The organism is Candidatus Methanoperedens sp. (genome assembly GCA_027460535.1).
In the GTDB taxonomy this organism is placed as follows: Archaea; Halobacteriota; Methanosarcinia; order Methanosarcinales; family Methanoperedenaceae; genus Methanoperedens.
In genome coordinates this window covers 57,672-114,937 of record JAPZAR010000031.1, presented here as the reverse complement: position 1 = coordinate 114,937, position 57,266 = coordinate 57,672, and the positions used below count along the sequence as shown (strand labels likewise).

Genomic DNA, 57,266 nt, shown 5'->3' with positions numbered 1-57,266 from the left:
AATGGTCTGTCTTATGGCATTGTTCAACCCGGTTTCCATCAAGTTACCAATAGTATCCCTGTTCTTAGAGTTAATAACATAAAAGACGGAAGAATTTTTTCAGTTGATGTGATGATGGTAGATAAAGAGATTGAAAAAAAATATTCCCGAACAAGACTTAAGGGTGGGGAACTTTTATTAACGGTTGTTGGAAGTGTTGGAGAATGTGCAATTGTCCCCAATGTCTACAAAGGTTGGAATGTTGCAAGAGCAGTGAGTGTTTCCAATATTTCTGAGGCTTATGATAAATCATTTATAAAATACTGCTTCTCTTTTGAACAAGTAAAATATCAAATCTATAGTCACACAAACGATACAGTTCAGCCAACATTAAATCTTTCTGCTTTAAAGGAAATTTTTCTCCCTGTCCCCCCCCTCCTAGAACAACAATCCATCGCCTCTGTGCTTTCCAGCCTCGACAACAAAATAGACCTGCTGCACCGCCAGAACAAAACCCTGGAGGCACTGGCAGAGACGCTGTTCAGGCAGTGGTTTGTGGAAGAGGCGGAGGAGGGGTGGGAAGAAAAAGGTATGGATGAAATTGCAGAGTTCTTAAATGGTTTAGCTTGTCAGAAATTTCCAGCAAAAGTCGGTGAAGTTGGTTTGCCTGTTATCAAGATAAAAGAATTGAGAACAGGAATTACAGATGCTTCGGATATTGCAACTAATGATGTTCCTGAAAAATATTTGGTTCATAATGGTGATATGCTTTTCTCATGGTCAGGTAGTTTAGATATTGTGATTTGGTCAGAAGGTAAAGGAGTTTTGAATCAACATTTATTTAAAGTTTCATCAACTGAATTTCCACAATGGTTTTATTATTTCTGGGTGAAATATCACTTACCTGAATTTCAAGGAATAGCAGAAGATAAAGCAACCACAATGGGACATATCCAAAGACATCATTTATCAAGTGCAACGGTATTAGTTCCGCCAAAAAATAAATTAAAAGAAATGCATGAAATAATTAATCCAACTTTTGAAAAAATAAAAAGCAATCAAATCCAAATCCGCACCCTCACCCGCCTGCGCGATACGCTGCTGCCGAAGTTGATGAGCGGGGAAGTGAGGGTTGAAATGTGAGGAGGATGAATGATAGAACACATTTTTAAATTTTGTTTGACATTAAATTCATTATTACTCTCGTTGATTGTATTTCTTATTAAAGAAGGGATTGTCATAAACTCTTTGTATCCATACCTTTCAAGCTTACCAAATATAATTTCTTATATTTTATATTTTGTAGTAGTTTTAATATTTACATGGCTGAGTATGCGGCTTATTAACTTTTTAGGCACAGACACGATAGATGCAGGCTCCATCTCGGTTATTGAACCAGCCAATGACGCATTCTTACCAAGTTATTTAGGTTATTTTTTTGTTGCGTTAAGCATTCCAAACATTGAGGTATTTCTTTATGTTTTCGGGATAATTTGTATTTTTATTTTTTATTCCAGAATTTCTTATTTTAATCCGATATTTTTCCTGTTTGGATTCAACTTTTATTATCTCGTGAACAATAAGAATATCAAAGTGTTATTAATTACACGAAAGCAAATAAAAGAGCCTAAAAGCGCAGCATTTGACAATCTAAAACGCATCAATAATTATACATTTATGGATATGGAAAGGTAAATATACATTTGTGGATATGGAAAGGTAATATTATGAATTATTTACTAGCAGAAATAAAAGGTCGAAATGCAGAGTTTTTGAAGGTCATGTCAGTTCAAAGAGGCGTATTTGATTTGCCTGACTTATCAGATAGTCAAGCATATTCGCCAGCATATAAGTTGGAAGATGGTGAATGGTTTAAATTAGATAACTTTTTAAGTCTTGGTTATGAGAATAACTTTATAGGAAGCACCTTTGATAGTACAGTTTATAATCAAATAACTGTAAGACAATATTCTAAAATCAATTATTTATGTAGCAAACAAGGCAATTTTTTTCTTTTTCTGAAGATGTCTTCAACTCAATTAATTTATAAAAAGTGGTTTCGCATTTCAAGCGAACCAACGCTTGAAATTGATAAGCCTATTATAATCCTCAATAGTTTTGTTGATGCTGTTTACGATATAAACGCTGACAGTCTTTACTTTAAAAATATAGCAAGAGTCAAATCAATATTCAGAGGTATTGAGGAACTCTACAGAGAAGCCACTCAAGCCGAAGTTGATGCTTTTCTGGAGCAAGACTTCATTTCTCTTGATGAAACATTTACTTGCAACAATGTGAAAACAGCCAATAGAAAGCGAATAGCAATGGCAATCGATATATTAAACCAATTCACAGAAGATAACAAACAGCAGATTTTTCAATATATACGGTCGTATTGTGAAGATGTTCCAGTAGAAGATGACACATTTCTTGTTAGCACAGACGACCATCTTAAAAAGATATTGTATGGTATTGAGCAGAGATATTACACAACACCGATAGGCAATGAAAAAAGGCTGGCAAACTCTGTACTTAAACTAAACCAATGAATAAGAAACAAATACAATGACCAATATTACCGAATCCGTCATCGAAAAATTCGCAATCGAACTCCTCGAAAAGCAGGGCTACCAGTATCTCTACGCTCCCGACATTGCCCCTGCTGGCGAGAAACCGGAAAGTGGCTCCTTTGAAGATGATCTACTGCTGGAACGCCTGCGAAAAGCCACTGGCAGAATAACTGAAAAAAACAGAGGTTCCGTGGATGTACGAAAGGTAAAATATGGCCAAAAATAAAAAATTACCCGACAATCAAATTACCGTTTATCAAACACCTGATGGAAAAATCAACATTGAAGTGCTATACGCTAATGAAAACATCTGGCTTCCCCAGAAGCGGATTGCGGAACTGTTCGATGTAGATCGTAGTGTTGTCACCAAGCACCTGAAGAACATCTTTTCTGAGAACGAGTTAGAGGAAGATTCAGTATGTGCAAATTTTGCACATACTGCCGAAGATGGCAAGGAATATCAGACAAAGTTTTATTCGCTTGAAGCAATTATCGCGGTGGGGTACAGGGTTAACTCAGAACGTGGCACACAGTTCCGGCAATGGGCAATTTCAATTCTTCAGCAATATATTCATAAAGGTTTTGCGATTGACAGCGACAGATTTAAATATGGTTCCCGTTTCAGCGCACGATATTTTGACGACTTACTCGAAGAAATCCGGGATATCCGTTCCAGTGAGCGGATGTTGTATCAGAAAATTACTGATATTTACGCCACTTCTATTGACTATTCGCCAAAAGCACAGGACACAAAACAGTTCTTTGCGATGGTACAGAACAAACTGCACTTTGCCATTACAGGGCAGACCGCCGCGGAAATTATAGCCACACGAGCCAGCAGCGACAAGCCAAATATGGGATTGACATCATGGCGAAAAGCACCTGGCGGTAAAATCATGCCAGGTGATGTTACCATAGCAAAAAACTATCTAGACAAACCTGAGCTTGATCATTTGAACCGCATAGTTACCATGTATCTTGATTTTGCGGAATTACAGGCGGTTCGCAATTCGCCAATGTACATGAAAGATTGGATTGAAAAACTGAACGCCTTCCTGAAATTCAGTGAATACGAAATACTCACCAATGCCGGGCAAATCAGTCATGAAGTTGCTCTGGCTCTGGTCAATAAAGAATATGAAAGATTCAAGAAAATTCAGGATAAAAATTACATCTCCGATTTTGACAAAGAGATAAAGCGCATCACAGGAAAAAAAGATGACGACGAATAAAATCACTGAATCACAAATCGAAACCTTTACCATCGAAATACTTAAGACATTAGGCTGGCAACATGTCCACGGTCTTTCCATCGCCCCCGGCGCCGAGTTTGCCGAGAGAGAAGGTTTTGATCAGATCATTTTAACGCAGCGCCTGCGCAAAGCTGTTGCAAAGTTAAACCCTGATATTCCTGCGGATGCACAGGAACAGGCTGTGCAAAAAGTGCTGCGTATTTATTCACCAGACCTGTTGCACAACAATGAAACCTTTCACCAGTTCTTAATTGAGAAAATAAAAATACCATATCAGCAGGACGGCTACGAAAGAAGCTTTGAAGTGGCGTTGATTGATTTTGCTCATCCTTCAAACAACGAATTTTTAGTTGTCAATCAGTACACGATCGTTGAGAATAACCAGAACAAGCGACCTGACATCTTGCTCTTTATCAATGGTATCCCAATCGTGCTTTTTGAGTTGAAGAATGCAGCAGATGAAACTGCAACCATAAAAAAAGCCTTTGACCAAATCCAGACCTACAAAGCCACCATTCCGGGCTTATTTGCTTTCAATGAGGTCTGCATTATTTCAGATGGAATGGATTGCAGGGCAGGAAGCGTTTCTGCAGGATTCAGCCGCTACATGACATGGAAAAGTGCAGACGGCAAAAAAGAAGCATCGCGGTTCATTCCACAGTTAGAGATCCTGATAAAAGGAATGCTGAACCCCACTACCTTATTAGACCTTGTTTGCAATTTCATAATATTTGAGAAATCAAAGAAGAAAGATCCAAAAACAGGCATTACACAGGTTGAGACTGAAAAGAAATTAGCAGCCTATCATCAATACTATGCAGTCAATAAAGCAGTAGAAAACACAATCAAAGCAGCTTCTACAAATGGAAACCGCAAAGGCGGTGTTGTATGGCACACACAGGGTAGCGGCAAATCCATTTCGATGGTTTTCTATTCAGCCAAGCTTGTTTTAAGCCTGAACAATCCCACCGTTGTAGTTATCACAGACCGCAACGACCTTGACGACCAGCTATTTGACACCTTTGCAGCCTCAAAGCAGTTGCTGAGGCAGGAACCGGTACAGGCAAGAGACAGGGAGCATTTGAAACAACTGCTGAACGTTGCCTCCGGCGGTATTGTGTTTACAACCATCCAGAAGTTTTTACCCGAAGCAGGCAAGGCAGAATTCGACCGGCTCTCAGACAGAAGAAATATTGTAGTTATTGCTGATGAAGCGCATAGAACCCAGTATGGCTTTGAAGCAAAGCTTGTTGATGTAAAAGACAAAGAAACCAAAGATGTAATCGGCAAACGCATAGCCTACGGCTTTGCCAAGTATATGAGAGATGCCCTTCCCAATGCTACATACATTGGTTTTACAGGCACGCCCATTGAAAGTACAGACGTAAACACCCCGGCAGTTTTCGGGCAGTATGTTGACATCTACGATATTTCACAATCCGTTGCTGATGGCGCAACAGTTAAGATCTATTATGAAAGCCGTCTTGCCAAAGTAAATCTGGATGAGGAAGGCAAGCGCTTGATCGCAGAGTTCGATAAAGAACTTGAAGAAGACGAAGAAATAACCGACAAGCAAAGAGTAAGAGCCAAGTGGGCAAAACTTGAAGCCATTGTTGGGAATCCGGAACGGATAAAGAATTTAGCAAGGGATATCGTCACACACTTTGAGCTGCGGACAGCCAGATTTGAGGGCAAGGGAATGGTCGTGGCTATGAGCCGCAGGATTGCGGTTGACCTCTATAATGAGATCACCAAGCTTAGACCGCAGTGGCATAATGACGACCTGTCAAAAGGTGCGATCAAAGTTGTCATGACTGCATCCAGTGCTGACGGCCCAGTCATGCAGAAGCATCACACCACTAAATCGCAGCGTAGGGATTTATCCGATAGAATGAAAGACCCGGAAGACCCGTTAAGACTGGTCATCGTCATAGATATGTGGCTCACGGGTTTTGATGTGCCCTGTCTGCATACGCTTTATGTTGATAAGCCAATGAGAGACCACAGTCTGATGCAGGCTATAGCGCGGGTAAACAGGGTATTTAGAGACAAACCTGGCGGTCTGGTTGTTGATTATCTTGGCATTGCAACAGACCTTAAAAAAGCATTGTCTTTTTATTCTAATTCAGGTGGAAAAGGCGACCCTGCAGAAGGGCAGGAAAAGGCAGTAGCTGCAATGCTGGAGAAGTTGGAAATAGTGCGCCAGCTTTTCTTTGAAGAAAGCAAATCAAAAGAGGCGATCCTTATCGCGGAACCCACGGCTTATTATGGCAAATATCCTGGAACGGGCTTTAATTACAGGCGTTTCTTTTCAGCTTCACCACAAGAAAAGCTCTCGATAATCTTACAGGCAGAGGAACATATAATGGGTCTTGAGAATGGCAAGAACCGTTTAATCCGGGAAGTCACAATGCTTTCTCAGGCGTTTGCGTTATCCGTGCCAGACGGACAAGCGCTGGCAATAACAGATGAAGTTGCATTCTTTCAGGCTGTAAAGGCAAGGCTTGTAAAGTTTATAGGCAACGGTGGTGGCAGATCAGATCTGGATATTGAAACTACCATAAAACAGATAGTTGATGAAGCGTTGAGTTCAGATCAGGTGATAGATATTTTTGATGCGGCAGGCATAAAAAAGCCTGAGATATCCATTCTCTCACAGGAATTTCTGCAGGAGATAAAAGGTATGAAGCATCAGAACCTGGCTCTTGAATTGTTAAAGAAAATCCTCAATGATGAAATCCGAACCCGTTCAAAAACCAACCTTGTAAAAAGCAAGGCCTTGCTTGAAATGCTTGAAACTGCAATCAAGAAGTACAATAATGGATTGCTGACAACAGCAGAAATTATACAGTTTTTAGTTGATGAAGTTGCCAAGAAAATAAAGGAGAATGATGAAAGAGAAGCTCATTTAGGTTTATCAAAAGAAGAGTTGGCTTTCTATGATGCACTTGCTGAAAATGGTTCAGCGGTTGAAGTCTTAGGTGATGACAAATTGAGAATTATTGCAATTGAAGTGGCAGAAAAGGTAAAGGCTAATGCGACAATAGATTGGACAATTCGGGAAAGTGCAAGGGCAAAGCTAATGGTACTGGTAAAAAGAACATTAAACAAATACGGGTATCCGCCGGATATGCAGCAAAAAGCTATTGATACAGTGTTAAAGCAGGCTGAGTTATTGGCAGATTACTTTGTTCGAGGCGAAGCATAGTTCACAGCCGTCTCTGGATGCTCTTAGCGTTCGGCGTCAACCTAGGACGAGTCTACCGATGTTCTCAGAAATCCAATTCTGGATTCAAGAAATCAATTCTAATTATGCAATATATTTTTCATTTCGATGCCACGTTTCAACGGTGAATTCTTCTCAACATTATATCAGTCTTCAAGATATTTTTGGTTCTGTTTTTGGTTCCCTGCTATATCCGACGAAATCACAGGTTTCATCCCTGCATTCCACGACATTTACGACTTTAAGAGCCAGCATAATCTCACGCGTCAGAACAACAAGCGAACTGATCATATACCTCTCCTCGCGCCCCCAGCCAGAAATGATTCCGTCTTCCCCTCCGCAAGAAAAAAGCCCATCCCATCAACGTGGGCCTGGGGAGTTCGGGTCTAATGGAATATTGCTGCTCCGGGAACGGCGCGCCTGGAGTTTAATAATTACAGAGTTATAAATATTCGGCGTAGTAAAAATGCTATGAAGAACGAGACTCTAAATCTGCGTTCATCAATGCCGAAACCCTGCGGGTTCTCAGACCGAAAACTACGCTTCTCGACTTGGTATACACGCATGCCTGCGGCATGCGTGGGTGCGCCCTCCCGAGGCGCGACTCGGGAGGCCCGTGACTCTGGGCGCTTTTATCTGCGGTTTGTATTATATATGTGATCTGGCAGGCTTGGTTTTGAAGAATGAAGATGCTTCGGGAACATATCGGCGCCGAGGGTTTTATAATTAGTGTGTAATAAATATACTAATTTTTACTCCGCTCCTCAGGACACCCAACGGAGCGCCAGATAATAGACAAAAGAACAGGAAGAAAAAGCTCCCCTACTTGGGGCTTACACGAACAATAGGGGCCTACGGGAGCGCAGTTAGCCAATTGATCAGTGTTTATGCATTATCGGCTGTCCGAGTACCCAGAGATTGAAAATAAAAAAGATGAGAACAAATATCAATACAGGGATATATACAGAATTATTTCCGCGGAAAATCCGTTTCGAAATATTTTTGCCGATTGAAATCGAGAACCCCAATCCAATAAGCATCAGCAGCCACTGGAACAAGAGAATGCTAATTGAAGTTCAAAACTATAATTGCTATTAATAGAACAAGGAACACTCGTTTTTGTTTCATACGTTTTTAAATTATTTATACCACCTATCAGTTTAAGGGTTTTCGGTTTACAAATCTAAAGAGCCTTTCTTGCCCTGTAAAGGGAAAGCGTGCCAAAAATTGTCGAATATCTGGCTGTCTCTTCGACATGGTCAAAACCAGCTTTCTGCATCATCTCCGGCAGCAAACCTCTTATGTTATCTCTTGTTTCTTCAAGATGCCGGAATACCAGGGATATCAAATACATCAGTCCATTATGAGGTTTTCCAAAGTCAGCGACATGCAATTCTCCTCCGGACCGCAGAACCCGGAATATCTCTTTAAATGTGCGGGCTTTTTGTTCCTGAGTCAGATGATGAAATACCAGGCTTGAAACCACACGGTCAAAAGAGCTGTCAGGATACGGCAATTCAAATGACATCCCGAGGTCAAGTTTAATGTCAATACCTTCACGAATTATTTTTGTCTTTGCCATCTTGAGGATTTGAGGATCTCCATCAAGCCCCCTCACTTCAGCTTCGGGATTGACTTTCTTTATGAGAATAGTGAGTGTGGCAGTACCGCAGCCTATGTCAAGGACTCGATAACCTTTTTCTATCTTTGCCTGCAGGACAAGGCAACGCTTGAATGTGGATTCGCGCATGAACAGCTGCATTATCGGATCATACAAAGGCGTTAACCACTCATGGCTGAGAGCCGGGATATATTTATTAAAATTACTGTCCATACTTTAATTCTTTCTTAGATAAATAATAAATGTGCTCCCTTCCTTTTCAAGTTTCTTAATCTCATCACCCGATTTTTTCGTCCATGCATCGATGTTATGAGGTGCCTCAGAATCATCGGTTATCACTTTAAGTATCTCCCCGCTTCCCATCTTTTCCATCTGCCATTTTGTCCTGATGAAAGGATAAGGGCATGTCTTACCTCTTACATCCAGTATAGTATTTTGCATTTTCTCCGCCATCGCTGCACTAGATTGAAGGTGATAATCTTTTATTTGATTTGTGCTTTATAAAATTAAGATAAAAATGCATTAAATTTGCTTTTTTGAAAATGCATACTAATTCAGTAGATTTTTTCTGTTTCCTGATTATTCTCTCATTAGACTTTGGCAAGCAGTTTAGAGTATTTTTTTTCAAACTCGCCCTGGCATGTGGTGCAGCAAAAGTAATAGTCTTTGTTGTCGAATTTCTTCCTTACAGCATCTCCGGCCATTTTCTTATTGCAATAAGAACATGTCAAGGTTATACTGGAAGAGGCGAGCGGGATAGTTGAATCCTTTGTGAATGCATTTTTTACTGATAATATGCGGATGTTATTCACGTCGGTGAGATTTATTCTGTCCTGTATCGCGAGAATGCGCTGCATATCCCCCGCTACCCTTGATACTATGGCTGTTTCAGAATCAGATGTTACGTACAGTTCCTTAACTTCTTCAAGCCCCCGGAGCTCTTCAGTTATCCTGCTAATGGCGCCTGGCTTTGCATTCATAAGTAATATCGCCTCGGTTATCCCAAGTTTGCTGTTATCAATGTCTATGGTGAATTTACTGATAATTCCAAGTTCAAGAAGCCTGTCCACACGGCTCTTGACAGTGGGGACGCTTGTCAGGCAGTGCTTCGCTATTTCTTGAAAGGACTTTCTGCCATTGCTCTCCAGATGGGTCAATATCTTTACATCGAGATTATCCAGTTCTATCATTTTAATGGTTTTACACACAGTGTAAACTTAAGTACTTAACGCTTCAAACTGTTTAAGTATTGAGATATCCTATGGGTGATCGCGTAGTGGCTCCTCCATCCTGCATTTTTTAAGAAGAAATAAGAGGCAATTACCCTGTCACCACCTCCCCGCTTGTTCTGTTCAGCCCGTACAGACTCTGGCGCGCATCCTGAAAATAGAAGCGCTCCTGCAATACGTTTTCTTCCTTCAATCTGTTCAGGGCGTATCTTACTGTTCTCGCCGGAAGATAGGTCTGCCTCACGATATCCTTCTGTGTCAAAAAACCGCTGGTTTCCAGCACCTTAAAAACAAGCTTTGCTGAGGGGGGCAGATGATCTATCTTCGCTGTTTCACTGTTTGCAAAGACAATTCCTCATTGGTTCATCACCGAATTAAACTCAGATTCATCCTTTATAAATCTATTTATTTGAGCAATTATTGAACTATAATTTTTTATTTTTCCAGCATCTTTTTCATGGGGGTCCAGTAGAAATCGTACCAGCCCTGACTTATTTCGTCATAATGCTCGTCAGGAACGCCCGTCTGGGTAAATGTGAGGCGAGTACCCTCCTTTACTTCATCCAGAAAAAAAGTAACTCTGGAATAATGGCCCTCAGGCCAATCACTTCCGCGCCATGACTGTACGATTTTCTTGTCGGGAACAAGTTCAAGGTTCACTCCTTTGATATACTCGCCATAAGCACTGAACTCTCCCCCAACCTCACGGCTGATGCTGGCCTTTTCACCGGTAAACTCCGAATGTTTATGTGAATCCATCAGCGCCTCAAAGACTTCATGAGGATTAGCTTTGAAAATTACGGATTGTCGAATGGTTTTCATTTTTTGGCTCCATTCATTTGATGGTCTCCCAGAGTCCGAGGATATTGCCCTCTGTATCTTTGAAATAGGCAGAGTAGCCCATGTCTCCCACCTGCATTTTTCCTCTAATCATTTCACCACCCATTTTCTTGATATTTTTCAGGGCATTGTCTATGTTCTCCACCCTTATGGTTATGACAGGAGAAATGATAGGGCGCTGCCGCTTCATCATCCCGCCATTGATCGCCCCCGGCTCTGTCGGCATACCGTTTTCATCCACCGGTGTCGTGCCGATCAATATGTAATCCATATCTGGAATGCTGTCCATCTTCCATCCGAAAATGTTTTTGTAAAATTTCCGGGCTCTCTCAATGTCGTCAGAAGGAATTTCAAAATGCACTACTTTATCCATAAAAACCTCCCCATTAAACATTATGAAGGCATGTTCATAAATCTTTTGGAGAAATTACTTTCATGCCATTCAAACTTTTAATCCCCGGGGCAATTATTGTGGCGATAATCCTGGCTTTGTTCGAATAGCAGCAAATTTAGCCCATATATTCAGCAATATATACATATTTATTTATATACTCATAATGTGAATAAAAATGTTAAATCAAGAAGGAAACATTTGGTATTTGTGCGGAAGGCTGGTCGCAAGGGAATTTACCCAAGCATGAGCTTTGCGCTGGCGATAACGAGGACCATTGCGAGCAGACGGTATAGCGTTACAGTCACAAACATACGGCTTCCCAGATGAGAGCCGATTATCCCGCCAAACACTGCTGCTAATGCCCATGGATACATGACATCCGGCAGAAATTGCACACTTGCAAGATGCCCAGCAATTCCGGCTATGGAGTTCACCAGGATGAAAGCAGCAGAAATCCCGGCGGTTTGCTTTGTTTTAGCCCAACCCATAAACAGGAGCAGGGGACTCAGGAAGATTCCACCTCCTACTCCGATTGCTCCGGATAATAGTCCAATACCTGCTCCGAAAAGAATGGCTCCGAGAACCGGAACTGGCTTAACTGAATCTGTAACCGCCGAGTGCCTGTATTGAAAAAGCCTGTATGCTGCAAACAATAGGATTAAACCAAGGACCTGCCTGTAAACGGAACCAGGAAGAGATAAAGCCCCTCCTATAAACGCAAACGGGATCGAACTAACAGCAAACGGCCAGAAGATATTCCATGAGAAATAACCCGCCCGGTAGAACTGGAAAGTTGCGATGGACGCGACAAGAATGTTCAATACCAGAGCCGTCGGCTTCATTACATCTGGAGCAAGACCGAACAATGCCATTGCTGCCAGATACCCCGATGCACCGGCATGACCTACCGAAGAGTAAAGCAGCCCCGCTGCAAAGATGAGAACTGAAAGAAGAATAATGTCCATCATATCTTTCTCGATTATGGTCTACCGAACTCTCTTTCAATATTATCCAGCAATAAAATCAACAATTTATTTATTTCTCGCACATTATTATATTGTGATATAATTTCTTCCGGTTTCTGTATGTATTTCCCCTCAACAATCTCATCTTCGCAGTTCTGTAACATGAGATCGATGCTCTCAACTGAATATTCAAGATGGAACTGCAATCCTATCACCCGTCCGTATTCAAACGCCTGGTTCGCGCATCCTTCACTTTCAGCCATTCTTGCCGCGCCAGGCGGTATTCTGAATGCATCACCATGCCAGTGGAAAGCCGTAAATGTGCTGGGAAAGGTACTGAATATCGGGGAGTTTTTTGCTTCTCCTGCTAATGAGACAGGAAACCATCCGATTTCCTTAAATCTATTCTTGCTAACCCTGCCCCCAAGGACATCTGCAATCAGTTGAGAACCGAGGCACACTCCCAGCACAATTTTTTTGTTCGCAATAGCTTCGGCAATGAAATTCTTTTCTTCCCTGAGCCAGGGGTATTTTTCTTCCTCGTAGATGTTCATCGAGCCGCCCAGGATGACAAGCCAGTCGAAATCGCTCATATCGGGGAGTTCTTCGTTATTGAAGAGGAGGGTTCTTGAAATGCCGTGGCCCCTGTTCTTTGCCCATACTTCGACGTTTGCCAGGCCTTCAAAGGGTTCGTGTTCAAGGGAATGGATTCTCATAAATATCCAGATTTTTTTCCTGTAATTTTTTCTATCTCAACTTTAATAATTATCACATTATCAACTGAATTTTTTTGATATTCGTGCGCATCACTTGAATAATGACCCACTATAATATTCAGAGCTTTTGTTTTCTCCTCAGGGTCTTCAATAAAAAACGCCTTACCAGACCCTGCAACGCTTTGATATTTCATATCCCAATCGCAGGCATTTTCGGATTTTATTAACCCCTCATGAGTATCGAACTCAAAACAAACCCTGTTATTTTTTTTAATGATATCTATTTTCTTGCCATTGGCTGCAGAATGGAAATACAGGCAGTTATCCCTGTAACCAAAGCACATAGGGATGATATACGGAGAATTGTTTTCAGAAAGAGCAATCCTGCAGACATCAGATCTGCTTATTATGGATTCTATCTCTCTTGTATCTTCGATTTCTTTATCTTTTCTCCTCAATTTTAACCTCTGTATGCATATTTTGGGCAATGCCTCTAATCCGTAACTGCCCTCTTTATTAAACCTATACGTGTGCAGTATATCATCTGCCCTGATAATGCCTACCTTCTCCCCATGTTCTACCACTGTTATATGGGAAGCTTTGTGGCGCTCGAACATTGTAACGGCGTCTGAAAGCCATTTCTCTGAATCAATGGTAAGATCCGGAGATTGCATCATTTCATCTACTGCAATATCTATATCCGCTCTTTCTGCTACTCTAAGCACGATATCTTCCATTGAAACAATGCCGGCAAGCATGCCATTTTTGCTTACCAGCACACTTGCGACTTTAGTTTTCTTCATGAGCTGCGCTGCCTCAATGAGTTTTGTCCCGGTGGGAACCACCACCGGGTTTTTCAGAAGGATGTAGCGTATTTTTGCCATGTTTTGGTAACCTCGTTTAGTTTTAATCACCGCAAAGAACGCAAAGCAGAGCAACAATAATCTTTGCGGTGTAAGTTCTTACCTCACTTTCGGCTCGCACACAATATTCTTCTTCGGGCATCCGCGTGCACATGCACCGCAGCCGATGCAGTTCCCGGGATGCGCCACTGTCATTACTTTTGCCCCGCAAAGGTCATCGCTATTGGGATGATCGATGTACTCGAACACACCGCGCCCACATATCTTGAAACATTTTCCGCAGCAGCCGCAGTCGTTAATGTTGCTGCGCACCACAAAGGTGGGAGTCCAGCTCCCGCCGGAAGATGTTATTCCTGTTAAATATTCCATGCTTCCACCTCACTGATGAAGCTTATTTGGGTCGTACTTGTGCCCCAGTATAGCGTTCGTCATCTGGTCAAGAAGGTATATCGAGCCGTTGTAGCCTATGATGGAATAGCGGTACACGCCCACACGGTCATACACAGGGAACCCGAAGCGCACTAAAGGAACACCCTCATCATCCGCTATGTCCTTGCCCTTGGAGTTGCCAAGTATCAGTTCAGCGCCGTGGGTTTTCACGACCTCATGGAATTCATAGAGGTCAGTGCCTTCAAGTATCTGGGTATCGGTCTTGTATTCGCTGTTCACCGCTTTGATGTCCGGGGCAAAGTCCTTGTGCTTTGTCGCTGTCATCGCTACTGTGGGGTTCATGCCCGCTTCGGCGCAGAACCTTACGATGGCAGACACAAGATCAGGGTCGCCGAATATCGCGACCTTCCTGCCATACATATAGTGATGCACGTCCACCATGCTGTCTATCAGGCGGCCGCGTTCGATCACAATTTCATTTGTGATTGGCACTTTGCTCAAACGGCTTATATTCTGCACGAACCTGTCCGTGTTTGCAACGCCGATTGGCGCAGGGTCAAGGATCGCGGGCACGTTGAACTTGTTTTTAAGATATACGGCAGCAGAGCCTGCTGTCCTGCATATCGCTATGGTACCAAGCGAGTTCGCCGAATCTGCGATGTCGGCAATCTTTGTTCCGCCATCGGGGAGCATTGGTTTATGTCCTCCAGGCAATATGGGAGTATCAAGGGTTTCGGAGATATCTGACAGGAATATGCTTTGCACATTCATTAAGCGCAGCATGTTCTTTAACTCCCTGATATCGCCGGGGTTTATTATGCCCGTGATAATGTTTATTTTGTTATTGGGTTCTGCCTTTTGTGCCAGCGTTTCCACAAGCGTCCTGAGGGCATTATCATAGCCAGTGAGATGCGTGCCAACATAGCTCGGCGTGGACGCAGGGAATATCTTCATCGTATCATCAGCCAGCGCCTTCTTTGCGATCAGTTTCACATCGTCACCTATCGTTTCGCTCATGCACGTGGTACAGATACCTATTGCAGCCGGGTTCAGCCTGGACTTGATGTTCTTTATTGCCTCTGTCAGGTTCTTGGCTCCTCCATATACAGCTGCGTCCTCGGCAAGCGAAGAAACCGCTACCTCGGCAGATTCCCTGAAATGGCGCGCGATATTGTAGCGGGGATACGTGCTGCATCCCTGGGAACCATGTACCAGTGGAACGCAGCCGTGCACTCCCATGTAGGCGAGTATGGCACCCATAGGCTGACACATCTTGGGAGGATTTATTGTAACGCTTCGAGTTTTACGAACCGTCTTGATAGGCTCAGAACTCTGATTCATCAAAGCCATTTACTTCACCTCCAGTGGCAGGTTTATGAACTTCCACACAGGGCTGTTCACCGCAACATCAATGTCCTTTGCAAAATTCACAAAGCCCTCAAATCCCGCATATGGTCCTTCTTCGTAGGAATGTCCGTTGATAAAGGGAATACCAAGCTTGTATGTCAGGTATTTTTCCTTCAAGCCTCCGATGAAGAAATCAGGCTTGAGCTTGACCAAGTATTCCTCTATCTCAAGGGCATTGGGGTTATCAATGCAGATATGCCCGGGCTTTGCCTTCTCCATTATTTTCTCGTAGTCGTCCTTGTGCCCGAACGTGGTTGCCGTGAGAATCGCTTCGATACCTAACTCTCGCATCGGGTCTATCCAGTGCCAGGCTCGCGGCGCTCCCTGGTATATGAAGCACTTCTTGCCCTCAAGCTTCTTCCGATAGTGATCGATCATTGGCTGGTACTTTGCGAGCTCCTCTGCTATCACCTTCTCTGCGTTCTCTTCAAGGTGGAAGAACTTCCCAACATCGCGAAGGGCGTCCGCAGTCTGCTTCATGCCGAACAGGGACACGTTGATATAGGGAATATTGTACTTGTCCTGGATCATCTTGGCGATATAGGTCGAGGACCTCTGGCACTGCACGATATTCAGTTTCGCCCTGTGCATTGGGGGGATGTCATGGTACGAGGCATTGCCTGTGAATACTGATAGAACTCTCACGCCCATTCTCTCAAACAGCGGCTTGACTATCCAGGCATCGCCGTCGATGTTGAATTCACCGATTATGCACATGTCATAGGGCGTGGTGGTCTCGGGCTCCTCTGTCCCGACCACTTTCTCAAATAGCGTGCGGTTTGCGATGTGGTGTCCAAGGGACTGGCTCACGCCCCTGAAGCCCTCGCAATGGAAAGGCACAACGGGTATTCCGATCTTCTCCTGGGCCTGCTTGCATATAGCGTCGGTATCGTCGCCTATCAGCCCGACCACGCAGGTGGAATACACGAAAACCGCCTTGCCTTCAGGAAACAGTTCATGTGCTTCTATAATGGAATTTAGTAGCTTTTTTGCACCCCCGTATATCACGCTTTCTTCGGTCAGGTCCGTACTGAAGCAGTACTTCCTGTGCAGCTTTACATCTGAAAGGTTCCTGCGCGTGCCCCATGTATAATAAGCGCATCCTATCGGACCGTGCACCAGTTGTATTGCGTCCTTTACTGGTCCGCCTACCACACCCCTGCATCCCGCGAACGTGCAGCCGCGCTCGGTCATGTCCCCGGGCACTGTCTGGATATTGCACATGGGCAGTATCATGTTCCCGGGTTCATGGCATACAATGTGTGGCTGACGCTGCGGTATGGGAATATCGCATTCAGGTAAGATTGTTGTCATGTTTATTTCTCCTTTTTATCGCGTTATTATTCCTATTGAACAATTTTAATCGCAGATGAACCAGAATAAACGCAGATATCCGAAGCAGTAAATCTGCGTTCATCTGCGTTTATCTGCGGTTCGTTACTATTCACTTCAATGCCTGTTCTCCGCTCTCTCCTGTTCTAACTCTCACTGCATCTTCCAGAGGGCACACGAAGATCTTGCCGTCTCCTATGTGCCCGCTCTGGTTTGTCCTGATTATGGTCTCAACAACTTTTGTGACATCTTCATCCTCGACCACAGCGTATATCATCCTCTTGGGAATAAAGCGCATGCTTGCGCCAGTATTTTTCTCTTCCACCTCAGTGAGTGTGGGATCAAGTTCATAATTCCAGCCCGGCAGTCCTTTCTGTTTTCCTCTGCCTTCCACGCTTACCATTGTAAGGGTGGGAACGCCAATCCCCAGAAGACCTGCTTTTGTCTCCTGCAACCTGTGCCTTCGTATTATGGCGATAACTTCCTTCATTATCTCACCTATAATCCTGATTCTCCGGTCCTCACAGTGTACGCCTCTGAAACATCGGTCACGAAGATCTTGCCGTCCCCGATATTCCCGGTGCGTGCGCTGTTCTGGATAACGTTCACCGCCTTTGGAACGTCCTCGTCCTCCACGACCAGCATCAGCATCACCTTGGGAAGTTCATCGTAACAAACCGTCCCTACCCTGATTCCTTTCTGTTTGCCTCGCCCGAACACATTCATCTTGGTCATGGAGTAGAATCCATCTTTTTCCAGATGCTCCACGACTTTTTCTTCCCTGTTCGGCCTGATTATTGCACGTATCATCTTCATGTTCTCACCTCTCCACAATACCGAATTCGACCATCATTTCCTCAAGCTCCTGCATCGCCATGGGCTTTGGGATCACGAAATTCCTGTTCTCTATGATGTTCTTTGCAAGTGAACGGTAAACCTCGGCCTGCTTGCAAGTTGGGTCAAAGTCTATCACAGTTTTCCGGTTAATCTCCGCCCGCTGTACCATGTTATCACGAGGAACGAATTGAATCAAATGTGAACCAATCTTTTTCGAGAATTCAGTGAGCAGTTCCAGCTCATTATCCACGTTGCGGGAGTTGCATATGATGCCTCCCAGGCGCGCATCGCCGTTCTCTGCGAATTTCACTATACCCTTGCAGATATTGTTGGCAGCGTAGAGAGCCATGAGTTCCCCGCTTGCAACGATGTATATCTCTTTTGCATAGCCTTCGCGTATGGGCATGGCAAAGCCGCCGCAGACCACGTCCCCGAGCACGTCGTAGAAGACGAAATCGAAGTCTTCATTGTAGGCTCCAAGCTCCTCCAGCAATTTTATTGCCGTGATAACTCCTCTTCCTGCGCAGCCCACGCCAGGTTCGGGGCCTCCTGCCTCAACGCACTTTATTCCGCCGAAGCCTGTGTGCTGGACAACATCAAGAGTTACACCGGCTGGGCCGTTGTCCCTCATTGTGTCCAGGACCGTTGCCTGTACTTTTCCCCAAAGGAGCATCCTTGTGGAGTCCGCCTTTGGGTCGCAGCCGATCTGCATTACTCGCTTGCCTATGGAAGCAAGCGCTGCGGTAAGGTTCTGGGTAGTTGTGGACTTACCGATCCCACCTTTTCCGTATATTGCTATCTGTCTCATTTCATCCTCCTCTTTGTGGCCGACAGCCTACTGGTGATTTAATAATATATAAAGATATTCAGTATAAAGATATTATCTATGATAAGCTTTATATAATATTAACTATTCAGTAGACAGCCGTATGCCATCATGCAAATTATAGGAGGAATAATGAAAATGTGTTTAAAAAAATCAATGTACTGGTCAATAATAATGAGCTTTCTACTGCTCTCTATACCTGCTCTGGCGGCAGATGCACCAAAAGTAGATTCTGGCGACACTGCATGGGTTCTTGCAAGTGCGGCGCTCGTGATGATAATGACCCCTGCTCTGGGTTTGTTCTATGGCGGTATGGTGCGGAAGAAAAATGCACTTTCAACCATAATGTTCAGCTTTGTCATTCTTGCGCTAATAAGCGTTCAGTGGGTGTTTTATGGCTATAGCCTCGCTTTTGGGCCGGACATAGGTCATGTAATCGGCAATCTCAATTGGCTGGGGCTTAACGGGGTAGGCCAGGAGCCCAACCCCGATTATGCTGCAACCATTCCTGCCCTGGCGTATATGATATTCCAGGCAATGTTTGCAATAATTACGGTCGCGCTCATTTCAGGGGCATTCGTCGAGCGCATAAAGTTCAAAGCCTTCATGGTGTTCTCTCTGCTCTGGGCAACTCTTGTTTACGACCCGATAGCGCACTGGGTATGGGGTACAGGCGGATGGCTTCGCAACATGGGTGCGCTTGATTTTGCCGGCGGAACTGTTGTGCACATTAGCTCAGGAGTATCAGCTCTTGCAATTGCCTTCGTGATAGGCTCACGCAAAGGATTTGGGAAGCAGGCCATGGAGCCGCACAACATACCCATGGTTGTTCTTGGCGCAGCGCTCCTTTGGTTCGGCTGGTTCGGGTTTAACGGAGGAAGCGCCCTTGCAAGCAACGGACTTGCAGTAAGCGCCTTTGTGGTAACCAACACAGCCGCAGCAGCGGCAGCGTTGATGTGGACACTGCTTAGCTGGTACCACAAGAGACCGAGTGTTCTGGGTGCAGCCACCGGCGGTGTAGTGGGTCTTGTGGCAATAACGCCCGCTTCTGGTTACGTTACGCCGATGGCAGCTATCGTAATAGGAGCAGTCGGAGCCGTTATCAGTTATTATGCGATGCTCTTCAGGAGTAAGCAGAATGTGGATGATTCCCTTGATGTCTGGGCATGCCATGGTCTGGGCGGAACCTGGGGCGCAATTGCTACGGGCATATTCGCCACTGTAGCTGTAAATTCCGCAGGTGCAAATGGCTTGCTCTACGGAAATCCCGGACAGCTTACGACGCAGTTAATTGCGGTTGGCGTGACATGGGTGTACGCTTTTGTCATGACCGTCATCCTGGCAAAGATCATAGATGCGACCATTGGACTGCGTGTCCGGGATGAAGAGGAAGCTGTTGGCCTGGACATTTCCCAGCATGCTGAGAAGGCTTACGCGTGAGGAGAGCAAAATGAAGAAAATCGAGGCAATAATAAGACCTGAAGATCTTGATGGCGTTCGAGTATCGCTTCAGGAGAAAGGTATCGTAGGCATGACAGTGGAAGAAGTGCAGGGACGCGGACGACAGAAAGGCGTCTGCTTGCAATGGCGAGCAGGCGAATACTGCGTTGAATTCCTGCCAAAGATCAAAGTGGACATGGTAGTGGACGATAAGGATGTGGAAACCGCGATAGAAGCAATCATCAAAGTTGCCAGAACAGGCAGGAATGGCGATGGCAAGATTTTCATCTATCCGGTTGAAGATGTCGTGCGTGTCAGCACAGGCGAGCGCGGAAAGGAGGCTATATAATGCGGCTTCAGAGGCATTTTAACATTACTATGTAGGAGAAAATATTATAGGAGAAAAATATTATGACAACAACGCCTAGAACCCCCCGCTTATTCATTTTTATCCCTTCAACAGGATTTCTTCGATGGCAAAAGCATCTTTACCGCAGTCACTGCATGATGCCATGGCTATCCCTTTGATAAAATCCGCGCTCGTTATTGATATCGTGGCCTTGCAGTTGGGGCATTTGTACTGTTTGGTTGAAGTCATATCAGCCACCAGACAAAATCCTGTATCTGGAGATTGCTTGAGCTTTTAACCAAATCTTTTTCCTGCCCGCTTTCGGGCAGTAGATTGGATTCCCCTTTAACTATACCCTTACCGGTATCTGTATCTGGGGCAAAGTAAACCCCTTCTGTTTTCTTGTAGTGTCATTTTATCACCAATACAGCATAGTTTTCTAAGATATTTAAATCGAGAAATGAGCCAAATTTGACAAATTCATTCGGTTTTCAGGAAGACCAAGGCAATAATCCCATAAAAATCAATTTGTTGTGATGTATTGTGTGAAACTTCTAGAGTAACGGCTCATGCTCCCTTTATCAACCCTCACGATCTCCCGCAGGCAGCTTTTATCCAGTGTTTTGGGAGATGGTTGCCTCCATCGGTCATGGTTGGCTTGCTATTGCGGGCTGAGCCGCCATAAGGTATAATCAGTGGGAAAAAATTGTCTCTATTGTTACAGTTTCAGAATATATCTGTCAAAAGTTGCTGATTTCTGAATTGATATAAGTATTGAGTTATTTGTTATGTATCAGGTGATACAAAATGAAAAACATCAAAAGAAGGAATCGTCTTTGTCTCCGACAAAGGCAAAGAACAGAAAACAACTCCGGTTCTCGATACGTTGAAGGAATGGCGCGAGTTTGAGTACTCACGAACGCAGAGGAGAACGCCGATACTTGACACTCTTGATGCTATGATAGCAAGAGTTGAGAAGGCAGCTGAATCAAATAATGAACACGAGGTTTATTTTAAAGGTCGATAAATATGACAAATCTTTGTTGGCACAATCCAAAGACCGTGTACCGAGATACCCAGTCTCGTGCTGGATATCGGGTTAAAGGCTAAGGCAAACAATAAGAGCAATTTTTGCCTGCACCTTAAATTACAATAAACCGGAAATTCATGGGAGATACATGCATAAATTAGACGCAAGAGGCAAGGTATGCCCGCTGCCGCTGTTCTACACCAAGAAAGAGATCGACGGGTTGAAACCCGGGGAAGAGCTTGAAGTATTGACTGATGATACCATCGCAAAAGATACGATTCCGCGGTGGAGCAAGGAACACGGGCATGAGATAGTTAAGATTGAGGATTCGGGCCGAGATCTTAGAGTGATTATAAGAAAATGCTGAACAGTTTTTGTTGCTTTTACTGATATTCCTCTCAAAATTTTTTATAATCTGATGGTCGGAGGTATGGAGATGGGAGAAGCTCACTCTGTTGCACAGGTGTGCAACCGCGATTGCACATGCGCTTACTTCTTTCAGTCTATTTAATATTGTAAAGAGGATGATTTTGCTTTGAATCCTCGCTAATTGGAATATATGCGGATTAATTTGCCGGGTTTATTTGGTTTCTGGAACTATGATGACAACTCTTGCTGATTTCTCTATCATTATATAAGTTTGGGAAAATGTCTGGCATACGGAGATAATAAAAATGAAAAAAATAATAGCAATATTTGCACTCGTGCTCATTTTAATAATGCCCGCAACTGCTGCCAATGTGACCAAAGTCGAGATTCACGGCGTTGTTTTTGACCAGGGTTCGAAAATATATAATACCACATTGCTGTGGGATGCCCAGAAATTCCCGGGTTTCTGGTATAACTTTAACGGCGGCAAATCAAGTGAAACTCTCAGCATTACTCAATCTGCATCAAGCTTAACAGCCAGCAGCAGGACTATCCAGAAGGAAAATCTTTTCTATAATACCTCACTCACAGACCAGAACTTTACAGTGTTCACTGAGAAGGGCAAAGAAGTAGAGAATGGTCTTGATTACAGCAGCGGTACCTTTACAAAGAGCGCTACAGGCGGTAAATATGCTCAGCTTGGCTGGTTTGGCGTGCAGTACGTGGCTGTAAACGGCAAAGCAAATAAGTTAGCCAGGTTACTTGTTAATCAGGGAAGAGGTATTGAAGAACAGAAGACATTAAAGCTTGGTACAATCTGGGAGCTCGGGGAAGGTTATAATCTTACTGTCGAAGCACTTGATACAACAGCATCCCCAAGACAGGCGCACCTTTCCTTATCCAGGGATGGAAAAATATTGGATAATAAAGTGGTTAACGAGGGTGACGTTTATTCGTATTCCGTGAATAACCTGAAAGGTGAATCCGATGTCCCGGTATTCGTTACAAATGTAGTGAGCATTTTTGCAGGTGCAGAAGGTATGTCTACTTTAGTCCAGCTCAGATATACATGGTTCATCTCACAGAATGTGCTTGAGGTCAAAGCTGGGGATGCGTTTGGGGTATTTGAGGTCAAGGAGGCAAATGAAAACTACGTGCTCCTCTACAATAAGGACAAGACCATAAACCTTGACCAGAACACGGTGCAGCCGTTGTACGGTGACCTGAAGTTCAGGGTGGCGGATAGTTCGACTGCGCTGCGGTTCTATCCGATTCTCGAACAAACAATTCCGACAGCGCCCAAGGTGGAATTAAAAGCCGCAAGTGCTACAGCAACTGCTACTACCATGCCCGCTGCGACACAGACAGCAGCTGCAACTCCAGCGCCTGCCTCGCTGCAGGCAGCAGCGCCATCTCAAACACTATCGTCAAATTCCCTGCAGACGGATACGAAACCGGGCATTATAGCCGAACCACAGCAGTGGTATTGGGAGTTGTTTGCAATGGCAGGACTTGTTACGACAGGATATTTAATACTGAGGAGAGATTAAACTCTCCTCCTTTTTTACGGGGCAGAATATTCGCAGCGCACGCAAAAATACTTTCCATGTGGGTGATGATCTCGCGGGGATAGCCTCAGTAGATAGATTCAGCCCATTGCTTCACTATTCTACAGACAGCTTTTTTACGAAGGCGGCTCAACTGAGGGAGACCTGGATTAGGAAAAGATATCACCCAACCTGGAATGGCTTCATTAATCCTTGGAATACATTCCGGGCTGCCTAACCCTGATTTTACACAGCTTGGAAATATTGATGGAGAAAAGGACAAGATAGAATCACCATTCCTTGGCTCCAGCACTGGCGCTATTCTTAGGCCTATGCTTGGAGGGATAATAGGGGATGCCTTTGGAGTGCAGGTGATTCTTCTGGGGTTTATGCTTCCATTTGGTACCCTGGCGTTCTATACTTTCTAGACGGCAGAAAACAGAATTGATTCGGAAAATATTGCCACAATGATGCAGGATTTGGAATAAATTAGGCTGCAGTTGCTGATTTCTAAAGAGTATTATAAGAATAGAGTATAGTGTGTTTACTCTACATTAGGAGTATAATATGACAAAAAAAATAGATGATAAACCAATATTTGCGGGTGTGGATGTGGGCTCGCTAACGACCAAATCTGTGATCGTATCCAACGGCACTATACTTGGCCACGGTCTTATTCCAACTGGGATAAATACGGAAGAGAATGGCCTGAAGGCTCTCCAGAAGGCGCTTGATGCGGCAAAACTGACGCGTGATGACCTGAAATATATCGTTGCTACAGGTTATGGCAGAATTTCAGCCCCGTATGCAAACAAGACCGTAACCGAGATAACCTGCCATGCAAAAGGCGCCCATTATCTCCATCCTGGAACAAGAACAATAATCGATATGGGGGGACAGGACTGCAAGGCGATCCGCCTGGACGAGGATGGCAATGTCATAGATTTTGCCATGAATGATAAATGCGCAGCGGGCACAGGGCGATTCCTTGAAGTAATGGCTAATGTTTTCAAGGTTAAACTTAATGATCTTGGTCCTTTAGCACTGAAAGCAAAAGAAATCGTGCCCATGAGCAGCACATGCACGGTCTTCGCCGAATCCGAGACTATTTCCCTGCTGGCAAGAGGCGAGAAACCGGAGAACATCCTCAAAGGAATCCACCATGCCATTGCGAACAGGGTATCCGGGATGTTTTCGCGCGTAGGTTTGGAAAGTGATGTGTTCTTCTCAGGCGGGGTGGCAAAGAATGTGGGAATGAAATCTGCACTCGAAGAAGTGCTGAAGGCTAAGATAGTTGCACCGGAATACGATCCGCAGTTGGTTGGGGCGCTGGGAGCGGCAATACTTGCAAAAAGCTACGGAGGAAAGGTGTAAAAATGGCGCTGGATACGTTAAAAAAGATCGACGAGGCTGTAAAGGAAAGACCCGGAGAGCTCGCCAAAGCAAGGGAAAATGGAGCAAATGTTGTGGGATGGTTCAATTACAATATTCCTGAAGAAATAATCCATGCGCTTGGATTGATCCCTGTCAGGCTGGGGAAAGGGGGGGATGACAGGTTGGTTGAGATTGGCGCCAGGTATATTTCAACTAAAAACTGCGTTTTCGTAAGGGAGAGCGTCGGTCTATTTGCTGAGAACCAGGACCCGTATATTAAAAACACGGATATGGTGGCGATAGATGCTACCTGCCTGCAGATGTACCGCATGGCGGAGCTTATAAAATATTATTTCAAGGTTAATACGGTCATCCTCGGTGTGCCGAGAAATTTCTATCTGCCTGAAGGGCAGGAATATTTCTGGAAAGAACTGGAAGCCTTCACACATAGACTGGAAGAATTCTCAGGAAATAAACTTGATAAGAACAAGCTCGCTGAATCCATCAAACTTTACAATGGCATAAGAAAAGCCATAGGAAAACTGTACAGATATCAGGCTGCGGTTGATGCTCCGATCAAATGGCGCGAGGTTTTTGATGTAATACACGCAGGGTATTACCTCGACAGGGAGCAGTACTTTTCGTTATTACAGGAGCTGTTAAAAGAGCTGAAAGAAAAACACGGCGCTCCGGTAACAGCAAAACTGAATGGCGATGCCCGCATCCTGCTGTCGGGAAGCATAATACCTCCCGGAGATTCAAAGCTTTTAGATATTATCGAGCAGGTTGGGGGCAGGATTGTGGGCGATGACCTGTGGTCAGGTCTTAGCCCCTTCCTGCATGTGGATATTAAGGAGCCGTCTATAAAAGGCATAGCGGATGCTTATATCAACAGAGTTCCCCATGCAGCGCTTCCGTACCTTGACCTGAAAACGGACAGGCGGCTTAAGAACCTGAAAAAACAGATCCATGACCAGAAGGCGCAGGGAGTAATTTACCATACGCTGCGTTACTGCGACCCCTTCACGTTCAAGGCAGGTGAGACGAAAGATGTCCTCAAAAAAGAGGGCATACCCCTGCTTGAGATCCATACCGAGTATGCACGCTCTGATATCGAAGCAATAAGAACCAGAGCGGAGGCTTTCGTTGAGATGATACGAAATAAACATGACAGAGAGGTGGAAGCATGAGCAATAACGGACTGTTCAGTTATCCGGCAGAGCTGGAGCCGCAGTTTGCTGAGACCGAGGACATAAATTTCAGGGATGGAACAAGCGTTCCAGCGTCACAGGTCTGGGCCTTCATGACCAGGGAAGCCCCGAAGAGGTTCCCGTTCGCTTTTGACAGCAGCGCCAACCATATCGGCAGGCTTTCTGATGACGTGGAGTTCTTCGGCGGCATCAAAAGGGGCTACCTGACCCTTACTCTTAAGGACCGCCTGTTAGAGGCTCATGGTAGAGGCGTGCCCGTCGTTCTGATCCAGGGCGGGCAGTCCATGGACCCTTATTACGCGGCTGGCGGAATACCGCTGCGACCCGGGTTCGTGATGCAGTGGGCAAGAACCATGCAGGAGGGATTGAATCTCAGGGAGGCTGATCTGCGGGGGCTGGAAATCCTTGAATCAGGCAGGAAAAAGATAAGCATAGAAGCATGCAACCAGATCGCAGCCCACGCAGCTATTGATGATAAAGTCGTGCCTGTTGACCTGATCGCCCCTTACCTCTGCTTACGCTGCTCCGACATGGCTTACCTTGTTGAATCCCACCGCAGTAAAAACGGCGAGGTTCCCAGGTATCTTGTGGATTACCCTATTGAAAATGAAAATAAGGAATGGGCTTTGAGTTATCTCGCTACTATGCTCCGTACACTGACTAAAAAAATCAGTGATGCATCAGGAAAAGAGGTTACAGATAAAGATGTCCTGGAGGAGATAAAGCTTGAGAACAAAGGACGCCAACTGGCTCGTGATATTATCGAACTCTGGTGGTCGGCAAAGGTACCCCCGATAAACAGTACGGACTTTTACGGCGTACCGTTCCTTGCGAACGATTTCGTGGGAGACCCTGTTGCGACCGTGGGAGTTCTGGAAGAGACAAAGAAAGAGGTCGAGGAAAGGGTCAAACATTCGGTCATAGGCACAGGGCTTGTTGACGACCCGAAGCGTCTGTTCGTATGCGGCTCATGCGTGGGCCCGAATCCGCACCACGTTGAGAAAGCCGGAGGCGTACTTGTCGGGCGCGATGATAACTGGAGTTCTGTGAGTTCCGACGTCATGGAAAACGGAGACCCATATGAGAACCTTGGCAGAGCAATACTCTCTTTCCCCTACGAGCAGCCTACAGAGAAGAGGGCTGAGTGGACAGCCGAGCAGGTGAAGAAATCAAGAGCTGATGGTGTAGTATTCATGTACAACTGGGGCTGCAATTTCCAGACCGCGGTGGCAAGAATGATGTCGGATATTATCAAAGAAAAGACCGGAGTACCCACGACATTCATCGAGGTCGGTGAACTGGGGCGCATGGAGGCGCTGGAGCAGTCAGAGAACCGTATCGAGTCTTTTATCGAGATACTGAGGTAAGTGAAAGTTTCTCAGATAAAACCAATTATGGGGTAAGTAGGAAGCAGTAGCCAATAGTGCCTGCAAAACTTAAGGATATCGAAGGAGAACCATGTCAAAGATCCTGGCAGAAAATATCACAAAAATATTCAAGACAAAGACCAACGGCAGGCAGAACGGGAACTCACAACTTCTGGCTCTGGACAGCGTGAACCTGGAAATCAAAAAAGGAGAATTCCTGGCACTGGTAGGTCCAAGCGGATGCGGAAAGTCAACGTTCCTTGACATAGTGGGTGGTATGACCCAGCCAAGCGGCGGGAGAATCTATATCGATGGTAAGCCCATAAACGGCCCTGCTCTGGACAGGGGGATAGTTTTCCAGGGATATGCCCTGTTCCCGTGGAGAAAGGCTCTTGAGAATGTGGAATTCGGGCTGGAAGCTAAAGGAACGCCTAAAAACGAAAGAGAAGCTATCGCACGAAAATATCTCTCGTTAGTGGGATTATCGAGCTTTGAGAACCACTACCCGTATGAACTGAGCGGTGGAATGAAACAGCGCGTTGCAATAGCAAGGGCGCTTGCTTATGATCCTGATGTCTTACTGATGGATGAACCCTTCGGGGCACTGGATGCACAGACAAGGGAGATCCTCCAGGTAGAGCTGTTGAGGATATGGGAAGAAACACATAAGACGATCTTATTCGTGACCCACAGCATCGATGAAGCTGTCTTCCTTGCAGATCGCATTGCGATAATGACTGCACGGCCGGGTGTAATAAAGGATATCGTTGATGTAGATCTTCCCAGACCACGGCTGGATGAAGAAACAAAATCCTCACCTGAATTTGCAAAATTGAGGTACGATATCTGGGGGTTGGTAAAAGGTGAGGTCGCGAAAGCCCAGCAGGAAGTTGGTTGCAGGCACGCTGTTCGAAGTGAATTAATTCAAAAAGCGGGTGCGTAGGCAGATGGAAAAGAACTTCATAAAAGGCATCTCCTTTCTGAGAAACGGCATCCAGAGAAGTTTAATAATAGTGATATTCCTTGCACTCTGGGAAATATTGCCTGATGCAGGTATAGTAGACCGCGCTTTTCTTCCCCCGGTCTCCGAAGTGGTAGCGGCGCTTATAAAAATGCTTTCTTCAGGTATTTTGATAGAACATATACTGATAAGCCTGCAGAGGGCTTTTTTGGGATTTGCTCTTGCAGTGCTGGTGGCTATTCCGCTCGGGATATTGATGGGATGGTATAAACTGTTTGAAAGGTTTGTCGATCCTTTAATCCAGGCTTTCAGGAATACCTCAACCCTGGCGTTATACCCTGTTTTCATACTCTTCCTCGGGATAGGCGAAGCCTCCAAGGTCGCCCTACTCTTTCAAGCATCACTGTGGCCGATTTTGATAAACACCATAAGCGGAGTGAAAAATGTTGACCCGCTCCTGATAAAATCTGCAAGGTCCATGGCTGTTTCGAACGTTTTCATTTTCAGGAAAGTAGTGCTGCCTTCTTCGATACCGTCAATAGCCTCTGGTATCAGGATGAGCGCTTCGATATCTCTTGTGGTTCTTGTAGCTGCAGAAATGATCGGCGCCAAATCAGGGCTGGGGTTTCTCATCATAAATTCGCAGTACAACTTCATGATTCCTGAGATGTACGCTGCAATCGTTACTTTAGTCGTGCTGGGGCTTGCTCTTAATTATGCTCTTGTCTGGCTGGAGAAGAAAGCTACCGGCTGGAAAGAGGAAATAAATATCTAAGGAGGATTTTATGAAACAGAATTTGAAATTTTTTTCGGCTGCACTGGTGATAATAATACTGGTTGCCGGAACAGCCGGATTTGGGTCGTTTTCGAAAAAAGAGGCAGAGGTAAATAAGCCTGGTACATCAAAAGATTTGACCACCCTTCGGACTACGGTAAGTCTGGGTTCTGTAGGTATCCATGATATCGCCGATGAAAAAGGCTTTTTTGCTGAACAGGGAATTAAAATCGAAAGCCTCGGGAGTACAACAGGTGGTACAGAAGGCGTGCAAGCACTGATATCGGGAAGTATTGATTTTGCTTCATCCGCCTGGCAGCCGTGGATAAATGCCGCTAACAGAGGTAGCAAGGTCAAAACTGTAGTAGCTGCTTTCGGGCAAAATGCAGAGTTTCAGGGCCAACTCTGGATAGTGCTAAAAAACAGCACGATTAAAACCGCTAAAGACCTTGTGGGCAAAAAAATAGCAATAAATGTACTCGGGGCAGAGTCGGATTATATTACAAGAGAATATCTGAAAAAGAACGGGCTTTCTATTGACCAGGTTCAACTGGTCGTGGTACCCTGGCCCCAACACGAGCAGGTTTTAAGGAGCAGGCAGGTGGATGTAGTTGCGGCAAATTCACCATTTTCGGATAAATTACTGGAGGGGGGCGATACAAGGGTTCTATTCTCAGGTTATGACGTTAGGGGTGAAACAGCATCGGGTGCTTACGGCGTGCGTGAGGAGCTGATAAAACAACACCCTGAAACCGTAAAAAGATTTGTTGCCGCGATTGCAAAGGCATATGATTGGTCGGAAGAGAATCCAGTGGAAGCTAAAAAAATCGTTGCTGAGATATATAAAAAGAGGGGAGGAAATCCTGAGTTAGCGAAATACTGGAGTCCTAAGAGGGCATGGGAGCATGGCTTCATAAAAGATACGGATATTCAGTGGTGGCTCGATATTTTTGTCAAGGATGGAATAATAAAAAATGGCCAATTGAAGCCTTCTGATATCTATACTGAGGAATTTAACCCGTATTCCCAAAAATAAGCGAGGTTCATAATGAAAAAAAAATTGAAATTCTTTTCGGCTGCACTGGTATTAGTAGTCCTGATTGCCGCAGCGGCTGGATCTGGATTGTTTTCGAAAAAGGAAACAAGAGCTATTGATAATACACCTGCCATACAAAAAGACCTGCTCACACTTAGAACTACAGGTAACCTGGGTTCTTCTGCGCTCCCTATCGATATCGCTGAGGAGAAAGGGTTTTTCAGGGAGCAGGGTATTAAACTTGAAATAATCGGGGCTACACAGGTAGGTACAGAAAGTGTGCAGGCGCTACTGGCTGGAAGCATTGATATTGCCGGCTCTGCCTGGCAGCCGTGGATAAATGCAATTAATAGAGGTGCGAGGCTCAAAGTTGTGGTAGCAGGGCAGGGGCAAAATGTGAAGGAACCCGGCATACTCTGGATAGTGTTGAAAAACAGCAGCATTAAAAGCGCCAGGGACCTAATTGGCAAAAAAATCGCTGTAAATGGACTGGGGGCTGAGGGAGACTATGTTACAAGAGAATACCTGAGGCAAAATGGGCCCTCCATCGACCAGGTCCAGTTGATCGTAGTCCCGTGGCCTCAGCACGAGCAGGTTTTGAAGAGCGGACAGGTCGATGTAGTTGCAGCAAATTCACCATTTTCGGATAAATTATTGGATGGAGGGGATACAAGAGTTTTGTTTTCTAACTATGACGTACGGGGTGAGACTGCATTGTATGTCTATGGAGTGCGGGAGGACCTGATAGAACAAAATCCTGAGGCTGTAAAAAGATTTGTTGCTGCAATAGCTAAGGCGTATGACTGGTCGGCAGAGAACCCCGAAGAAGCTGAAAAAATTGTCGCTGAGATATATAAAAAGCAAGGTGGGAATCCTGACCTGGCAAAATACTGGAGTCCTAAAAGGACATGGGAGCACGGGTTTATAAAAGATAAAGATGTGCAGTGGTGGTTTGATATATTTGCCAAAAATGGAATAATAAAGAACGGCCAATTGAAGCCTTCTGATATCTACACCAATGAATTTAACCCGTATTTCAAAAAATAAAGCAGGTGAAGTAATTGGCGATAATTCCAGAATATGAGCTTGATGTCAGAGGTGAAAAATGCCCGTATCCTCTTATCAGAACGCAACAGGAAGTAGAAACGCTGCCAAAAGGCGCAGTGCTTGAAGTGATAGCAAATGATCCTGAAGCCTGGCAGAATATCGATGTATGGATAACAAAATCGGGTCATGAGTTCATTGATGTCGTGATAAAAAAGGGAGTTTACCACATCTTTATCAGGAAAACGTGACCGAATAAAAGGAGCCTTGTAAATGGTAAAAAAATCAATAACTTATTTTGAACAGAACAGAAGGACACCTGAAGGAGTCGAGGATGTATATAATACGATTTTTGCAGTGGCAGAAAAATGAAGTCCGCTGATTGATAGTGAAAACTGAAATGAAAACTACAGGCAGGCTGAAATTTTTACTGTCAGAAACCTCCGGTGCCTTTGGCGACCGGTACTGGAAGGGCTTTGGATTAAGGGAGCATGCACTTTTAGCTGACAGCGACGCTCAGTTCTGGATAGACTGGCTGGTAACGGAAGGGAAGATAAAGGAAGGTCAGTTTAAACCCTCTGATTCTATACGAACAGTTCAATCCTTATTAAAAGAAATAAGATATAAGCCAGAGTCCGGACTCGAACCGGAATGAAATCGCTCTGCAGGCGATTGCGTAGCCGCTCCGCCACCCTGGCGATACGCTTTGTGGAGTGTGATTTTGTTCACCGAAGAGAGCACAAAGTTCGCAAAGATTAAGTCGAACGCGCAAAATTCTAAAAATAGGAAGTGGCTAACCAGTAACCACCTCCGGGGCATTAAAGTTCAGCCCGTACAGGCTCTGCCGCGCATCCTGGAAATAGAAGCGCTCCTGCAATACTTTTTCTTCTTTCAGCCTGTTCAGGGCATAGCGCACTGTCCTGGCTGGAAGATAGGTTTGCTTTACAATATCTTTCTGTGTTAAAAAGCCGCTCGATTCAAGCACTTTGAAAACAAGTTTTGCTGATGGCGGTAAATGATCTATCTTATTCGGTTCAATCTGTAGGCCATTATTGGCAAAGACGATTCCTTCTAAAATTCATTTTTAAATTCTCCGACTTAAAATTGGATTTATCGTTTATAAAGCTATTTATTCGAGCAATTGTTGTCGCAATTGACCTGATTTTTTAAGATGTAAAAATAGATAGGAGGCGAAATGTGACCCAGCGGACACATTCCGTTATTGCCCTTACTGACAATTGCCAATCATCTGGCATGTGTATTTAACCTTTCAAATCGGAGATGGTGTAAAATCTCTTCGTGTTGAAGTTGTTCGGATGGTTTTTGCTGAACAATGACGAACCGAGACGGGACACAGATTACACAGATGATACGGATGCGCACGGATTGAAATTATCCGTGAAAATCCGTCAAATCCGTGTCATCTGTGTTCTATTCATAATTGTCCAACACCAAACTTTTTTACAGCCTCAAATCGGATATTTATCCGGAAATCTTCTGAATTTGGATCTATTAAGGAAAAAATTACCTCATATTTTCGATCTCGTATATCGAAATCCCAGGCGCTCACTTTGCCCCGAAGCCTCCCCGCAGGAAGCGCCTCAGGTCTTCATCTTCGTCGGGATTTTCATTTTTGTTTCTTTCTTCACTAGTATAATTCATATCTTACCTCAAAAAATAGGGAAAGGGGGGGCACTAATGGATAGGATAATTTAATGCGCCCCATTTTTGTTTACCCATTCAACAGAACTTCGTCTATGGCAAAAGCATTCCTGCCGCAGTCACCACATGATGCCAATGCGATTCCTCTTATGAAATCCGCACTCGTTATCGATATCACCTGCATACAGTTCGGGCATTTGTACTGTTGGGTCGATTTCATATAAGCCACCAGACATTATCATGCATCCGGGCATTACCCCCAATTTCGCCCAATGCTTTCTCCGGATCACTTTCTTTTGCAGGGTTGATAGCCTTTTCGTTTTTACTGTATTCTATTCCGGGGACAAAGTAAATCCCTTCTGTTTTCTTGTAGTGTCATTTTATCACCAAAACAACATAGTTTTCATAGATATTTAAATCGAGTAAATGAGCCAAATTTGACAAATTCATTTGGTTTTCAGGAAGACAAAGGCAATTATTACCTCAAACAAATTTTATTAAAAAGTCATTTTATCTGATACAGGCACTGTCTGGCATCCTGGAAATATTCACGCTCTTCTAAAATATCTTCTTGTTTTAATCTGTTCAAGGCATAGCGCACTGTTCTTGTGGGAAGACGGGTAACTTTAGTTATCTCTTTTTGTGTCAGTGGCCCATGGTTTTCAAGTATATTAAGAACAAGTTTCATCGAAGGTGAGAAACCATCGATCTTAATCGAACTATAATTTCCCAATCCTTTACCTGGAATGCCTGTATCCGTCAAACTGAACCCATCACCTGACAAAATATCCCTCATGGTTGATCACTTAAACCATTTTATGAAGAGTATCAGCATAAGTTTAACCTACCAGGCAATTGTTGTCGCAATAATTCCGGTTCTGTTCAGATGGTGACAAAACCTGCCTGCATATTCAGGGATATATATATCATCTTTTTATATAGAAAGAGAAGTGAAAAATATGTTCAATCAAAGAAGGGATCGTTTTTGCCATCCATGACAAATGGAATGGTGAAGTACCGGAAATAGATGAAAATACAGAGGAAATACAAGGAGAATCGCCATTTGAGAACTATGCAAAGGAAAGACTGACAAGACCGGAATACCGTCGAATAAGGATCGGCCTTGAAAGATTAAGGCGCTCGCTTTCGATAATTGAAGGAAGCTGGCAACGTACAAGCAGGCATCATGCACAAATAGAACTTGGAAACATTCTTAGTCGCCAGCATGAGATCGAAAATGATGCAGAAAATATCGAAGATATGTACCTGCGTGAATATATCTATGAACAGCTCGATATAACAGCTTCTGCAAGACGGTCTTTAGCGCAAGATGTGAGATGGGATGTCCAGGCCAGTAAGAGGTATTAGAGTATATTATGAATGATATGGATGTTTTTGTTAGAAAATCTGCCAATTACAGAATCTGGGTAGATGAGACGGGAGTGGGGCGCATCCGTATCCTGAAAAGGATAAACTTCAAGACTCTTGTATCTCTTTTTGAGGAACTTCATGGGGAGATAAAAAAGAGAATTGCAGGCAATCCCGGAAAGGTTCAAATTATTTTTTATATATCCAAATCCCTCTATGATGAAATGTCTGTTAATGCAAAGGAATTCCTGGGATTCTGCCAATCCTGCATGGGTATTAAATTCGATCTTGTTTTAATAGAGATGTAAAAATCAGAACAATTGTGTCAACATCTGCCTCTTTCTGTAATTATATATATCCACCAGCATAATCTTTCAATTACGATTAATATGATCGAAAAAATATGCACGCCTTCCCGGATAAACAACCCCTGTCGAATGAAAGTAGAAACTGAAAAATCCAAAAATGATGTTGAGTTTGATAAGATAGTTAAATTCCTGAATGACCAGAAAGCGGTAATGGATTACGCAGGTTTAAATTAGTTCCATTTTTTGCCGCAATTATTCGGTTTTTGTAATCATCGCTCCAATTATCGCCTGTTTCTCTGCATATTTATATGCATCTGCCCATTTGCAGTTGCTTATTTCCTAAGCAGGTGAATTAAGAATGAATTTAAGAAGGGATCGTCTTTGCCGTCAAAGATGACAGCAATTTAATGCATAGTTATGGAAAACGCAGTGAAGAGTATCTACATATCCGGGATTTCCTGCAAAAACAGAAGAGCATTTTAAGGAATTCGAGGTGGAATTAATGAAAGCAAAAATTGTTACTATTTTTTTGATTACAGTTTTGATCGGGACATTATTATCAGGATGTGTCGGTAATCCAAAGTCTGAGACCCAGGCCAAGCCAGCTGTCACTACATCACCTGGAATTACGGCTGCACAGACCACTGTAAATTCGCAGGAACTTGAGGGCACTATAACGCTTTCGGGCGCATTTGCTTTGTATCCCATGGCTGTACGCTGGGGCGAGGAGTTCAAGAAGCTGCATCCCAAAGTGAGAATCGACATCTCCGCTGGCGGTGCGGGCAAGGGCATGGCTGACACGCTTGGCGGGCTTGTCGACATCGGCATGATATCAAGAGATGTTGATCCCTCGGAGATCCAGAAAGGCGCATATCCGATCGGTGTGACCAAGGATGCCGTTGTAGCCACAGTCAACGCAAAAAACCCGGTGCTTAACGATCTCCTGAGTAAGGGTGTCAAAAGAAAGACCTTTGCGGCTATGTATCTCAACGGGACTGTCAATACGTGGGGCGATGTAGTCGGGACTGAAAATAAAGCAGAAATTCATGTATATACGAGAAGCGATGCATCGGGCGCTTCTGATATTTGGGCAAAGTACCTGGGAGGGAAACAGGAAAGTCTCAAAGGCACAGGGGTTTACGGTGACCCCGGACTGCTTGCTGCGGTTCAGAAAGACCCCTTGGGAATAGGATATAACAACTACAACTATGCATTTGATATGATAACCGGGCAGCCAGTATCAGGCATTCAGGTAATACCATTCGACGTGAATGAGAACGGTATTGTTGATCCTGATGAGAATATAAGCACCAAGGAGAAAACAATTGCAGCCATTAAAAAAGGTGTCTTCCCGAGTCCACCAGCGAGAGTTGAATTATTTGTGACAAAAGGAAAGCCCACGGGAATTACGTCTGAATTCATCAGATGGGTTCTCACAGACGGGCAGAAATTCGTGGATGAAGCAGGCTATATACAATTGTCCAATGAAACACTTAACGGTGAGTTGAAAAAAGTTGAATGAAAGGTTAAGGGAAAAACTTGACCTTATATTTTTTATTTCAGTAAAAAGTGTATAACTCATGAATACTAGAAAACTAAAGGATGCCATTGCAGGTAGGCTAATGCTGGTTGCTGCTATATTCTCAAGCATTCTTGTATTTATTGTAGCTATTGCCCTTTACCTGCGATCAAAGCCAATCCTCGAAACGAAATCGCTGGGGGATCTTTTGCTCGGAAGTACATGGCTTCCCTCCCAGGGTGAGTTTGGCTTCTACCCGTTCATCCTGGGTACGGTCTATGTAACAGGGCTTGCCATGGTCTTCGCAGTACCCCTCTCTATCCTGAGTGCGGTCTATCTTGCGGAGTATGCCAATGAGAGATTGAAGTCAATGATCTTGCCCCTGATAGACCTGCTTGCAGGCATACCCCCTGTGGTATTCGGAGTTTTCGGGGTGCTGGCCATTGTACCTCTTGTAGCAGCCATCGCACCATTATTCAGAAACTCGGGAATACCCCTGTTGAGCGGCGGCAGCTACTCCACCGGTTACAGCCTGCTTGCCGGCGGCATCGTGCTTGCTATCATGGTGTTCCCCATTATTATCTCGATCTCATATGAGGTGTTCAAGGCAGTGCCATTTGATGTGAGGGAAGCATCCCTGTCACTTGGGGCCACACGGTGGCAGACAATAAAGCATGCTGTGATAAGAGCCGCGATACCGGGCATAGCAGCCGCGGTTATATTGGGCTTCTCCCGAGCGATCGGAGAGACGATGGCTGTCCTCATGGTTGTTGGGAATGTGGCGAAAATACCCTCTTCGATATTCGATCCGGCTTATCCTCTCCCTGCACTTATCGCCAATAACTACGGGGAAATGATGTCCATACCGATGTATGATTCAGCCCTGCTGCTTGCCGCTCTCATATTGATGCTGATCATTCTCTTCTCCACTCTTGGCGCAAGACTGATATTGATACGCATTGAGAGGGGGATGCATGGATAAACTTCGTGAGGAAAAGATATTCAAGGCTCTTATGATATCATCGCTGGCCATAGTGGTGGGCAGCCTTTTCATGGTCGCTGGTGTCATTGTCTGGAATGGTGCGCCTGCTCTTTCGCTATCTATGGTTACACAGCTGCCCAAGGGTGGGTACTATCTTGGAAAAGAGGGAGGCATTCTGAATGCCATAGTGGGCTCTCTGTACCTGGCGTTTGGCAGCCTGATCCTTGCGTTGATGATAAGCCTGCCTGCGGCGCTGTCACTGCAAAAAGATTATATCGGAAAAACAAAGGCTGCATATTACATCAGGCTCTCACTTGACGTACTCTGGGGCACTCCCTCTATCGTTTACGGAGCATTCGGTTTCATTATCATGCTCTATCTTGGCATGAGAGCATCGCTTCTGGGTGGAATAATCGTCCTGACTTTACTGCAACTGCCCATAATGATCCGCACCATGGAAGAGGTAATAAAAATGGTCCCTGCAGAATTGAAGGAAGCCTCTTATACCCTCGGCGCAACGCGTTTTGAGACCACCACTGGCGTAGTGGTGAGACAGGCGCTTCCAGGGATAGTGACTGCTGTAATCCTTGCCTTCGGCAGAGGGATCGGAGATGCCGCCTCTATTCTGTTCACAGCAGGCTATACAGACAGCCTGCCGCGCTCGCTTTTTGACCCTGTGGCTTCATTGCCGCTTGCTGTTTTTTTCCAGTTAGGAACGCCTTTCCCCGAGGTGCAGCAACGTGCGTATGCAAGCGCACTGATACTTCTATTAATAGTACTTGCACTCAGTTTAACATCACGGTATTTATCCAGGAAATTCAAGAAAAACATTATAAGGTGATTAAATTTGAAAAGTCATATCAGTATCCAGGATGTTAATGCGTTCTACGGCGATCATCAGGCTTTAAAAGGCATAACAGTTGAAATACCGGAAAAGCAGATAACAGCGATCATAGGACCGAGTGGATGCGGGAAGAGCACCTTACTCAAATGTTTCAACAGGCTTATTGATCTCACGGACGGAGCAAGAGCTTCAGGGAAAATAATTGTCGATGGCATAGATGTCCTTAACGGCAGCGTTGATATCACTGATGTGAGGCGCAGAATGGGACTGCTGCCGCAAAAACCAAATCCTCTTCCGATGTCGATATACGATAATGTGGCTTATGGACCTCGGGTGCACGGCACCAAAGACAAGAAAAAATTGGATCAAATAGTAGAGAAATACCTGAAAATCGCCGGTCTCTGGGATGAAGTGAAAGACCGCTTAAAGTCACCTGCATCGAAACTTTCCATAGGTCAGCAGCAGAGGCTCTGCCTTGCGAGGGGGCTTGCCGTCGAGCCTGAGATAATCCTGTGCGACGAGCCCACGTCGGCTTTAGATCCGGTCTCATCGCAGCATATCGAACAGCAGCTCCTCAAACTCAAGACTGATTACACCATCGTGATAGTCACCCACAACATCCACCAGGCCATGAGGCTTGCTGACTATGTGATCCACCTATACCTCGGCGAAATCGTAGAGCATGGTCCTGCAAATGAGGTTTTTGAAAACCCGAAGGAAGAGAGGACGCGGGCATATATTAATGGAACTTTCCTTGCAGATGTGAAAATAGATGAAGTGATCAACACGAAGGGGAATGTGTGCCCATATAATTTTGTATATGCTAAACAGGCGCTGCATAACCTCGGGAAGGGTAAAATCCTCAAGGTGATCGTGGATGACCCTACGGCAGTCACGGAGGTGCCACGGGGCATGGAAGCCGATGGTCACGAGGTATTGAATGTAAGGCAGATAAATAAGACCGACTGGGAGATAGTCATTCGAAAAAAAGATTAAGTTAGAACGATTATTAACAAGCAGAGGCGCATTCTCTCTGGATCTTATGCGTTAGAAATACCTATATATACTAAATTATCTATGTAAAGGCCCAGAGGTATTGAAGTGTTTTTAGTAGGCGAGGCTTTAATCGGCGAGGAACCAGAACTGGCTCATATTGATCTGATCATTGGAGAGAAAACAGGCCCTGTTGGGACGGCTTTTGCGAACGGATTTACACAGTTATCCGTAGGGCACACACCGCTTTTATCTGTCATAAGGCCGAACCTGCTCACAAAACCTGCCACGCTCATCGTACCGAAAGTAACGGTCAAGAACATGGCGCAGGCAGCCCAGATATTCGGTCCTGCGCAAAGTGCGGTGGCAAGAGCGGTGGCGGATTCCGTTCAGGAAGGCGTAATCCCGGAAGACCAGGTGGAGGACTTAAGCATCGTGGTCAGTGTATTCATCCATCCTGAAGCGAAAGATTACAATAAGATATATCGCTACAATTACGGCGCCACGAAGCTCGCAATTGAAAGAGCGATGCAGGGATTCCCGGATACCAAGACCGTAATGTACGAAAAGGACAGAACTATGCACCCGGTAATGGGATTCAAGGTCGTCAGGTTATGGAACCCGCCATATTTGCAGGTGGCTATAGATATTCCAGATATTGAGGCGGTCAAAGGCATATTAAAGCAGATACCCCAGAGCGATCATCTTATTATCGAAGCCGGTACCCCACTCATCAAGAGATATGGCGTTGAAGTCGTACAATCCATAAGGGAAGTGAGGCCGAATGCGTTTGTGGTGGCGGATTTGAAGACCCTGGACACAGGCAACCTTGAGGCGCGCATGGTGGCGGATGCTACTGCTGATGCTATAGTGATCTCCGGATTAGCGCCCGTTTCTACTATCGAAAAGGCGATAAAGGAAGCCAAGAAGACCGGCATCTACGCAGTTATCGATATGCTGAATGTTGAAAACCCGCTCGAAGTGCTAAAGAAGCTCACCATCAAACCTGATGTCGTGGAACTCCACAGGGCTATTGATACCGAGAACAAGGCAAAACATGCATGGGGAGATATCCCGGCAATGAAGAAGCTATCAGAGAGATTGCTCGTCGCGGTGGCAGGCGGAATCCGTGTGGATTCGGTCAAGGATGCCCTCAAGGCAGGTGCGGATATAATAGTGGTCGGCCGTGCGATCACGAAGGCCAAAGATGTGCGCTCCATGACAGAGCAGTTCATAGAGGAGCTGAAACAGCCGGAGATCGACCAGTACAGGATAATGACTGATTTTTAGTAATAAAATACAGAATAATTCATATCCTTCAGGGAATTAATCCTTTATGCTGACCAGCCGGACTGGACACCCAGATCCATTATTTTTATTCGGTCATCTTTTCCAGAAACTCTTTCTTTTGTTATCTCGCAAAGCATACTTTTAAAAGATTTATGAGGCTGGATATACATAATGCGCATGAAGGATTTTAAATATAATGAATATATTAAACAACTGTTATGCTACAAAGGCATCTTCTAATGAAGTATTTAAATAGAAATATAATGTTAGAAACAGGTCTCGGGACACTATACAGCGGGAAGATACTAGATCTGGATGATTGGGGTATTGAATTTTATTCCGACGACAAAGATTTAAACCCTGCAATTATTTCATGGAATGACATCAGAAAAATCATATTAGCCGACGAAGACAAAATCATTTCCAAAGAAAAAAACTCGGATAAGATCAAAGTGGGAGAACGTATAAAAGAAAGGGCAAAAATATTTTAGTGGATGACCGTTGGTTTTACACCAGTATTCCTCGGATGCCCTTAACACTACTTTTCTCAATAGTAATTATGGAATTGTGTAGCTATAAAAAATATTATGGTACATAGCCATCTTCTGACAAAGCATTTGAATAAAGTTATTGAAATAGAGACCGGACGTGGCAGTATATATAAAGGAAAAATGACGGACATTGATGATTGGTGCGTACATTTTATACCCCGGGACAGAAAATTGAAACCCGCTATTATTTTATTGGATGACATAAGAAAGGTAATATTGGTGTGAGAGCAAAAGATCTGCATGAAAAAGAAGTCAGTTCCTGATAAATCTTAGCTCCTTTTATAAATCTCTCATTCAGGGAAAAGTCTTGTTGTAACAATGAAGTAATTCTATCAAAGAAGGATCCGGGTATAAACAGTGCCATTCAATTCCATGCATTTGAAGATTAAAGCTAATTCTGGTGTTAATTTGGGTATAATTCTGGAAAAATACTATTATATGATAAAAGAAAATAGCGTTTGTAGAGGATTAATAACTCTTATAAGATTCACTTCCTATCCTATCCAAAAATCTTGTAATCCTCTACCTATTCTATTAACATTTCTGCCGCCGTGAATTCCTCTGTAAATCTTTCTACAACAACCTTTACATATCTTGCCACTATACTACGAAGAAATGGGACAACCTGCTGTTCTTGAAGAGAAAGTTAAAAGATATGAGAGCATGCTACGCAAAGCGCTTTCGGCTGTGGAATTGGCTCCACAGGAACATTCTCATTTGAGAAAAGTTTCGGATGATTTTATAAACATGGCAAATTCGTATTATGAAGACGGCAAGTTTTTCATTGAAGGCGGGGACCTTGTTAATGCCCTGGCCTGTTTCAGTTATGGCCATGCCTGGCTGGATGCGGGCGTGAAACTCGGTGTTTTTAAAGTGAGCGATGAGAGTCTATTTACGATCTAAGAGAGGAATACCAAATGACCAATTATATTGTTACACTTGAAGCCGCCTGGCTTGTGAAGAGTGTGGAAAGTGTTGAAGATGCGATGAATATCGCGATCTCCGAGGTTGGAAAGCAGCTAAATCCTGATCTTAACTTCGTGGAGATCGAGGTCGGTGCAACAAGCTGTCCTGCTTGCGGTGAGGCATTTGACAGCGTTTTCATGGCCGCTGGTACTGCGCTTGTTGGAATCCTGCTTGAGATGAAGGTCTATGACGCCGAGAGCGAAGAACACGCTGCGAGAATAGCAAAATCCACTATAGGCAAGGCATTGAAAAGCACCCCGCTTGATGTTGTGGATGTGGAAGAGTTCGAGGGTGGGAAAGAGAAGAAAGAAAAGAAGAAGCGTACAGAAGAAAAATGAGGCTGGCTGGGCTTATTTCAGGTGGCAAGGACTCGTCCTTTGCAATATTAAGGGCTCTGCAGGAAGGTCATGAGGTCACAGACCTTGTTACAATAGTGCCTGCGAATGAAGACTCATACATGTTCCATTCCGCGAACATCCATCTTACAGGGCTGATTTCGCAGGCATGCGGTATCCCTCTTACATCAATGATGTCTTCTGGTGAGAAAGAAAAAGAACTCGATGACCTGAAAAAAGCCCTGGGCAATGTAAAGGTTGAAGGTGTTGTGGTCGGAGCGATCGAATCGGAATACCAGGCCTCACGGGTAAGGCGCATTTGCGAGGAACTTGGATTGAAAATGTACGCCCCCCTGTGGCATAAGGAGCCGGAGGGTTTACTGCGTGAAATGATAAAGTGCATGGATATCAGGATGGTCAAGGTCGCTGCTGCCGGCATGGACGAATCATGGCTCGGGCGGCGCTTTGATGAGAAGATGGTCGAGGACCTGAAGACGCTTCACAGGAAATACAGGGTGCACATCGCCGGGGAGGGAGGCGAATATGAAACGCTAGTGCTCGATGCGCCTTATTATGAGAAGAGGCTTAACATGATTGAAACAAGAAATATTTGGATGGGAGACTATGGCGTGATGAAGGTGATGCGGGCGGAGCTGGCTATAAAATAACATAATTTAAATTATGATAATTCATATTATGTTAATCGAAAGTCTTATTACCCCGTAAATTAATTATTCACTGTGAAATATAGATTTGTTGACCGTGAAAAGGAATTGGGATTCCTTAGAGCGAAATATTCCTCCGGGTCATCCGAATTAATAATAATATACGGCAGGAGGCGGGTGGGTAAAACCGAATTGATCAAGGAATCAATGGCAGGCAGCCCGTTAAATGCGCTCTATTTACTTGGAGAACTCCAGAAGGAGAACCAGCTTTCGGCTATCTATTCAACTGTTGCCGGAATTTCGCTGGGAGATGAGTTCCTCAAGAACAATCCTTTCAATACATGGCAGGCATTCTTTGACTACCTCACAAAATCCATTGAAAAAAATGGGATGGTGCTGGTTTTAGATGAACTTCCTTACATCCATAAGACAAATCCAAATTTTATATCGATACTTCAGTATTTTTGGGATGAAAAATGGAAGAAAATGAACCTGAAGCTCATCCTGTGCGGCTCGAGCATTTCGATGATGCAGAAAATAACGCTTTCCTACGCAAGCCCGATATATGGAAGGCGCACAGGACAGATAGACCTTCAACCGCTTAATTATCTTGATTTCAGGGGACTTTTCGATGATTGGGATGAAGAAAGCATACTGGGCGCCTATGCAGCATTGGGGGGCATACCGCGCTACGCGGAGGAGTTCGACCGCAGCAAAACCTTGCATGAGAATGTAATGAAGGCGTTCCTTGATAAGGACGCGTTTCTTTACAAAGAGGCAAAGTTCCTGCTGATGGAGGAGCTTAAGGATTTTGCCAATTATTTTTCTATCCTCAAGGCCGTGGCTCTGGGGAAAAGCACGTTCAACGAAATTTCTAATTTTTCCGGCGTATCCACAAGCAAACTTTTTGTGTACCTCTCAAAACTGATAGAATTGAATGTAATCAGGAGAGACATACCGGTAACGTTATCAAAAGAAAAATCCACACGCGTTGGTAATTACACGTTAAAGGATTATTTCTTCAGGTTCTGGTTCAGATACATTTACCCGAACTCTTCCCTCATCGAGATAGGAAGACCTGATATCGTTCTTGAAATGATAAACAGGGATTTCAATGAATACCTGGACTCGATCTTTGAGGATGTTTCAATTGAACTTTTGCAAAGTCTATCCCTGAACGGAGAACTACCGCTTTTAACGAAATGGGGAAAATGGTGGCGCATGGACGATGAAATAGATATCGTTGCTACAAATGAGGCCACAGGAGATATCCTGTTCTGCGAATGCGAGTGGCAGGAGAAAGAGAGTGATATAAGGATCATGGAGGAACTATTGGAAAAGTCTGAAAGAGTTGAATGGGGTGATGAAAAACGGAAGAACCATTATGCTGTGGTGATAAGAAGAGGATTCACGGAAGAGGCGAAAAGGTTTGCCGAAGAGAAAAAAATCCGCTTATTTTCATTGAATGATCTGACTCTTGCATCGACCAAAAGCAAAGAAAAGAGATTTACAGTAATGCCTACATAGCAAGATACGCAAGACATGGGGTTGAAGCCCGAAAAGCTTATTATCTTAGAATTCTAACATCTAAGATATGAGTGATTTAGTGAAGATATCCTCAAAAGGACTGTTGACACTTCCCAAGTCCATTCGAGAACAATTGAATATTAATGTAGGCGATTATCTTGATGTTACTATTGAAGCTGGCAAGGTTATACTTCAAAAAGTCGATATAATCCCAAAAAAAATAGACTGGGAGAACGAAGATAAGGTTTGGAAGGAATACACTGCCAGAAGATTGGCTAAGGAATAATTTAAAAATGATGCTAAAACAGGGAAGCATTGTACTTGTTGATTTTTCTTATAGTAACTTAAAGGAAACTAAGTTCAGACCTGCATTGGTAATCAGCAATTTTGAATATAATGAAAACTCCATGGACGTTTTGGTGATGAGGGTAACATCAAGATCCAGAGAAGACGGGTGGAACGTGGAAATAGAGAGAAAGGACCTGGAAGAAGGGGCACTTGATATCGACCCGAGTTATGTAAAAGTGGACTCCATCTTTACGGTTGAAAAAAAGATCATAAGAAAAGTAGTTGCACAGTTAAATGATGAAAAAATTGAGGAAATAAAGGGGCAATTTTTTAAACTATTTTAGTTAGTTGCATCATAAAAGGCGACTTCCGGTTCGCCTGTGTTCAGGATCGCGGCTGCCGGGGCACTTCGCGGAGAGTCGCACTTTCCGTTTTCTCTATTTTATTCAGGTTAATTTATGTATCCCATTAAAGCTACACATTTATCACTATTTAAATATTAATCTCAGGCGCAGATATGCTCCCAGGCAATCGTATTTTGAAAGGATAAGCGTTTTCGGCATTTTGGGACGATGAGAGTTACAAGAGAGGAACCGGGAGAGAAACAGGTTTACATGAATAAGCTTAATTACTATTAATTACTAATATTAACTAAATTAGTAATTAATAGTAATTGAAATGATTTATGAAAATTCCAGAAAGCCCTCCAAAGATATCACATAATGAGATCGGTAATGCACTCAAATATTTAAAAAATGATCCCTATGATCGATTAATTAAAGAAGCTATTAACAAATATTTGTACTGGTCTGAATTTAAATATAAAGCTGGATTTGATGCGATAGGACCTGAAGTATTATGGGCATTTATTAAAATAAATAGAAATTTAAGTGCTGAAAAAATTAAAATAAGTGACATAACAGGATTTGAATTCAAATATAATCTGACAACTTATATTCAACAAAAATTACATGAATTTGATCTCAATCTTGGGGGAAGACTCGGTTCAGAAGAGATAATTCCCAGCAGTGATAAGAATCGATATTTAATCAGTTCAATTATGGAGGAGGCAATTGCTTCAAGTCAATTGGAGGGAGCGGCTACAACAAGAAAAGAAGCCAAGAAGATGTTAAGACAGGAAAGGAAGCCAAAAAACAAATCTGAACAAATGATACTGAATAATTATAACACTATAAAAAAACTGAACGAATTAAAAGGTGAAAAACTTACAAAGGAATTAATTTTAGAAATTCACTCTTCTATTACAAAAGATACTTTAAATGATCCAGGCATGGAAGGACAATTTAGAAAATCAAATGATATTGTTGTTGTAAGTTCAAGTGGAGAAGTTGTTTATATCCCGCCAGTTTTTGAACATATTGAAGAAATAATGAGGGATTTTTGTATTTTTGCCAATGGATCAAATGAAAAAAGATTTTTTCATCCAATTATCCGGGCTACGATTTTACACTTCCTGATCGGTTATATACATCCATTTACTGATGGAAATGGGAGAACTGCAAGAGCGATTTTTTATTGGTATTTACTTAAAGAGGGCTATTGGCTGATTGAATATATGTCCATTTCCAGAATGATCGTAAAATCGCGGGCACAATATGCGAGATCTTATTTATATTCGGAACTTGATGAAAATGATTTAACTTATTTTATTAATTACCAATTAAAAACAATGGGTCTGGCATTTGATAGCTTAAAAGAATATATAAGTAGAAAAATCATGGAAAAACGAGAATTATACGATCTCAAAAAAATCAAAGGCATTAATGACAGGCAAATATTTATATTAAAATTATTGTCCGATGAACCAGAGTTTACATTTACAATAAAAGAGATCCAGAACAGGTTTAACACGGCTTATCAAACAGCCAGGACAGATATAATAAGCCTGGAAAAGTATGGGCTTATTAAAGAGAATATTATTGGAAAGAAGAAATTAATGTATTATCGTTCTGAAAATTTTGATGCAATACTATCTAAATTGATCAAGGAATGACCAGGAATAGTATATCGATCACCTCCTGCGACTTCCGGTTCGCCTGTGCTCAGGATCGCGGCTGCCGGGGAATTGCGCACTTCGCGGAGATGCACGGTGGGATTTGGAGCATGTGGTGAAGGGGCTGAGGTTTGCATTTTTAGGGGGGGTTTGTTACGGGTGTGGGCTGTTGTTTGGCTTTTTCTCGTCTATTTTAAGGCACACGTTACGACCTTGAATTAAAATTTGATAGGTATCTAGACACTAATGCTTGAGGATTTGGTCATGGAAGCTGCTTGACTTTTTTTGCGGCGCGCCGCACAGAATTAGGGTGAAGTCGTATTAAAGCTATTATTAATCACAAACCCCGGACTTAAGGTCACAAGGCCTATATCAACTGCTTTTAAAAATATCCCGCACAATCCCTCCCTTCCACCCACATCCATCCCCCAATCTCACACCCCAATATCCATCTCCTCATCCGCTCTGACTTCCGGCACCTCATGCTTCTCCTCATACTCCCTCTGCGCCGCCCACAGCGAGGGAGCATCCTTGCTCCTCCCTTTGACATCGCTCGTTAGCCTCTTCCTTATCCTCACTAGGGTCGGCGTATTTATCGCCACTCCTGAGATTATTGCCTGGCCTTTCGCAAGGGAAGGTAACTCCGAGATTAAATCCCTGCTTGCCGATTCGATGCTCTGGGCAATCTGCTGCTGGTCGGTGGGGTTGATTATCCGCATCGTGATCTGGGTCATACACTGCGAGAGCGAATCAGCATCCAGTTTGCTCGGCCGCTGGGAGACGAGGCAAACACCAATGCCGAACTTCCTTCCCTCAGAAAGTATGGTCTTCAGGACGCTCTTTGATTTTGCCTCCCCGCTGTGAGGCGCGAACCTGTGCGCCTCTTCTATGACCACGAAGACAGGATACGGAAGGAACTTATCCACATGTGTCTCATTATACCGATTGTTCTCAGTGCCCTCCCGCGCATCGAATAATCTGCGAAGCATCACAGAGGCGATCATCTGCTGGAAGGTCTCTTCGATGCCAGAAACATCCATGATCGTAAGCTGTCCCACTTTGAAATATTCAGCAAGCGGAATGGTCTGGAAGTCGTCGAATATGCTGGCGTAAAGCTTCCCGAACCTCCATAGGATGCCTTCGATCGTGGGCTCGTTGTTCGAGTCGCGCAACGCTTCTATCTCCTGCTTCAATTCATTACGCGTGAACTTTTTCTTGCTGCTGTTCTTCAAGTTGTGATATGCGGACCGAAAAAGCGTCTTCATCTTATCCGACATGGTGCCGTCGTCCATTATGCTGATGAAATCGCTGACCAGGAGGTCACTGATACGGATTTTTATATTATCCGGTTTAACGATCCTGACCTTCGGACGATATGAAACGGTGATGAATTCGGCCATGTTCTGGACTTCACCAAGCGAAGAATATTCTCCATGGGGGTCGAATATCAGCACTGGCGCCATGTTGCAGGGTTTCAGCAGTTCTTCAACGAGAACCCCGACAGTATATGATTTACCCGCTCCGGTGGAAGCGATGATTGACACGTGCTGGCTCACGATATCCCGGACCGATAACACTATTCCTGTTTCCGCGCCCAGAACATTTCCTATAAATGCTGATCCTGTTGTCCCTTTCTGTACTTTGCTTATATCATTCAGTACTTCCCTGCCGGCACGTTCTATTTTCACACCGATTGCTGGATTTGTCCTTGGATTTACGAACTCGCCCATTTCATCATCGAAATGACCGATAACGGATGCCGCATAGGAAAAGTACTTGAAGTCCTCCGGGTCAAGGCCATAAAATTCCGATATATCATCCGCTGAAAGCTCCATATCCATAAGGAACTCCTGCGGGTACTGGTTGAGGGGCTCGGCGCATTTCACCCTGCACAATATCTTTTTTGCTGCCTCATCATAACAAACGAACATCCCTGCGGGCAGCCGCTCCTTTGATATAAATGTGAACCCCTCTTCATTCGAATTGTTGACCGTCCCGAGCATTTAATCCCTCTCTATATGTTTCTTAACAAGCCTCATCATTGCGCTGCATTCAGGATACTGCTCCTCCACCTGCTCCGCAATGCAGAGAAGGATCCTTTTATCAAGCATCTCCCTGCTGGTATGGAAATATGAGGCGCTGGGTTTGCCGTTGTTGGTATGGAATGCCCTGAGTTCATCAGGACTTAAGATCTCAAGTTTATCCCTTATATCAGGCGGCGAGTCTATATCATATTTCACAATCCCATTACGTATTACTCCAAGTCCGTGAACGATATAGTAGCTGTTGCTGAAATCCTCATTAAAAGGAGCATATTTTGGCTGCATGTCCGGCTCGATATAAGGAATAAGCTCCTCGCGAATAGTGTGCGAGATGTTTTTTATCACACCCACAATGATCCCGTCCTCCTTTTCTATTTTAACAAGCCTGCCTATGTGTTCTTTTTTAGCATCAGGCGGGATTTTTACAAGATATGTATTTGCATTTTCCACCCTGATTATGTCTCCTAATACCATCGTATCACCTGTTCATCATCTTATGAAAATGTTTTGCGCTCTTATTGATCTTGATCCCGTGCACCCTGCAAAAATTCTCAAGCATTCCATAGAATAGGTCATGCTCGCTCATCCGTATCAGCGCAGCTTCATGCGCGCGCATAAGGATATCGGGATAATTGCCGCGGATAACGCATTCGGCACGGATAATATCCGCAATTTTGTCAACTAAACCATCACGATAGACCCAGGCAGGAAATTCCACGCGCGCGGGAAGACCGTTGCTGACTCTCATATAAAAGAAGCCTATCTCATCCCTGTGCCTGCCGTAGTTGTCAAGTACCGATTTTGCTTCATCTCCTCTCCTGTCATCCCTGTCGCAGAGAAAAGCAGCCGTCCTCTCTCCCCATAATAGGTGCGAAAAAAGATGTGTGTCGGAGAGCTTGCTTTTTTTTAGTCCAAAAAGGAAATGCATCATAAGGGTGATATCGCGCGGCATCGTAGTGTCGATGAATCCCATAACAGGGGAGCGCGTGCTTTCCGAGGCTTCAAGCAGTTTCGTGATCGATCTGACATATATCTCCCTTATATTCCGGTTCAGGACATTGATATGGGAAAGGATAAGTGCGCCGTCCAGCAGGATGCAGGGTTTATCGTGTTTCATGAGACGTATGATGCTATCGCATTCCGATGCGAACCTGCGCGCATCGACGTATTCACTGCCGAATGAATATACGCTTGCGGCTTCGAATTCATCGGGCGTGATGATATCGGCCTCTATTTCTTCCTTGTAGTCACTTTTTGAAGTGTGCCTGTTCAAAATGCGCGAGGTTTGTATGACAGCCATGGGTATCTCGTAGTTCTTGTCAGAATATATCTGGCTTCCATCCACTCCTCCTACTGCAATCCCTGAAAGCACGGTATCCACCCAATCAATGGCATCATGCCTGTTTTTCCAGTTGAAAGGAAAAATCCTGATGAGTTTTCCTGGTTCAAGGGGCTTAGCCCCGCAATAAGGAGGCAGGCCTTCATTGATCGAAAGGTCAAGGACCATCAGCTTATTTAGTTCAGTTCTATATTCTTCTGATAGTGCAGATCGCTCGATGTCATACGATTTTATCGCAGAAAGCCTGGTGTCGAACTGGTCTGAGATGCTTTTCAAGTCGAGCATGACACAACCCGGCTTTCGCCATCTATTTTTTCAATTTTCACAACGTGCGAGTATTTCTCGTTGAAAGTATCGTCATGCGAAATAACAAAGATCTGCTTGAAGCCCCTGATGTTCATTATCTGCTCAGAGAGATTCTCTCTCCGTATCTCATCCATGTTCTGAGTTGGCTCGTCAAGGAATACAAAATCTGAATTTGAAAGCATCTTCAGGAGCGCAAGACGCACCGCAAGCGCTGCCCCCATCTTCTCGCCACCGCTTAGCTGCTGGAAATTCTTATCCTCACCGCTATCCCTCAATCTAATCCCGTAATCGTTACCCCAGTGCAATTCCTGTGAGAAGTCGTCCATGATTGCACAGTAAAGGCTGTTTGCCTCTTCACTTATCTCCCCGATGAGCTCAAGAACTATATGCTGTCCGGAATCGCGAAGCGTCTCGCGGACAAACTTCGCGTATTCCCTGAATCGCTTCTCATTCTCAAGCCTGGATTCAAGTTCTGCGATGCCAGTAAGATACTTTTCAATTTCAAGAATTTCTTTATTCAGCTTCTGCAACTGCCCATCTTTCTCTCTGATCTCAACTTGATAACCCCTTACCTTTGTTCCGAGCTCTTCATGCAAACGCTGTATACGCACAAGTTCCTCTTCGCTAAAGCCATTACATAATTCGTTATTCCGTTTCCCCAGACCCTTGAGTCTATCTTCAAAATCTGAAATTACATTATGCAGCCTCTCGCACTCTTTTTTGTGTTCCATGAACCTTGCAGCGGAAGACTGGTTCTGCAGGTATTTCTGGTAAAAGGGCTCAAGCTCCTTTATCTGGTTTTTTGCTGCTGACATATCGCTATCAAGGGTCCCATATTTTTCCAATTCTGTCTTAAGTGCATTCGCAGCATTCTCTTTTTCAGGTATTATTCCTATCTCTTTGCTCAATTTTGCAGCATCCTCTGTTCCCCGTCTGATAAGCATGTCAAGACCATTCACCTTACTGCGGGGATCTCCGAGAGCCTTTAACTGTGATTCCAGGACTTTGAGGGAATTCACAGCAGATTTAAGGTTCATTTCAGCCTCTTCAAGCTGCTCTCTGAAATAAGAAGAAAAATCCTTTACAGAACTGCATTTTATCCCCTTTATGACAGGACAGATGTTCTCAGAACCTGCCAGGACCATCCTGCTTTTTATATCATTGATTTCTTTAACAGCTATGGCGCGCTCCTGATTTGTTCCCTCGATTTTTCTTTCAAGTTCGATCTGGTCATTAATAAGGGGCAGAAGGGCGTTCTTTTCCGCAGTTTTTTTCTCGACTTCTTTCCCCAACAGATCCATGCGAGATTTCTTTTCGTTAAGCAGAGATAGATCTTTTTGAATTTCATTAAATTTATTTAAATGAACATCTCGCTCTCTGCGCATATTATCGAGTCCGTCCAGTTTCTTCCTGACTTCCTCATACTTTTCTTTCATTTCAAGAAGGCCGGATAATAACTTCTGCGCTTCTTCAGATTTACCTAATTCCTCTTTGGCCGTCTTGAATTGCTGTTTTAGTCCTTCTAATTTTGCAGCCATCTGGGTTATCTCATTCTTAAGACTCTCAAGGATTTCTTTCTGTTTTTTCAGCGCTTCAAGTGTATTTTTTGAGGTGGTAAATTTCTCGCTGCAATCTTTCAGAAAACTTTTTAGAACGCCTATGTTTTCTTTCAGATTGTCCCTCTCTGTCTTCTTTTGCCCATAGTTCTCGGTCCTGATCCGCAGTCCACTGATCTCATTTTCAATATGATTGATGCCCTCTTCGATCAATGCCATCGTTTCTCTCAGGTTATCATACGCTTTCCTGTACTCCTCCACTTTAAGTATCTCGTCAAATGTTTTCTGACGTTTTGCCGGTGATTCCATAAAGGCGGCCGTGAACATGCCCTGCGGTACTCCGACGGCGTTTTCAAAAATACCGGGTAGCTCTTCGTGGTTTGAAAGCGGGAACAGGTTATTCACTATCCAGGTGAGCACGTCTTTTTTCCCCGTAATATTCGTATTCGGTCCTCTTACGCTGTATTCGCTGCCGAGTTTCCTTGTGAGCGTGAATGTTTCACCTTTTGCCAGCACTTCCACAGAAACATAAGCCTGGCTCTCTCCGCGCCGTCTGAACTCCTTTTCGCTGTACGGGAGGTAATCGAACAGAACGTATCCTATCGCTTCCAGGAGCGTTGTCTTCCCATGCCCATTCTGGCCGCAAATGCCGTTTATGCCTTCCCCGAACTCGATAGTCCCATGGCGGTATGATTTAATATTTTTCAATTCTACCGATCTGATAAGCATTAAGCATCCCCTATACGCGAGAGAAGGGTCTGCTGCGGTATTTCCGCCTTACCTTCATTTTCTTTTCCTCTGCTTTTTATTATTTCAAATCCCCATCTCAGTTCTTTCTGGATGGCAGCCGGCTCGATACCTGCAGAGACCAACTTCTTTACTTCGACCATGTTCTTCACTATTTCATCAATATTGTCCCTATACCTGCTGTCAAGTTTTACCCTGTCTGAAAAGACGCGATGCTCAATCTGCTCTCGCGTGAGACCGCGCACATCCCCTGGATTGAGGGTGTAAGGGGAGTTGCTTTTATTGATCCTTATTTCAGACCAGAGCGGTTTGAACTGTTCTGAAAGCATGTCCTTTATTCGCTCAAGGTTGACATCAGACTTCGGAAAACCCATATCGCCATAAAGCAGAAGTTCTATCAGTGACCCCTGCTGGAGCGTCCGCTCGGTTTCAAGTTTTTCCCCTATTTTGGAATAAAGCTCATCAGGCGATGCGATGCCACTCATGTCGAGCTTGATTCGCCTGACAGAACGGGTCATGGGAGTAATCAGTTTCGCGCCGCTATCCCTGACATGATAGAAGCCCTTGGGCAGATCGTATTCGTTCATGGATATCATTTCCACGCTGCCGGGATTGAAAACCCAGCCATCGAATTCGTAGTTCATGTGATAATGTCCAAGGGCAAGGTAATTTACCGCGTCTTTCAGGGGCAAAAGAGACGTATAAGGGATCTCGCCTGCAGCCTCCTGCTTTGCCTGTCCTTCCATGCCAAAGTGCATCATAAGTATTGTGAATTTTTCACCGCGCGCTGTCGTTATTTGTTTTATCTCTTCTGCCATCTTGGGGATTACGGAGACTGTGCTTGAGCCAAGGTATTTTACACCAAAGATGCGTGCATTATCCAGCTCAACAAAATCCCCCATGTATTTAAGGCCCTCAGCCTCTTTCAACCTTATGAGCCTTAACAGACCCTGGGAATTCAGTATCTCAAGCCAGCTCTTCCCATCCTGGTGGAAAGCGAGGTCGTGGTTCCCTTCTATGGCATAGACCTGTGTGGATGGGCTCTTTGCTTTGAGTTCAGAGAGAACTTTATAAGCTTGCTCATAGGTGGGTGCGTTTATGTTTCTTTTATGGAAAAGGTCGCCAGAAATGAGTATGAAATCTGCTTTGTGGTCGATTGCGTACTGAATGACCGTTCTGAAGGCGCGGGCATAGTCCTGGAAACGCTCGAGGAGACCATATTGTGCATACCCCAGATGAAAATCACTTGCATGGATGAAGTTCATGGATTGTTAAAAGGTCGTTATGGTTAAAAATTGTTGTGGGAGATGGACGGAAGAGAGGATTTTGTTATGATGATTTCTGATATCATAAGTCATTATTTCAACTTCTGATTTTCTTTTTTCCCTGTGATACATAGAAAATTCTCAGAACTTACCACTTTTCTCCCTGTTTTCATCTCAAGCTCTTTCCTTGCATTCCCTGCGATCTTCCCGCCCTCTTCTGAAGAGTCAAGGCACTCTTCAAATCCTTTGGAGTCCCTGGATCTGGTGATTTCTGTTGTTGATTTCTCTCCAAGCATGGAGAAAATCAATTCCAGGTCAGTCATGTGGTCTCTCAGGTTCTGGTTTTTATTCGCGGGGTCCAGGTTTTTTATTTTTCTATGTTCCTTGATCGATTTTCCGAAAGTTGCTTTGGAAATCTCATTTGTGAGGATCGCAAAATCTCTTTTTTCAGCAACCCCTCTTTCTTCCCATTCATCAGTAAGCTCTTGCCTGATGGCTATCCCCCGTAGCCTTTTTTCTATCCAGTCTTCTGGATATCCTTTGAGTTCATAATACTCTTTCGCCCTGTCCTGCGCCAGTTCGGGATTTTCTATTTCCTGTATCCTTTCGTATCCTACTTTTGCCAGCCATCGTTTGAACGGCTCTGCTTTTTTTGAGGGGATAGACTGGATTATCCTGAACATGGATTCAGTGTTTGCGCAATCAGTTTCGTATTTCTTACCGTCAGATGATTGTATTTTCAGTTGTCGACAAATTGTCGATAACTCGATTCCGCTTGACTCCAATTCTCTTTTTTTCAGCCTGTACCAGTAGTCTTTTGCATCAACGCTGTCTGTCAAAGCTCCAACGATATCAACCACTGAGAAATACCACTGGTTATCGTGCCATGTTCGTCTTATTTTAGCTCCCTCGAAAACTACCAGCGCTTCTTTTGAATCCATGTTATTTCCCTTTGTTAAAGTTCATGGATAGTAAAGAGGGCGTAAGGGTTAAAAAGGGTTAGGAGAGCGGAGTGAAAGTGAGGAAAGTTCTGAGCCATAAAAAGATACCACTATCTTATCCAAAACGCTAATAATGGTAAACAAAGATAAAGAACTGGATATTATCTATGGATATGTTTGAAATACTAGAGAAATTTGGGATAGGATCGGAGTCTGTGGGTCGCATTAAGTTAGGTCGGGTGTCGTGGGAAAGATGTCGACGATTACCATCATATCTATAATTGCTATAGGAGCGATTGCTTGGGAATTAAATTGGTGGCCCGTAACTGCTGGATTAGGGATTCTCATTTTTATTATTTTCATAATATCAGTGCGAAACATCTCTTTCAATTGCACGAGTGAGGCCCGATGTTGCTCTTCTTGAAGGGGCAGAGTTCCTTTTATATCATCAGAAAATTTAACTTGCTGCTAAAAACCTGCCAAAACCTCCAAAGATAGTAGAACTTCAAACTGACCCTCGTCATGCGCTTGAACCTCCAGAAAAGGAACTTGAAACGGAGGAAACATCGTGAGTGCTCAATTTCTCCATATAAGTTTTAACTTCAATAGTGATATTGACCAAAAAGCTCTTAAGAAAAAATTCGATAAGGCATTGGATTGGATTCAATATCTTCCAAATTGTTGGATAGTTAAAACAAGCAGAGGGGCACAAAAATGGTATGAGCGTCTAAAACCCTTACTTGGGCCTAAGGATCATATTTTTATATGTAAACTTGATCTTTCCGAACGACAGGGTTGGCTTCCTAAATGGATTTGGGAATGGATTCAAAAAAATGATTAGCTAGCTGTGCATGAGAGATATTATCAATGTATAAAAAAATAAGTTTTTCTGCCAATATCCCATTGCATTTACAATTATTGCTAGCCAGCTTCTCCACTCCAATAGAATGTCAGCCCCTCCTACCTAGCGCGCCGACGGAGGCGGGTGGCGCGGCTGGCGGCTACACGGGGGTTTGCACAGGCGCCGCAGATTTATAATTTTTATAATATACTTCTGCGCTTTGCGTTCTTTGCGCCCTTTGCGGTGGATTCATCAGCAGCGAACTGATATGAACTTTTTTGCTGATTCTTCTTATTCTGCTCCTGTAATTTCTCTTGCAGCCACAATTTAAGAGAGTTTCCAGTGATACGCTGCGCCGCCTTCGAATACCTGAAACTTTGCATCCTTCGTTTCAGAAAGTTATTAAAGTTTGAAGTCTCTGTTACTATTGTAAAAGGACTAGTAAAAATGTCGACATCAACGATAGCTAATGAACATCCCGCAGACATATTAAAGAGATAAAGTATTGGTCTAAAAAGGAAAGAACAGATACGCCTGCTAAAAGTGGAAGCTGGACCTGGGACGGTTGAACGATGATTGATCTGGAAACATTGAAAAAGGAAAAAGAGGAAAATTTCAAGGAAAGATTGGAATTCATCGACATGTACGTTGAGTGGCTAAAGAAAACACCAAATAAGATCTGGTCAAAACAACATAAAGACTTTATCGATAGTGCGTATCAAAAATCCTGAAATTGCATTCTATTCGCACGGTTTCTTCTTCCCTTTTCATAATATCGTTGCTTTTCCATCTTCCACTTTTACCCTGAGAGGAGCATTTATCCTCATGAAAAATGCAGCAGGGGCTCCCCGTATCATTGCCCTCTGTAACGGATCATAGTAATCAATGTACCATACGCCGTTGCTTGATGTAGCATTGATTGCCACTGCATAGGCTCTCCACTTGAACATGTATACCTGCGGCAGTTTCCCTGCAACATCTAGAGCACCCTCCAGATTTTCCCCGCCCGAAATTACGCTCATTCGCAAAAAGGTCTGATTGTAATTTGATGTTCCCGCAAACCCGTTGTATTCATATATTCTTATCCTATCCCCATCTTGCCCGATCACGTACCATTCAAAAATGCTCACGGTGGGATATGCTCTCAGGTTTTCACCCTGGAAGAACTTCTCAGCACTGGTTTTTTCGGCAATGCGAAGTCCTCCAAGGATGGCGAATACCACCAGGAAAAGAGCCAGGAATTTAGTTATTGTATGCTTCTGTACAGGTCTTTTGTATAGGATTATCAGGACTATCAGGCTTAATATTGTGAGATAAGTATCCGTATAGAAAAACACCTCGGCAGAATATCTTGCAGCATCAAAGGGATAAAAAAAGGGAACCCCTCTTGTGGTCGAAAAATCCAGGAAAAGATGGATTATCACTCCTGCATAGGCGAACATCACGGTGCGGAACGTGACCACTGGTTCAAAATCAATGTACCTCTGGACTCTGGTTTTCACCGTATTGCGGGACGCGAGATAAAGAACAGTAAGGCCTGCAAAAAACCCAAAGAATAGGGAATGTGTAATGCCCCGGTGGGTGATCAGAAATGAAGTGGGATAGAGATAGTTGATCAACAGGAGAAAAATATCAATATCAGGAGCTATCCCGCCGAGGACAAAGGCGATAATCTCTTCTTTCCTTCGTTTGGTGAAATTCCCCAGCAGATACGGAAGCAGTGCGTGAGAGAAAAGATCCATTACATCCCTTTCTTATCCTTCATTGCTATAAACCATATCGCTGCTGCAAACACTATCAACCCACCCAGCAGGTACATTGCCATAAAACCAAAATATTGGAGCACAACTCCCAGCACGATTGAACCCAACCCGATCCCAAGATCGAAGGCCGCTGTGAAAGTTCCCATAGCCGCGCCACGCGTCCTGTCGCTCACCCTATCGACCAGAAGTGCCATTATTGTGGG

Annotated in this window: 64 protein-coding genes, 1 tRNA gene and 1 pseudogene (2 of these 66 cut by a window edge); 36 read left to right on the top strand and 30 right to left on the bottom strand. The window is 44.0% G+C overall.

What is annotated here, in order from left to right:
- The 5 genes from O8C65_14845 to O8C65_14825 all read left to right on the top strand — a co-directional run.
- Positions 1–1,122, top strand: the 3' portion of a protein-coding gene (locus O8C65_14845) for a restriction endonuclease subunit S (protein MCZ7358195.1). The gene continues 78 nt to the left of window position 1, outside the view; only the last 1,122 of its 1,200 coding nucleotides appear in the window; its start codon lies off the left edge, out of view; its stop codon occupies positions 1,120–1,122.
- Between the two features lie 584 nt (positions 1,123–1,706).
- A complete protein-coding gene (locus O8C65_14840; protein MCZ7358194.1) occupies positions 1,707–2,528 on the top strand; it encodes a hypothetical protein in 822 nt (273 codons plus the stop codon).
- Positions 2,529–2,544: 16 nt separating this feature from the next.
- Positions 2,545–2,775: a type I restriction endonuclease gene (locus O8C65_14835; protein MCZ7358193.1), complete on the top strand. Its 231-nt coding sequence runs from the start codon at positions 2,545–2,547 to the stop codon at positions 2,773–2,775.
- Entirely contained in the window at positions 2,762–3,781 is a 1,020-nt protein-coding gene (locus O8C65_14830) for a virulence RhuM family protein (GenBank protein ID MCZ7358192.1), read from the top strand. The genes O8C65_14835 and O8C65_14830 overlap by 14 nt, the downstream gene beginning before the upstream one ends.
- Entirely contained in the window at positions 3,768–7,010 is a 3,243-nt protein-coding gene (locus O8C65_14825; GenBank protein MCZ7358191.1) for a type I restriction endonuclease subunit R, read from the top strand. Before O8C65_14830 ends, O8C65_14825 begins: the two co-directional genes overlap by 14 nt.
- A gap of 171 nt (positions 7,011–7,181) precedes the next feature.
- Here the strand turns inward: O8C65_14825 and O8C65_14820 are convergent, their stop codons facing one another.
- From O8C65_14820 to cfbC, 16 genes are all read right to left on the bottom strand, one after another.
- A complete protein-coding gene (locus tag O8C65_14820) occupies positions 7,182–7,319 on the bottom strand; it encodes a hypothetical protein (protein MCZ7358190.1) in 138 nt (45 codons plus the stop codon).
- A gap of 892 nt (positions 7,320–8,211) precedes the next feature.
- Positions 8,212–8,862: a methyltransferase domain-containing protein gene (locus tag O8C65_14815; GenBank protein ID MCZ7358189.1), complete on the bottom strand. Its 651-nt coding sequence runs from the start codon at positions 8,860–8,862 to the stop codon at positions 8,212–8,214.
- A 3-nt stretch (positions 8,863–8,865) separates the two neighbouring features.
- Positions 8,866–9,090 carry a sulfurtransferase TusA family protein gene (locus O8C65_14810; GenBank protein MCZ7358188.1) on the bottom strand — a complete coding sequence of 75 codons (225 nt, stop codon included), beginning with the start codon at positions 9,088–9,090 and terminating at the stop codon, positions 8,866–8,868.
- Positions 9,091–9,239: 149 nt separating this feature from the next.
- Positions 9,240–9,839: a winged helix-turn-helix transcriptional regulator gene (locus tag O8C65_14805; GenBank protein ID MCZ7358187.1), complete on the bottom strand. Its 600-nt coding sequence runs from the start codon at positions 9,837–9,839 to the stop codon at positions 9,240–9,242.
- 130 nt (positions 9,840–9,969) lie between these two features.
- On the bottom strand, positions 9,970–10,140 hold the full coding sequence (locus tag O8C65_14800; protein ID MCZ7358186.1) for a hypothetical protein: 171 nt from the start codon (positions 10,138–10,140) through the stop codon (positions 9,970–9,972).
- Positions 10,141–10,313: 173 nt separating this feature from the next.
- On the bottom strand, positions 10,314–10,700 hold the full coding sequence (locus tag O8C65_14795; protein MCZ7358185.1) for an SRPBCC family protein: 387 nt from the start codon (positions 10,698–10,700) through the stop codon (positions 10,314–10,316).
- Between the two features lie 13 nt (positions 10,701–10,713).
- Complete coding sequence (locus O8C65_14790; protein MCZ7358184.1) at positions 10,714–11,091, bottom strand: VOC family protein; 378 nt, start codon at positions 11,089–11,091, stop codon at positions 10,714–10,716.
- A gap of 254 nt (positions 11,092–11,345) precedes the next feature.
- Positions 11,346–12,080, bottom strand: coding sequence for a sulfite exporter TauE/SafE family protein (locus tag O8C65_14785; GenBank protein ID MCZ7358183.1), 735 nt, complete (start codon positions 12,078–12,080; stop codon positions 11,346–11,348).
- 11 nt (positions 12,081–12,091) lie between these two features.
- On the bottom strand, positions 12,092–12,793 hold the full coding sequence (locus O8C65_14780; protein MCZ7358182.1) for a type 1 glutamine amidotransferase: 702 nt from the start codon (positions 12,791–12,793) through the stop codon (positions 12,092–12,094).
- Complete coding sequence (locus tag O8C65_14775; GenBank protein ID MCZ7358181.1) at positions 12,790–13,677, bottom strand: pyridoxamine 5'-phosphate oxidase family protein; 888 nt, start codon at positions 13,675–13,677, stop codon at positions 12,790–12,792. Before O8C65_14775 ends, O8C65_14780 begins: the two co-directional genes overlap by 4 nt.
- Before the next feature lie 78 nt (positions 13,678–13,755).
- Positions 13,756–14,025 (bottom strand): 4Fe-4S binding protein, encoded by a 270-nt coding sequence (locus O8C65_14770; protein MCZ7358180.1) that lies wholly within the window; start codon positions 14,023–14,025, stop codon positions 13,756–13,758.
- Positions 14,026–14,034: 9 nt separating this feature from the next.
- On the bottom strand, positions 14,035–15,396 hold the full coding sequence (locus O8C65_14765; protein ID MCZ7358179.1) for a nitrogenase molybdenum-iron protein subunit beta: 1,362 nt from the start codon (positions 15,394–15,396) through the stop codon (positions 14,035–14,037).
- A complete protein-coding gene (locus tag O8C65_14760; protein MCZ7358178.1) occupies positions 15,397–16,767 on the bottom strand; it encodes a nitrogenase component I subunit alpha in 1,371 nt (456 codons plus the stop codon).
- Positions 16,768–16,897: 130 nt separating this feature from the next.
- The gene (locus O8C65_14755; protein MCZ7358177.1) at positions 16,898–17,275 is read right to left on the bottom strand and encodes a P-II family nitrogen regulator; all 378 of its coding nucleotides are present in this window, start codon (positions 17,273–17,275) and stop codon (positions 16,898–16,900) included.
- A gap of 8 nt (positions 17,276–17,283) precedes the next feature.
- The gene (locus O8C65_14750) at positions 17,284–17,601 is read right to left on the bottom strand and encodes a P-II family nitrogen regulator (GenBank protein MCZ7358176.1); all 318 of its coding nucleotides are present in this window, start codon (positions 17,599–17,601) and stop codon (positions 17,284–17,286) included.
- Between the two features lie 4 nt (positions 17,602–17,605).
- A complete protein-coding gene (gene cfbC, locus O8C65_14745; protein ID MCZ7358175.1) occupies positions 17,606–18,430 on the bottom strand; it encodes a Ni-sirohydrochlorin a,c-diamide reductive cyclase ATP-dependent reductase subunit in 825 nt (274 codons plus the stop codon).
- Positions 18,431–18,580: 150 nt separating this feature from the next.
- Here cfbC and O8C65_14740 point away from each other — a divergent pair, with 150 nt between their 5' ends.
- Both O8C65_14740 and O8C65_14735 read left to right on the top strand, forming a co-directional pair.
- Positions 18,581–19,888 (top strand): ammonium transporter, encoded by a 1,308-nt coding sequence (locus tag O8C65_14740; GenBank protein MCZ7358174.1) that lies wholly within the window; start codon positions 18,581–18,583, stop codon positions 19,886–19,888.
- 10 nt (positions 19,889–19,898) lie between these two features.
- Complete coding sequence (locus tag O8C65_14735; GenBank protein ID MCZ7358173.1) at positions 19,899–20,237, top strand: P-II family nitrogen regulator; 339 nt, start codon at positions 19,899–19,901, stop codon at positions 20,235–20,237.
- A 99-nt stretch (positions 20,238–20,336) separates the two neighbouring features.
- On the opposite strand, the gene O8C65_14730 is transcribed toward O8C65_14735, so the two are convergent.
- On the bottom strand, positions 20,337–20,486 hold the full coding sequence (locus tag O8C65_14730; protein ID MCZ7358172.1) for a hypothetical protein: 150 nt from the start codon (positions 20,484–20,486) through the stop codon (positions 20,337–20,339).
- A 929-nt stretch (positions 20,487–21,415) separates the two neighbouring features.
- Here O8C65_14730 and O8C65_14725 point away from each other — a divergent pair.
- The 12 genes from O8C65_14725 to O8C65_14670 all read left to right on the top strand — a co-directional run bounded on the left by O8C65_14725 (position 21,416) and on the right by O8C65_14670 (position 31,606).
- Positions 21,416–21,634, top strand: coding sequence for a sulfurtransferase TusA family protein (locus O8C65_14725; GenBank protein MCZ7358171.1), 219 nt, complete (start codon positions 21,416–21,418; stop codon positions 21,632–21,634).
- Between the two features lie 307 nt (positions 21,635–21,941).
- Positions 21,942–23,186, top strand: coding sequence for an S-layer protein domain-containing protein (locus O8C65_14720; protein ID MCZ7358170.1), 1,245 nt, complete (start codon positions 21,942–21,944; stop codon positions 23,184–23,186).
- Positions 23,187–23,380: 194 nt separating this feature from the next.
- Entirely contained in the window at positions 23,381–23,611 is a 231-nt protein-coding gene (locus tag O8C65_14715) for a hypothetical protein (GenBank protein MCZ7358169.1), read from the top strand.
- Between the two features lie 139 nt (positions 23,612–23,750).
- On the top strand, positions 23,751–24,557 hold the full coding sequence (locus O8C65_14710) for an acyl-CoA dehydratase activase (protein MCZ7358168.1): 807 nt from the start codon (positions 23,751–23,753) through the stop codon (positions 24,555–24,557).
- 2 nt (positions 24,558–24,559) lie between these two features.
- Positions 24,560–25,747: a 2-hydroxyacyl-CoA dehydratase family protein gene (locus O8C65_14705; GenBank protein ID MCZ7358167.1), complete on the top strand. Its 1,188-nt coding sequence runs from the start codon at positions 24,560–24,562 to the stop codon at positions 25,745–25,747.
- The gene (locus tag O8C65_14700) at positions 25,744–27,135 is read left to right on the top strand and encodes a 2-hydroxyacyl-CoA dehydratase family protein (GenBank protein ID MCZ7358166.1); all 1,392 of its coding nucleotides are present in this window, start codon (positions 25,744–25,746) and stop codon (positions 27,133–27,135) included. The genes O8C65_14705 and O8C65_14700 overlap by 4 nt, the downstream gene beginning before the upstream one ends.
- Before the next feature lie 91 nt (positions 27,136–27,226).
- Positions 27,227–28,078, top strand: a complete 852-nt coding sequence (locus tag O8C65_14695; protein MCZ7358165.1) for an ABC transporter ATP-binding protein — start codon at positions 27,227–27,229, stop codon at positions 28,076–28,078.
- Positions 28,079–28,082: 4 nt separating this feature from the next.
- A complete protein-coding gene (locus O8C65_14690; GenBank protein MCZ7358164.1) occupies positions 28,083–28,871 on the top strand; it encodes an ABC transporter permease in 789 nt (262 codons plus the stop codon).
- Between the two features lie 10 nt (positions 28,872–28,881).
- Entirely contained in the window at positions 28,882–29,907 is a 1,026-nt protein-coding gene (locus O8C65_14685; protein ID MCZ7358163.1) for an ABC transporter substrate-binding protein, read from the top strand.
- A gap of 12 nt (positions 29,908–29,919) precedes the next feature.
- The gene (locus O8C65_14680) at positions 29,920–30,954 is read left to right on the top strand and encodes an ABC transporter substrate-binding protein (protein ID MCZ7358162.1); all 1,035 of its coding nucleotides are present in this window, start codon (positions 29,920–29,922) and stop codon (positions 30,952–30,954) included.
- Positions 30,955–30,968: 14 nt separating this feature from the next.
- A complete protein-coding gene (locus O8C65_14675) occupies positions 30,969–31,202 on the top strand; it encodes a sulfurtransferase TusA family protein (protein MCZ7358161.1) in 234 nt (77 codons plus the stop codon).
- Between the two features lie 149 nt (positions 31,203–31,351).
- On the top strand, positions 31,352–31,606 hold the full coding sequence (locus O8C65_14670; GenBank protein ID MCZ7358160.1) for a hypothetical protein: 255 nt from the start codon (positions 31,352–31,354) through the stop codon (positions 31,604–31,606).
- Here the strand turns inward: O8C65_14670 and O8C65_14665 are convergent.
- The 4 genes from O8C65_14665 to O8C65_14650 all read right to left on the bottom strand — a co-directional run bounded on the left by O8C65_14665 (position 31,578) and on the right by O8C65_14650 (position 33,409).
- Positions 31,578–31,649 (bottom strand) — tRNA-Cys (locus O8C65_14665). The two genes, O8C65_14670 and O8C65_14665, sit on opposite strands and share 29 nt — an antisense overlap.
- A gap of 95 nt (positions 31,650–31,744) precedes the next feature.
- Complete coding sequence (locus tag O8C65_14660; protein MCZ7358159.1) at positions 31,745–31,936, bottom strand: helix-turn-helix domain-containing protein; 192 nt, start codon at positions 31,934–31,936, stop codon at positions 31,745–31,747.
- 747 nt (positions 31,937–32,683) lie between these two features.
- Positions 32,684–32,833 (bottom strand): hypothetical protein, encoded by a 150-nt coding sequence (locus O8C65_14655; protein MCZ7358158.1) that lies wholly within the window; start codon positions 32,831–32,833, stop codon positions 32,684–32,686.
- Positions 32,834–33,118: 285 nt separating this feature from the next.
- Positions 33,119–33,409 carry a helix-turn-helix domain-containing protein gene (locus O8C65_14650; GenBank protein MCZ7358157.1) on the bottom strand — a complete coding sequence of 97 codons (291 nt, stop codon included), beginning with the start codon at positions 33,407–33,409 and terminating at the stop codon, positions 33,119–33,121.
- A gap of 580 nt (positions 33,410–33,989) precedes the next feature.
- Here O8C65_14650 and O8C65_14645 point away from each other — a divergent pair.
- The 15 genes and pseudogenes from O8C65_14645 to O8C65_14575 all read left to right on the top strand — a co-directional run bounded on the left by O8C65_14645 (position 33,990) and on the right by O8C65_14575 (position 46,263).
- Positions 33,990–34,289 carry a hypothetical protein gene (locus O8C65_14645; GenBank protein MCZ7358156.1) on the top strand — a complete coding sequence of 100 codons (300 nt, stop codon included), beginning with the start codon at positions 33,990–33,992 and terminating at the stop codon, positions 34,287–34,289.
- 502 nt (positions 34,290–34,791) lie between these two features.
- Complete coding sequence (locus O8C65_14640) at positions 34,792–35,811, top strand: substrate-binding domain-containing protein (GenBank protein ID MCZ7358155.1); 1,020 nt, start codon at positions 34,792–34,794, stop codon at positions 35,809–35,811.
- Between the two features lie 58 nt (positions 35,812–35,869).
- The gene (pstC, locus tag O8C65_14635) at positions 35,870–36,790 is read left to right on the top strand and encodes a phosphate ABC transporter permease subunit PstC (protein MCZ7358154.1); all 921 of its coding nucleotides are present in this window, start codon (positions 35,870–35,872) and stop codon (positions 36,788–36,790) included.
- Positions 36,783–37,631: a phosphate ABC transporter permease PstA gene (gene pstA / locus O8C65_14630; GenBank protein MCZ7358153.1), complete on the top strand. Its 849-nt coding sequence runs from the start codon at positions 36,783–36,785 to the stop codon at positions 37,629–37,631. The genes pstC and pstA overlap by 8 nt, the downstream gene beginning before the upstream one ends.
- 6 nt (positions 37,632–37,637) lie before the next feature.
- A pseudogene (gene pstB, locus O8C65_14625) lies at positions 37,638–38,387 on the top strand (phosphate ABC transporter ATP-binding protein PstB).
- 9 nt (positions 38,388–38,396) lie between these two features.
- Positions 38,397–38,630 carry a sulfurtransferase TusA family protein gene (locus O8C65_14620; GenBank protein ID MCZ7358152.1) on the top strand — a complete coding sequence of 78 codons (234 nt, stop codon included), beginning with the start codon at positions 38,397–38,399 and terminating at the stop codon, positions 38,628–38,630.
- A gap of 105 nt (positions 38,631–38,735) precedes the next feature.
- Positions 38,736–39,917, top strand: coding sequence for a bifunctional 5,6,7,8-tetrahydromethanopterin hydro-lyase/3-hexulose-6-phosphate synthase (locus O8C65_14615; protein MCZ7358151.1), 1,182 nt, complete (start codon positions 38,736–38,738; stop codon positions 39,915–39,917).
- Positions 39,918–40,180: 263 nt separating this feature from the next.
- Complete coding sequence (locus O8C65_14610; protein ID MCZ7358150.1) at positions 40,181–40,408, top strand: hypothetical protein; 228 nt, start codon at positions 40,181–40,183, stop codon at positions 40,406–40,408.
- Between the two features lie 675 nt (positions 40,409–41,083).
- Positions 41,084–41,371, top strand: a complete 288-nt coding sequence (locus tag O8C65_14605) for a DUF357 domain-containing protein (protein ID MCZ7358149.1) — start codon at positions 41,084–41,086, stop codon at positions 41,369–41,371.
- Positions 41,372–41,385: 14 nt separating this feature from the next.
- Complete coding sequence (locus tag O8C65_14600; protein MCZ7358148.1) at positions 41,386–41,772, top strand: DUF555 domain-containing protein; 387 nt, start codon at positions 41,386–41,388, stop codon at positions 41,770–41,772.
- Entirely contained in the window at positions 41,769–42,437 is a 669-nt protein-coding gene (locus tag O8C65_14595) for a TIGR00289 family protein (GenBank protein ID MCZ7358147.1), read from the top strand. Before O8C65_14600 ends, O8C65_14595 begins: the two co-directional genes overlap by 4 nt.
- A gap of 72 nt (positions 42,438–42,509) precedes the next feature.
- Positions 42,510–43,961: an ATP-binding protein gene (locus O8C65_14590; protein MCZ7358146.1), complete on the top strand. Its 1,452-nt coding sequence runs from the start codon at positions 42,510–42,512 to the stop codon at positions 43,959–43,961.
- Positions 43,962–44,028: 67 nt separating this feature from the next.
- Complete coding sequence (locus O8C65_14585; protein ID MCZ7358145.1) at positions 44,029–44,247, top strand: AbrB/MazE/SpoVT family DNA-binding domain-containing protein; 219 nt, start codon at positions 44,029–44,031, stop codon at positions 44,245–44,247.
- Between the two features lie 7 nt (positions 44,248–44,254).
- Positions 44,255–44,593 (top strand): type II toxin-antitoxin system PemK/MazF family toxin, encoded by a 339-nt coding sequence (locus tag O8C65_14580; protein ID MCZ7358144.1) that lies wholly within the window; start codon positions 44,255–44,257, stop codon positions 44,591–44,593.
- 341 nt (positions 44,594–44,934) lie between these two features.
- Positions 44,935–46,263: a Fic family protein gene (locus tag O8C65_14575; protein ID MCZ7358143.1), complete on the top strand. Its 1,329-nt coding sequence runs from the start codon at positions 44,935–44,937 to the stop codon at positions 46,261–46,263.
- A 434-nt stretch (positions 46,264–46,697) separates the two neighbouring features.
- Here the strand turns inward: O8C65_14575 and O8C65_14570 are convergent, their stop codons facing one another.
- The 6 genes from O8C65_14570 to O8C65_14545 all read right to left on the bottom strand — a co-directional run bounded on the left by O8C65_14570 (position 46,698) and on the right by O8C65_14545 (position 54,459).
- Positions 46,698–48,266 (bottom strand): ATP-binding protein, encoded by a 1,569-nt coding sequence (locus O8C65_14570; GenBank protein ID MCZ7358142.1) that lies wholly within the window; start codon positions 48,264–48,266, stop codon positions 46,698–46,700.
- Positions 48,267–48,779: a hypothetical protein gene (locus O8C65_14565; protein ID MCZ7358141.1), complete on the bottom strand. Its 513-nt coding sequence runs from the start codon at positions 48,777–48,779 to the stop codon at positions 48,267–48,269.
- A 4-nt stretch (positions 48,780–48,783) separates the two neighbouring features.
- On the bottom strand, positions 48,784–49,929 hold the full coding sequence (locus tag O8C65_14560; GenBank protein MCZ7358140.1) for a DNA double-strand break repair nuclease NurA: 1,146 nt from the start codon (positions 49,927–49,929) through the stop codon (positions 48,784–48,786).
- Positions 49,917–52,235 (bottom strand): SMC family ATPase, encoded by a 2,319-nt coding sequence (locus tag O8C65_14555; protein MCZ7358139.1) that lies wholly within the window; start codon positions 52,233–52,235, stop codon positions 49,917–49,919. The genes O8C65_14560 and O8C65_14555 overlap by 13 nt, the downstream gene beginning before the upstream one ends.
- Positions 52,235–53,518 (bottom strand): DNA repair exonuclease, encoded by a 1,284-nt coding sequence (locus tag O8C65_14550; protein ID MCZ7358138.1) that lies wholly within the window; start codon positions 53,516–53,518, stop codon positions 52,235–52,237. Before O8C65_14550 ends, O8C65_14555 begins: the two co-directional genes overlap by 1 nt.
- A gap of 92 nt (positions 53,519–53,610) precedes the next feature.
- On the bottom strand, positions 53,611–54,459 hold the full coding sequence (locus O8C65_14545) for a BRO family protein (GenBank protein MCZ7358137.1): 849 nt from the start codon (positions 54,457–54,459) through the stop codon (positions 53,611–53,613).
- Positions 54,460–55,027: 568 nt separating this feature from the next.
- Between O8C65_14545 and O8C65_14540 the strand changes: the two genes are divergently transcribed.
- Positions 55,028–55,300, top strand: a complete 273-nt coding sequence (locus O8C65_14540) for a hypothetical protein (protein ID MCZ7358136.1) — start codon at positions 55,028–55,030, stop codon at positions 55,298–55,300.
- Positions 55,301–55,500: 200 nt separating this feature from the next.
- Here the strand turns inward: O8C65_14540 and O8C65_14535 are convergent, their stop codons facing one another.
- Positions 55,501–55,788, bottom strand: coding sequence for a hypothetical protein (locus tag O8C65_14535; protein MCZ7358135.1), 288 nt, complete (start codon positions 55,786–55,788; stop codon positions 55,501–55,503).
- A gap of 84 nt (positions 55,789–55,872) precedes the next feature.
- Here O8C65_14535 and O8C65_14530 point away from each other — a divergent pair, with 84 nt between their 5' ends.
- A complete protein-coding gene (locus tag O8C65_14530; GenBank protein ID MCZ7358134.1) occupies positions 55,873–56,031 on the top strand; it encodes a hypothetical protein in 159 nt (52 codons plus the stop codon).
- Positions 56,032–56,067: 36 nt separating this feature from the next.
- Here the strand turns inward: O8C65_14530 and O8C65_14525 are convergent, their stop codons facing one another.
- A complete protein-coding gene (locus O8C65_14525) occupies positions 56,068–57,042 on the bottom strand; it encodes a metal-dependent hydrolase (protein MCZ7358133.1) in 975 nt (324 codons plus the stop codon).
- Positions 57,042–57,266, bottom strand: the 3' end of a protein-coding gene (locus O8C65_14520; GenBank protein ID MCZ7358132.1) for an MFS transporter. 924 nt of this gene lie beyond the right edge of the window; only the last 225 of its 1,149 coding nucleotides appear in the window; its start codon lies beyond the right edge, outside the window; the stop codon is at positions 57,042–57,044. Before O8C65_14520 ends, O8C65_14525 begins: the two co-directional genes overlap by 1 nt.

Coding starts and splice junctions, on each gene's coding strand:
- O8C65_14840 (MCZ7358194.1), top strand. CDS start 1,707: ATGAATTATTTACTAGCAGAAATAAAAGGTCGAAATGCAGAGTTTTTG.
- O8C65_14835 (MCZ7358193.1), top strand. CDS start 2,545: ATGACCAATATTACCGAATCCGTCATCGAAAAATTCGCAATCGAACTC.
- O8C65_14830 (MCZ7358192.1), top strand. CDS start 2,762: ATGGCCAAAAATAAAAAATTACCCGACAATCAAATTACCGTTTATCAA.
- O8C65_14825 (MCZ7358191.1), top strand. CDS start 3,768: ATGACGACGAATAAAATCACTGAATCACAAATCGAAACCTTTACCATC.
- O8C65_14820 (MCZ7358190.1), bottom strand. CDS start 7,319: ATGATCAGTTCGCTTGTTGTTCTGACGCGTGAGATTATGCTGGCTCTT.
- O8C65_14815 (MCZ7358189.1), bottom strand. CDS start 8,862: ATGGACAGTAATTTTAATAAATATATCCCGGCTCTCAGCCATGAGTGG.
- O8C65_14810 (MCZ7358188.1), bottom strand. CDS start 9,090: ATGCAAAATACTATACTGGATGTAAGAGGTAAGACATGCCCTTATCCT.
- O8C65_14805 (MCZ7358187.1), bottom strand. CDS start 9,839: ATGATAGAACTGGATAATCTCGATGTAAAGATATTGACCCATCTGGAG.
- O8C65_14795 (MCZ7358185.1), bottom strand. CDS start 10,700: ATGAAAACCATTCGACAATCCGTAATTTTCAAAGCTAATCCTCATGAA.
- O8C65_14790 (MCZ7358184.1), bottom strand. CDS start 11,091: ATGGATAAAGTAGTGCATTTTGAAATTCCTTCTGACGACATTGAGAGA.
- O8C65_14785 (MCZ7358183.1), bottom strand. CDS start 12,080: ATGATGGACATTATTCTTCTTTCAGTTCTCATCTTTGCAGCGGGGCTG.
- O8C65_14780 (MCZ7358182.1), bottom strand. CDS start 12,793: ATGAGAATCCATTCCCTTGAACACGAACCCTTTGAAGGCCTGGCAAAC.
- O8C65_14775 (MCZ7358181.1), bottom strand. CDS start 13,677: ATGGCAAAAATACGCTACATCCTTCTGAAAAACCCGGTGGTGGTTCCC.
- O8C65_14770 (MCZ7358180.1), bottom strand. CDS start 14,025: ATGGAATATTTAACAGGAATAACATCTTCCGGCGGGAGCTGGACTCCC.
- O8C65_14765 (MCZ7358179.1), bottom strand. CDS start 15,396: ATGGCTTTGATGAATCAGAGTTCTGAGCCTATCAAGACGGTTCGTAAA.
- O8C65_14760 (MCZ7358178.1), bottom strand. CDS start 16,767: ATGACAACAATCTTACCTGAATGCGATATTCCCATACCGCAGCGTCAG.
- O8C65_14755 (MCZ7358177.1), bottom strand. CDS start 17,275: ATGAAGGAAGTTATCGCCATAATACGAAGGCACAGGTTGCAGGAGACA.
- O8C65_14750 (MCZ7358176.1), bottom strand. CDS start 17,601: ATGAAGATGATACGTGCAATAATCAGGCCGAACAGGGAAGAAAAAGTC.
- cfbC (MCZ7358175.1), bottom strand. CDS start 18,430: ATGAGACAGATAGCAATATACGGAAAAGGTGGGATCGGTAAGTCCACA.
- O8C65_14740 (MCZ7358174.1), top strand. CDS start 18,581: ATGAAAATGTGTTTAAAAAAATCAATGTACTGGTCAATAATAATGAGC.
- O8C65_14735 (MCZ7358173.1), top strand. CDS start 19,899: ATGAAGAAAATCGAGGCAATAATAAGACCTGAAGATCTTGATGGCGTT.
- O8C65_14730 (MCZ7358172.1), bottom strand. CDS start 20,486: ATGACTTCAACCAAACAGTACAAATGCCCCAACTGCAAGGCCACGATA.
- O8C65_14725 (MCZ7358171.1), top strand. CDS start 21,416: ATGCATAAATTAGACGCAAGAGGCAAGGTATGCCCGCTGCCGCTGTTC.
- O8C65_14720 (MCZ7358170.1), top strand. CDS start 21,942: ATGAAAAAAATAATAGCAATATTTGCACTCGTGCTCATTTTAATAATG.
- O8C65_14715 (MCZ7358169.1), top strand. CDS start 23,381: ATGGCTTCATTAATCCTTGGAATACATTCCGGGCTGCCTAACCCTGAT.
- O8C65_14710 (MCZ7358168.1), top strand. CDS start 23,751: ATGACAAAAAAAATAGATGATAAACCAATATTTGCGGGTGTGGATGTG.
- O8C65_14705 (MCZ7358167.1), top strand. CDS start 24,560: ATGGCGCTGGATACGTTAAAAAAGATCGACGAGGCTGTAAAGGAAAGA.
- O8C65_14700 (MCZ7358166.1), top strand. CDS start 25,744: ATGAGCAATAACGGACTGTTCAGTTATCCGGCAGAGCTGGAGCCGCAG.
- O8C65_14695 (MCZ7358165.1), top strand. CDS start 27,227: ATGTCAAAGATCCTGGCAGAAAATATCACAAAAATATTCAAGACAAAG.
- O8C65_14690 (MCZ7358164.1), top strand. CDS start 28,083: ATGGAAAAGAACTTCATAAAAGGCATCTCCTTTCTGAGAAACGGCATC.
- O8C65_14685 (MCZ7358163.1), top strand. CDS start 28,882: ATGAAACAGAATTTGAAATTTTTTTCGGCTGCACTGGTGATAATAATA.
- O8C65_14680 (MCZ7358162.1), top strand. CDS start 29,920: ATGAAAAAAAAATTGAAATTCTTTTCGGCTGCACTGGTATTAGTAGTC.
- O8C65_14670 (MCZ7358160.1), top strand. CDS start 31,352: ATGAAAACTACAGGCAGGCTGAAATTTTTACTGTCAGAAACCTCCGGT.
- O8C65_14655 (MCZ7358158.1), bottom strand. CDS start 32,833: ATGAAATCGACCCAACAGTACAAATGCCCGAACTGTATGCAGGTGATA.
- O8C65_14650 (MCZ7358157.1), bottom strand. CDS start 33,409: ATGAGGGATATTTTGTCAGGTGATGGGTTCAGTTTGACGGATACAGGC.
- O8C65_14645 (MCZ7358156.1), top strand. CDS start 33,990: ATGAATGATATGGATGTTTTTGTTAGAAAATCTGCCAATTACAGAATC.
- O8C65_14640 (MCZ7358155.1), top strand. CDS start 34,792: ATGAAAGCAAAAATTGTTACTATTTTTTTGATTACAGTTTTGATCGGG.
- pstC (MCZ7358154.1), top strand. CDS start 35,870: ATGAATACTAGAAAACTAAAGGATGCCATTGCAGGTAGGCTAATGCTG.
- pstA (MCZ7358153.1), top strand. CDS start 36,783: ATGGATAAACTTCGTGAGGAAAAGATATTCAAGGCTCTTATGATATCA.
- O8C65_14610 (MCZ7358150.1), top strand. CDS start 40,181: ATGTTAGAAACAGGTCTCGGGACACTATACAGCGGGAAGATACTAGAT.
- O8C65_14605 (MCZ7358149.1), top strand. CDS start 41,084: ATGGGACAACCTGCTGTTCTTGAAGAGAAAGTTAAAAGATATGAGAGC.
- O8C65_14600 (MCZ7358148.1), top strand. CDS start 41,386: ATGACCAATTATATTGTTACACTTGAAGCCGCCTGGCTTGTGAAGAGT.
- O8C65_14595 (MCZ7358147.1), top strand. CDS start 41,769: ATGAGGCTGGCTGGGCTTATTTCAGGTGGCAAGGACTCGTCCTTTGCA.
- O8C65_14585 (MCZ7358145.1), top strand. CDS start 44,029: ATGAGTGATTTAGTGAAGATATCCTCAAAAGGACTGTTGACACTTCCC.
- O8C65_14580 (MCZ7358144.1), top strand. CDS start 44,255: ATGATGCTAAAACAGGGAAGCATTGTACTTGTTGATTTTTCTTATAGT.
- O8C65_14575 (MCZ7358143.1), top strand. CDS start 44,935: ATGAAAATTCCAGAAAGCCCTCCAAAGATATCACATAATGAGATCGGT.
- O8C65_14570 (MCZ7358142.1), bottom strand. CDS start 48,266: ATGCTCGGGACGGTCAACAATTCGAATGAAGAGGGGTTCACATTTATA.
- O8C65_14565 (MCZ7358141.1), bottom strand. CDS start 48,779: ATGGTATTAGGAGACATAATCAGGGTGGAAAATGCAAATACATATCTT.
- O8C65_14560 (MCZ7358140.1), bottom strand. CDS start 49,929: ATGCTCGACTTGAAAAGCATCTCAGACCAGTTCGACACCAGGCTTTCT.
- O8C65_14555 (MCZ7358139.1), bottom strand. CDS start 52,235: ATGCTTATCAGATCGGTAGAATTGAAAAATATTAAATCATACCGCCAT.
- O8C65_14550 (MCZ7358138.1), bottom strand. CDS start 53,518: ATGAACTTCATCCATGCAAGTGATTTTCATCTGGGGTATGCACAATAT.
- O8C65_14545 (MCZ7358137.1), bottom strand. CDS start 54,459: ATGGATTCAAAAGAAGCGCTGGTAGTTTTCGAGGGAGCTAAAATAAGA.
- O8C65_14535 (MCZ7358135.1), bottom strand. CDS start 55,788: ATGTCTGCGGGATGTTCATTAGCTATCGTTGATGTCGACATTTTTACT.
- O8C65_14530 (MCZ7358134.1), top strand. CDS start 55,873: ATGATTGATCTGGAAACATTGAAAAAGGAAAAAGAGGAAAATTTCAAG.
- O8C65_14525 (MCZ7358133.1), bottom strand. CDS start 57,042: ATGGATCTTTTCTCTCACGCACTGCTTCCGTATCTGCTGGGGAATTTC.